This is a genomic window from Streptomyces sp. NPDC037288 (assembly GCF_055603265.1).
The window spans coordinates 109763-154953 of record NZ_JBVJVY010000019.1; the positions used below are offsets into that span (position 1 = coordinate 109763).

General features: G+C 72.4%; 40 protein-coding genes and 4 pseudogenes (1 of these 44 cut by a window edge). 18 read left to right on the forward strand and 26 right to left on the reverse strand.

Features of this window, described 5'->3' with window-relative positions:
• From ACZ7GZ_RS22090 to ACZ7GZ_RS22105, 4 genes are all read right to left on the reverse strand, one after another.
• Positions 1–468 carry the 5' portion of an NmrA family NAD(P)-binding protein gene (locus ACZ7GZ_RS22090; RefSeq protein ID WP_471026626.1) on the reverse strand. The gene continues 378 nt to the left of window position 1, outside the view, so the window shows 468 of its 846 coding nt (coding positions 1–468); its start codon is at positions 466–468; the stop codon falls past the left edge of the window.
• A 64-nt stretch (positions 469–532) separates the two neighbouring features.
• Entirely contained in the window at positions 533–1402 is an 870-nt protein-coding gene (locus tag ACZ7GZ_RS22095; protein WP_471026629.1) for a GNAT family N-acetyltransferase, read from the reverse strand.
• A 55-nt stretch (positions 1403–1457) separates the two neighbouring features.
• On the reverse strand, positions 1458–1853 hold the full coding sequence (locus ACZ7GZ_RS22100; protein WP_471026632.1) for a Zn-ribbon domain-containing OB-fold protein: 396 nt from the start codon (positions 1851–1853) through the stop codon (positions 1458–1460).
• A complete protein-coding gene (locus ACZ7GZ_RS22105; protein WP_471026634.1) occupies positions 1850–2302 on the reverse strand; it encodes a DoxX family membrane protein in 453 nt (150 codons plus the stop codon). Before ACZ7GZ_RS22105 ends, ACZ7GZ_RS22100 begins: the two co-directional genes overlap by 4 nt.
• 225 nt (positions 2303–2527) lie before the next feature.
• On the opposite strand from ACZ7GZ_RS22105, the gene ACZ7GZ_RS22110 reads away from it, so the two are divergent.
• The 3 genes from ACZ7GZ_RS22110 to ACZ7GZ_RS22120 all read left to right on the forward strand — a co-directional run bounded on the left by ACZ7GZ_RS22110 (position 2528) and on the right by ACZ7GZ_RS22120 (position 6838).
• A complete protein-coding gene (locus ACZ7GZ_RS22110) occupies positions 2528–3715 on the forward strand; it encodes a flavin-containing monooxygenase (protein WP_471026637.1) in 1188 nt (395 codons plus the stop codon).
• A 121-nt stretch (positions 3716–3836) separates the two neighbouring features.
• A complete protein-coding gene (locus tag ACZ7GZ_RS22115) occupies positions 3837–6056 on the forward strand; it encodes an acetate--CoA ligase family protein (protein ID WP_471026639.1) in 2220 nt (739 codons plus the stop codon).
• A complete protein-coding gene (locus ACZ7GZ_RS22120) occupies positions 6053–6838 on the forward strand; it encodes an enoyl-CoA hydratase/isomerase family protein (RefSeq protein WP_471026641.1) in 786 nt (261 codons plus the stop codon). The genes ACZ7GZ_RS22115 and ACZ7GZ_RS22120 overlap by 4 nt, the downstream gene beginning before the upstream one ends.
• Before the next feature lie 365 nt (positions 6839–7203).
• On the opposite strand, the gene ACZ7GZ_RS22125 is transcribed toward ACZ7GZ_RS22120, so the two are convergent.
• A complete protein-coding gene (locus tag ACZ7GZ_RS22125) occupies positions 7204–7767 on the reverse strand; it encodes a hypothetical protein (RefSeq protein ID WP_471026642.1) in 564 nt (187 codons plus the stop codon).
• Between the two features lie 81 nt (positions 7768–7848).
• Between ACZ7GZ_RS22125 and ACZ7GZ_RS22130 the strand changes: the two genes are divergently transcribed.
• Positions 7849–8442, forward strand: coding sequence for a flavin reductase family protein (locus ACZ7GZ_RS22130; RefSeq protein WP_471026710.1), 594 nt, complete (start codon positions 7849–7851; stop codon positions 8440–8442).
• Between the two features lie 19 nt (positions 8443–8461).
• A pseudogene (locus tag ACZ7GZ_RS22135) lies at positions 8462–8565 on the forward strand (alpha/beta hydrolase); the annotation flags it as partial.
• A 7-nt stretch (positions 8566–8572) separates the two neighbouring features.
• Here the strand turns inward: ACZ7GZ_RS22135 and ACZ7GZ_RS22140 are convergent.
• Together ACZ7GZ_RS22140 and ACZ7GZ_RS22145 are read right to left on the reverse strand one after the other, a co-directional pair.
• The gene (locus ACZ7GZ_RS22140; RefSeq protein ID WP_471026645.1) at positions 8573–9538 is read right to left on the reverse strand and encodes a DUF6415 family natural product biosynthesis protein; all 966 of its coding nucleotides are present in this window, start codon (positions 9536–9538) and stop codon (positions 8573–8575) included.
• A 327-nt stretch (positions 9539–9865) separates the two neighbouring features.
• Entirely contained in the window at positions 9866–10585 is a 720-nt protein-coding gene (locus tag ACZ7GZ_RS22145) for a GntR family transcriptional regulator (protein WP_471026647.1), read from the reverse strand.
• Positions 10586–10640: 55 nt separating this feature from the next.
• Between ACZ7GZ_RS22145 and ACZ7GZ_RS22150 the strand changes: the two genes are divergently transcribed.
• The gene (locus ACZ7GZ_RS22150) at positions 10641–11453 is read left to right on the forward strand and encodes a class I SAM-dependent methyltransferase (protein WP_471026648.1); all 813 of its coding nucleotides are present in this window, start codon (positions 10641–10643) and stop codon (positions 11451–11453) included.
• Positions 11454–11462: 9 nt separating this feature from the next.
• Here the strand turns inward: ACZ7GZ_RS22150 and ACZ7GZ_RS22155 are convergent.
• Positions 11463–11828: pseudogene (locus tag ACZ7GZ_RS22155) on the reverse strand (methyltransferase); the annotation flags it as partial.
• A gap of 168 nt (positions 11829–11996) precedes the next feature.
• The gene (locus tag ACZ7GZ_RS22160) at positions 11997–13298 is read right to left on the reverse strand and encodes an MFS transporter (RefSeq protein ID WP_471026650.1); all 1302 of its coding nucleotides are present in this window, start codon (positions 13296–13298) and stop codon (positions 11997–11999) included.
• A 71-nt stretch (positions 13299–13369) separates the two neighbouring features.
• Between ACZ7GZ_RS22160 and ACZ7GZ_RS22165 the strand changes: the two genes are divergently transcribed.
• Positions 13370–14365, forward strand: coding sequence for a GlxA family transcriptional regulator (locus tag ACZ7GZ_RS22165; protein ID WP_471026652.1), 996 nt, complete (start codon positions 13370–13372; stop codon positions 14363–14365).
• Here the strand turns inward: ACZ7GZ_RS22165 and ACZ7GZ_RS22170 are convergent.
• The 3 genes from ACZ7GZ_RS22170 to ACZ7GZ_RS22180 all read right to left on the reverse strand — a co-directional run bounded on the left by ACZ7GZ_RS22170 (position 14355) and on the right by ACZ7GZ_RS22180 (position 17564).
• Complete coding sequence (locus ACZ7GZ_RS22170; RefSeq protein ID WP_471026653.1) at positions 14355–15404, reverse strand: Zn-dependent alcohol dehydrogenase; 1050 nt, start codon at positions 15402–15404, stop codon at positions 14355–14357. The genes ACZ7GZ_RS22165 and ACZ7GZ_RS22170 overlap by 11 nt on opposite strands.
• Entirely contained in the window at positions 15404–16552 is a 1149-nt protein-coding gene (locus ACZ7GZ_RS22175; protein ID WP_471026656.1) for an acyl-CoA dehydrogenase family protein, read from the reverse strand. The genes ACZ7GZ_RS22170 and ACZ7GZ_RS22175 overlap by 1 nt, the downstream gene beginning before the upstream one ends.
• Before the next feature lie 100 nt (positions 16553–16652).
• Positions 16653–17564 carry an SDR family NAD(P)-dependent oxidoreductase gene (locus tag ACZ7GZ_RS22180; protein WP_471026657.1) on the reverse strand — a complete coding sequence of 304 codons (912 nt, stop codon included), beginning with the start codon at positions 17562–17564 and terminating at the stop codon, positions 16653–16655.
• An 85-nt stretch (positions 17565–17649) separates the two neighbouring features.
• Between ACZ7GZ_RS22180 and ACZ7GZ_RS22185 the strand changes: the two genes are divergently transcribed.
• A complete protein-coding gene (locus ACZ7GZ_RS22185; RefSeq protein WP_471026658.1) occupies positions 17650–18576 on the forward strand; it encodes a cyclase family protein in 927 nt (308 codons plus the stop codon).
• A 259-nt stretch (positions 18577–18835) separates the two neighbouring features.
• Here ACZ7GZ_RS22185 and ACZ7GZ_RS22190 read toward each other — a convergent pair.
• The 5 genes and pseudogenes from ACZ7GZ_RS22190 to ACZ7GZ_RS22210 form a co-directional block, all read right to left on the reverse strand.
• A pseudogene (locus tag ACZ7GZ_RS22190) lies at positions 18836–19096 on the reverse strand (ATP-binding protein); the annotation flags it as partial.
• A gap of 168 nt (positions 19097–19264) precedes the next feature.
• Positions 19265–19471, reverse strand: a pseudogene (locus tag ACZ7GZ_RS22195) (ATP-binding protein); the annotation flags it as partial.
• A 550-nt stretch (positions 19472–20021) separates the two neighbouring features.
• Positions 20022–20897: an acyl-CoA dehydrogenase family protein gene (locus tag ACZ7GZ_RS22200; protein WP_471026661.1), complete on the reverse strand. Its 876-nt coding sequence runs from the start codon at positions 20895–20897 to the stop codon at positions 20022–20024.
• Positions 20898–20980: 83 nt separating this feature from the next.
• Positions 20981–22114, reverse strand: a complete 1134-nt coding sequence (locus ACZ7GZ_RS22205) for an acyl-CoA dehydrogenase (RefSeq protein WP_471026662.1) — start codon at positions 22112–22114, stop codon at positions 20981–20983.
• Positions 22114–23307 (reverse strand): amidohydrolase family protein, encoded by a 1194-nt coding sequence (locus ACZ7GZ_RS22210; RefSeq protein ID WP_471026665.1) that lies wholly within the window; start codon positions 23305–23307, stop codon positions 22114–22116. Before ACZ7GZ_RS22210 ends, ACZ7GZ_RS22205 begins: the two co-directional genes overlap by 1 nt.
• A 114-nt stretch (positions 23308–23421) precedes the next feature.
• On the opposite strand from ACZ7GZ_RS22210, the gene ACZ7GZ_RS22215 reads away from it, so the two are divergent.
• Complete coding sequence (locus ACZ7GZ_RS22215) at positions 23422–24930, forward strand: class I adenylate-forming enzyme family protein (protein ID WP_471026667.1); 1509 nt, start codon at positions 23422–23424, stop codon at positions 24928–24930.
• A 191-nt stretch (positions 24931–25121) separates the two neighbouring features.
• Here the strand turns inward: ACZ7GZ_RS22215 and ACZ7GZ_RS22220 are convergent, their stop codons facing one another.
• Positions 25122–25634, reverse strand: coding sequence for an EF-hand domain-containing protein (locus ACZ7GZ_RS22220; RefSeq protein ID WP_471026669.1), 513 nt, complete (start codon positions 25632–25634; stop codon positions 25122–25124).
• A 153-nt stretch (positions 25635–25787) separates the two neighbouring features.
• Positions 25788–26162, reverse strand: coding sequence for an STAS domain-containing protein (locus tag ACZ7GZ_RS22225; RefSeq protein ID WP_471026670.1), 375 nt, complete (start codon positions 26160–26162; stop codon positions 25788–25790).
• A gap of 332 nt (positions 26163–26494) precedes the next feature.
• Here ACZ7GZ_RS22225 and ACZ7GZ_RS22230 point away from each other — a divergent pair, with 332 nt between their 5' ends.
• A complete protein-coding gene (locus ACZ7GZ_RS22230) occupies positions 26495–27064 on the forward strand; it encodes a sigma-70 family RNA polymerase sigma factor (RefSeq protein ID WP_471026672.1) in 570 nt (189 codons plus the stop codon).
• A complete protein-coding gene (locus ACZ7GZ_RS22235) occupies positions 27061–28440 on the forward strand; it encodes a zf-HC2 domain-containing protein (RefSeq protein ID WP_471026674.1) in 1380 nt (459 codons plus the stop codon). Before ACZ7GZ_RS22230 ends, ACZ7GZ_RS22235 begins: the two co-directional genes overlap by 4 nt.
• Positions 28441–28516: 76 nt before the next feature.
• Here the strand turns inward: ACZ7GZ_RS22235 and purU are convergent, their stop codons facing one another.
• Both purU and ACZ7GZ_RS22245 read right to left on the reverse strand, forming a co-directional pair.
• Positions 28517–29398 carry a formyltetrahydrofolate deformylase gene (gene purU / locus ACZ7GZ_RS22240; RefSeq protein ID WP_471026675.1) on the reverse strand — a complete coding sequence of 294 codons (882 nt, stop codon included), beginning with the start codon at positions 29396–29398 and terminating at the stop codon, positions 28517–28519.
• Positions 29399–29510: 112 nt separating this feature from the next.
• Positions 29511–30011 (reverse strand): SCO4402 family protein, encoded by a 501-nt coding sequence (locus tag ACZ7GZ_RS22245; protein ID WP_471026676.1) that lies wholly within the window; start codon positions 30009–30011, stop codon positions 29511–29513.
• A gap of 117 nt (positions 30012–30128) precedes the next feature.
• On the opposite strand from ACZ7GZ_RS22245, the gene ACZ7GZ_RS22250 reads away from it, so the two are divergent.
• The gene (locus ACZ7GZ_RS22250) at positions 30129–31454 is read left to right on the forward strand and encodes an ABC transporter substrate-binding protein (protein WP_471026677.1); all 1326 of its coding nucleotides are present in this window, start codon (positions 30129–30131) and stop codon (positions 31452–31454) included.
• A 52-nt stretch (positions 31455–31506) separates the two neighbouring features.
• Here ACZ7GZ_RS22250 and ACZ7GZ_RS22255 read toward each other — a convergent pair whose 3' ends face one another.
• Together ACZ7GZ_RS22255 and ACZ7GZ_RS22260 are read right to left on the reverse strand one after the other, a co-directional pair.
• On the reverse strand, positions 31507–33159 hold the full coding sequence (locus ACZ7GZ_RS22255) for a hypothetical protein (protein WP_471026679.1): 1653 nt from the start codon (positions 33157–33159) through the stop codon (positions 31507–31509).
• A gap of 211 nt (positions 33160–33370) precedes the next feature.
• Positions 33371–34756, reverse strand: coding sequence for a transcriptional regulator (locus ACZ7GZ_RS22260; RefSeq protein ID WP_471026681.1), 1386 nt, complete (start codon positions 34754–34756; stop codon positions 33371–33373).
• A 264-nt stretch (positions 34757–35020) separates the two neighbouring features.
• On the opposite strand from ACZ7GZ_RS22260, the gene ACZ7GZ_RS22265 reads away from it, so the two are divergent.
• Genes ACZ7GZ_RS22265 through ACZ7GZ_RS22275 form a run of 3 tightly spaced genes read left to right on the forward strand, consistent with a single transcriptional unit; the run spans position 35021 to position 38100 of the window.
• Entirely contained in the window at positions 35021–35686 is a 666-nt protein-coding gene (locus tag ACZ7GZ_RS22265; RefSeq protein WP_471026683.1) for a bifunctional DNA primase/polymerase, read from the forward strand.
• Between the two features lie 54 nt (positions 35687–35740).
• The gene (locus ACZ7GZ_RS22270) at positions 35741–36517 is read left to right on the forward strand and encodes an ABC transporter ATP-binding protein (RefSeq protein WP_471026686.1); all 777 of its coding nucleotides are present in this window, start codon (positions 35741–35743) and stop codon (positions 36515–36517) included.
• Positions 36514–38100, forward strand: a complete 1587-nt coding sequence (locus tag ACZ7GZ_RS22275; protein ID WP_471026689.1) for a transporter — start codon at positions 36514–36516, stop codon at positions 38098–38100. The genes ACZ7GZ_RS22270 and ACZ7GZ_RS22275 overlap by 4 nt, the downstream gene beginning before the upstream one ends.
• Before the next feature lie 94 nt (positions 38101–38194).
• Here ACZ7GZ_RS22275 and ACZ7GZ_RS22280 read toward each other — a convergent pair whose 3' ends face one another.
• Both ACZ7GZ_RS22280 and ACZ7GZ_RS22285 read right to left on the reverse strand, forming a co-directional pair.
• Positions 38195–39082, reverse strand: coding sequence for an alpha/beta fold hydrolase (locus ACZ7GZ_RS22280; protein ID WP_471026691.1), 888 nt, complete (start codon positions 39080–39082; stop codon positions 38195–38197).
• A gap of 314 nt (positions 39083–39396) precedes the next feature.
• Positions 39397–40089: a metal-dependent transcriptional regulator gene (locus ACZ7GZ_RS22285; protein ID WP_471026694.1), complete on the reverse strand. Its 693-nt coding sequence runs from the start codon at positions 40087–40089 to the stop codon at positions 39397–39399.
• A gap of 281 nt (positions 40090–40370) precedes the next feature.
• Here ACZ7GZ_RS22285 and ACZ7GZ_RS22290 point away from each other — a divergent pair, with 281 nt between their 5' ends.
• A complete protein-coding gene (locus ACZ7GZ_RS22290) occupies positions 40371–41126 on the forward strand; it encodes an SIS domain-containing protein (RefSeq protein ID WP_471026695.1) in 756 nt (251 codons plus the stop codon).
• A 450-nt stretch (positions 41127–41576) separates the two neighbouring features.
• On the forward strand, positions 41577–42965 hold the full coding sequence (locus ACZ7GZ_RS22295; RefSeq protein WP_471026696.1) for a PAS domain-containing protein: 1389 nt from the start codon (positions 41577–41579) through the stop codon (positions 42963–42965).
• 49 nt (positions 42966–43014) lie between these two features.
• Here the strand turns inward: ACZ7GZ_RS22295 and pdxH are convergent, their stop codons facing one another.
• Entirely contained in the window at positions 43015–43701 is a 687-nt protein-coding gene (gene pdxH, locus ACZ7GZ_RS22300; RefSeq protein WP_471026699.1) for a pyridoxamine 5'-phosphate oxidase, read from the reverse strand.
• Between the two features lie 193 nt (positions 43702–43894).
• On the opposite strand from pdxH, the gene ACZ7GZ_RS22305 reads away from it, so the two are divergent.
• A complete protein-coding gene (locus tag ACZ7GZ_RS22305; protein WP_471026700.1) occupies positions 43895–44995 on the forward strand; it encodes a citrate synthase 2 in 1101 nt (366 codons plus the stop codon).
• The last annotated feature ends 196 nt before the right edge of the window (positions 44996–45191 follow it).

Sequence of the window (45191 nt, forward strand, 5' to 3'; positions counted from 1 at the left end):
CAGCGGCAGGGAGAACTCCCCGGCCTCGCGGACGGACGGCCGGCCCAGGAAGTTCTGCAGATAGAAGTTGGGCCGCAGGACGGTCCAGGGCAGTCCGGACGCGATGAGTGCTTGTTCGACGGGCCGGTGGAGCCGGGCGATCGGGGTGAGCTCCTCGTCGGCCCGCCAGACCGACAGCTTGACCACCCGGGCACCCGCCGCACGGGCGGCTTCGACCATGTTGAGTTCGTGCGCGGTCTGGGCGGGGCCCGTCGCGCCGAGCAGAAACACGGTGCCGATACCGTCGAGTGCCGGTCCGAGCGTGTCCGGCCTGCCCAGGTCGAGCGTCACCGCCCGACCGCCCGACTCGGTCACCCGGGCCGTGGTCCGGGGATCGCGGTACGCCGCCCGCACGGCCGCCCCCTCGGCCTGAAGGCACGTGAGGAGGGCCCGTCCGACCCTTCCGCTCGCGCCGGTCACCAGGATCATCGTTCCGTCCCTCCGCTGGTCGTCTTCGAGCCGCCGCTGCCGGCGGGCGTCCGCCTCCCCCGCCTCATCCCTCGGCACCCCCGAACCGCCACACCGTGAAGTCCGCGACCGGCTGATACCCGATGCGCTGGTACAGCCCGTTGCTCGTCGGGTTGGCGAGGTCGGTGAAGAGGAGGACCTCCGCCGCACCCGCCTCCCGCGCGGCCCGGCTCACCTCGGCCGTGGCCGCGCCCGCGTAGCCGCGACCGCGCAGGTCCTCGGGGGTGTAGACGGGGGCGATACGGACCTGGCCGGCCGTCCGGGGGGTGGCTCCGGCCATGGCGAGCGGGGCGCCGTCGCGGGTTTCCCAGAAGGTGACGCCGCCGTAGGAGATGCGGGCGTCGGCCCAGTTGCCCGCGTTCTGGCCGACACCGCCGGTGATCTCCTCGAACTCCTCGAACCAGCGGATCAGCAGATCCCGGTCGGCCGGCCCGGCGATCCGCGCCCGCCCCTGCGGCCGGGGCTCGGGTACGGTCAACTCGCCCAGCCGGTAGAGCCGTTGCCGCTTGTCGACGGCGACCGCCGTACCGGTGCGCCGCTGCCAGGCCGCCGCGAAGGCCTCGGCCGTCTCCTGCGGCCCGGAGACCCCCGGGAGCGGGCGGCGCAGCTCCGCGTACCGGACGGCCAGGGCGTCGGCCTCCCGCGGGGTGAGCGCGGTGACGTGGACGGGGAAGGGCGGGGTGTGGAGCAGGGCGGCCCGTACCGTGCCGTCGTCCGCTTCCAGCAGGCCGAAAAGGGGGGCCTCCGCGCCGAAGAGGTGCAGCCCGCGGCGGCGCAGCGCGTCCGTCACCGTCAGCGGGACCGTGTGCAGGGCGGGACGGGAACGCAGGAAGTCGCCGGCGCGGGCGAGGAACTCGTCCAGATCGTCGGTGAGACACCAGTTGTCAGGGCGCATACGGCCCATGATCGGCGCGAACCTCCGGAAAGGACACCGGTTTTCGCTCAGGAGCTCAGCCCGTGGGGCGGAACACCGGCCTTCCCTCCACGAACGTCACGCGCAGCGGCAGCCCGGCCCGCAGGTCCTCCTCCGCGCAGTCCACCACCTGCGTCATCATCCGCGGGCCCTCCGCCAGATCGACCACCGCGGCCACGTACGGCGTCCGGTCGCGAAAGGGCGGCAGGTCGTTGCGGTGGACCGTGGACCAGGTGTAGAGCGCGGCCCGGCCGCTCGCCTCCTCCCAGGTCACCTCCTCGCTCCAGCAGTGCGGGCAGAACTCGCGGGGGTAGTGGTGGGCCCGGCCGCAGGCCCCGCAGCGGCGGATCAGCAGCCGGCCCCGCCCGGCCGCCTCCCAGTAGGGGCGCGTGAAGGCGTCGGGCTCGGGAAGGTCGTAGCGCACCGCGCTCACCGGAACCAGCCCAGCCACGCGTCCAGCGACCACGCCTGCCACGACATGCCGAGGAAGCCGACGAGCGAGATCAGCGCCATCATCGAGTTCTGGCCCTGCTCGGCCCAGTCGTGGATCATCAGCGTGAAGTAGACCGCGTTCAGCAGCAGCCCGCCGATCAGGGCCACCGGGGTCAGGAAACCGAGGATCAGGCCGAGGCCGAGGGAGAGTTCGGCGTACGCGACGAGGTACGCCATCAGCTTCGGACGCGGTTTCACCACCGTCTCGAAGCCGGTCCGCACCGCCGCCCAGCGGTGCTCCGCCGCCACGTCCGCCGCCCAGGCGATGCCGCTGCCGCGCTCGAACCAGGCCTTCTTGTCCTTGTGCCGCCAGCTCTCCAGCCACCACAGACCGAGACCGATCCGCAGCACCGCCAGCCACTGAGCGCCGTCGAGCCATATCGAGTCCATGGCATCTGACGGTACGTCAGATGCCGGGTAAAGCCCACCTTCGAGTGGCCACCTCTCCTCCTGGGGCCGGGACCACGGCGCCGGGAGGAGGCAGCGGGCAACTTCTCCCCATCCGCGTGGGCTACGCCACTTGCAGCGCACACATCTCCACACACGTGATCAATCCGCAACCAATTCCGGTCTTGACCGAGACCCATCAACCAGGTGGGTGATTACGCTCCGAGCATGGCCGACTCCCGTTCCGCTTCCGTACCGCTCTCCGCCACGCCCGCCGACCGCCCGGTCTACGTGATAGGCGCCGGTCCGGGCGGCCTGGCCGCCGCCCACGCGCTGCGGGCCCGGGGCATACGGGCCGTGGTCCTGGAGAAGGCCGACCGGGTGGGCGCCTCCTGGCGCGGCCACTACGACCGCCTGCACCTGCACACCACCCGACGGCTGTCCGCGCTGCCGGGCCTGAAGATCCCCCGGAGGTTCGGGCGCTGGGTGTCCCGCGACAACGTGGTGCGCTACCTGGAGAAGTACGCCGACCACCACGAGCTGGAGATCGTCACCGGTGTGGAGGTCTTCCGCGTCGAGCGGACCGGGGACGGCACCGGCTGGCTGCTGCACGCCTCCGGCGGGCGCGAGCTGACCGGCAGCGCGGTGGTCGTCGCCACCGGCTACAACCACACCCCGCGCATCCCCGACTGGCCGGGCCTGACGGAGTACGGCGGGGAGTTCCTGCACGCCGGTGCCTACCGCAACGCCGCGCCGTACGCCGGCCGGGACGTCCTGGTCGTCGGCGCCGGCAACACCGGCGCCGAGATCGCCGTGGACCTGGTGGAGGGCGGGGCCGCACGGGTGCGGCTCGCGGTCCGTACCGTCCCGCACATCGTGCGCCGCTCGACCCTCGGCTGGCCCGCGCAGTACTCGGGCGTGCTGGTACGGCGGCTGCCGGTACGGCTGGTGGACCAGCTCGCCAGGTCGATGGGCCGGCTCGGCGTGCCGGACCTGTCGGCCCATGGCCTGCCCCGCCCGGACACCGGGATGTACAGCAGGGTCATGCAGGGCGCCGTCCCGGTCCAGGACGTCGGCCTGATCGACGCCGTACGCAAGGGGAAGGTGGAGATCGTGGCCGCCGTAGAGTCCTTCGAGGACGGGAAGGTCGCCCTCGCCGACGGCAGCCGCATCGAGCCGGACGCCGTGATCGCGGCGACCGGGTACACCCGGGCGCTGGAGGGGCTGGTGGGGCAACTCGGGGTGCTGGACGGGCGGGGGAGGCCGGTGGTGCACGGCGGCCGTGCGCCCGCACAGGCGCCCGGCCTGTACTTCACCGGTTACACCAACCCGATCAGCGGCATGTTCCGGGAGATGGCGCTCGACGCCGGGAAGATCGCGAAGGCCGTGGCCGGGCAGCTGCGCCGCGAGCGGTGACCGCACGGTCCGCACCCGGCGGTAACTTTGCGGGTCCGACCCGTTCCTGACATTGAGTCAGTTCAGTAATCTGACAGAGCGTCAGTTTACTTGTGCTGTCTCACAGGAGCGGGGCGGACCGATGCTTGGATCAACCCACGGCACCCTCACCACCGACTCCCGCCGGGCCCGGGTCATCGCCTGCGGCGAGCAGCGGCCCGGCCCCGCCGTCCACGACCGGGCCTGTGACCTCGACGTCAGCGGACGCCCGCTGTACGCGGACGTACCCGACCTGACCCGGTTCTTCCGGCCCGAGTCCCTCGCAGTGATCGGCGCCTCGGACGCGGAGGGGCGGCCGAACACCGGGATCACCCGGCAGCTGCTGGCCTGGGCCGAGCGCGTCGGCGCGTGCGTGTTCCCGGTGCATCCGACCCGCCCGTCCGTCTTCGGCATCCCCTGCGCCGCCTCCGTCGCCGAGCTGCCCGACCACGTCGACCTGGCGGTGCTGCTGGTGGCCGACCCGCTGCCGGTGATCACCGAACTGGCCGAGGCCAAGGTGAGGTTCGCGGTCGCCTTCGCCTCCGGGTTCGCCGAGACCGGCGCGGCGGGCGCCGAGGCGCAGCAGCGGCTCGCGGACGCCGTACGCCGCTCGGGCCTGCGTCTGCTCGGCCCCAACACCAACCTCAACGCCTTCGAGCGCTTCCGGGACGACCTGACCGGCCCGGCGATCGCGCTCATCACCCAGTCCGGACACCAGGGCCGCCCCGTCTTCGCCCTGCAGGAGCTGGGTGTCCGGCTGTCCCACTGGGCGCCCACCGGCAACGAGGCCGACCTGGAGACCGCCGACTTCCTCTCCTGGTTCGCCGAGCAGCCCGAGGTCGGCGCGATCGCCTGTTACGTAGAGGGCCTGAAGGACGGCCGTGCCTTCCTGCTGGCCGCCGACCGCGCCGCCCGCCGCCGGGTGCCGGTGGTCGCGGTGAAGGTCGGCCGCACGGAAACCGGCGCGCGTACGGCCGCCTCGCACACCGGCAAGCTCACGGGCGCCGACGACGTGGTGGACGCGGCGATGCGCCAGTTCGGGGTCGTACGGGTCGACGGCCTCGACGAACTCCAGGACACCGCGACCCTGCTGGCGCGGGCCCGGGCCCCGCTGGCGGACGGGGTCGCGGTGTACTCGATCTCCGGCGGCACCGGCGCCCACGCCGCCGACCTGGCCACGGCGGCCGGCCTGCGGCTGCCCCGGCTGTCCGAGGCCAAACAGGCCGAGCTGCACCAGTGGATACCGGAGTACCTGAGTGTGGCCAACCCGGTGGACAACGGCGGGCATCCGGTCGGCGACCACCGCGGCCGGAAGATCATCGACGCGCTCCTCGCCGACCCGTCGATCGGGGCGCTGATCTGCCCGGTCACCGGCCCGTTCCCGCCGCTGAGCGACAGGCTCGTGACGGACCTGGTCGAGGCGGCGGAGGAGACGGACAAGCTGGTGTGCGTGGTGTGGGGTTCACCGGTCGGCACGGAGGCGGCGTACCGCGAGGTCCTGCTCGGCTCGTCGCGGGTGGCCACGTTCCGCACGGTGGGCAACTGCCTCACCGCGGTCCGTGCCTGGCTGGACCACCACGCCTTCGTGAGCGACTACCGCTCCCCCTTCGACGAGGCCCCGCGCACCCCCTCACCGTCGTACCGCAAGGCGGAGGCGCTGATGCGCCCGGGCCAGCAGCTGAGCGAGCACGCGGCCAAGCAACTACTCCGCGCCTACGGCATCCGGGTGCCGCGCGAGCAGCTGGTGACCAGCGCGGCGGCGGCCGTACGTGCCGCCGCGCAGGTCGGCTACCCGGTGGTGATGAAGGCGTCCGGCGCGCGGATCGCCCACAAGACCGAACTCGGCCTGGTGAAGATCGGGTTGACGTCCGCCAGCCAGGTCCGGGACGCCTACCGCGAGCTGACCGACATCGCCCGCTACGAGGGCGTCTCGCTGGACGGGATCCTGGTGTGCCAGATGGTCGAGCAGGGCGTGGAGATGGTCGTCGGGGTGACCCACGACGACCTGTTCGGCCCGACCGTGACGGCCGGACTGGGCGGCGTGCTGGTGGAGGTCCTGCACGACGCCGCCGTACGCGTCCCCCCGTTCGGCGAGGACCAGGCCCGCGCCATGCTCACCGAGCTGCGCGGCCGGGCCCTGCTGGACGGCGTCCGGGGCCGTCCGCCCGCCGACCGGGACGCGCTGGTGGAAGTGATCCTGCGGGTGCAGCGCATGGCCCTGGAACTCGACGGTCACCTGGCCGAGTTGGACATCAACCCGCTGCTGGTGCTGCCCCGGGGGCAGGGCGCGGTGGCGCTGGACGCGCTGGTGGTGTGCCGATGAGCGAGCTGGAGACCGAGCGCGTCGGCCAGGTGGCCCACGTGACGCTGAACCGCCCCGACGCCCTCAACGCCCTGACCCCGCAGCTGCGGGACCGGTTGATCGGCGTGCTCGCGGAGGCGTCGGCCGACCCGGACGTCCGGGCGGTGGTGCTGACCGGCGCGGGCCGCGGCTTCTGCGCGGGCGCCGACCTGCGGGGCGGAGCCGGCGGCGGCGACCGGCTTCCGGGCGACGTGGCCCGCGTCCTGCGCCTGGGCGCGCAACGCCTGATCGCGGCGGTCCTGGACTGCGAGAAGCCGGTGATCGCCGCCGTGAACGGCACGGCGGCGGGCCTCGGCGCGCACCTGGCGTTCGCCTGCGACCTGATCCTGGCCGCCGAGTCGGCCCGCTTCATCGAGGTGTTCGTACGACGGGGCCTGGTGCCGGACGCCGGCGGCGCATACCTGCTCCCCCGCCTGCTGGGCCCCCACCGGGCGAAGGAGCTGATGTTCTTCGGCGACGCGGTGCCGGCGGCGGACGCGGAACGCCTGGGCCTGGTCAACAGGGTGGTACCCGACGCGGACCTGCCGAAGGCGGCCCGCGAGTGGGCGGCGCGCCTGGCGTCCGGCCCCACCCGTGCCCTGGCCCTGACCAAGCACCTGGTGAACGCCTCCCTGGAGTCCGACCGCCCCACCGCCTTCACCGCGGAGGCCTGGGCCCAGGAGCTCAACATCACGACCGAGGACGCCCGGGAGGGGCTGCGGGCCTTCGTGGAACGGCGGGGGGCGGAGTTCCGGGGACGGTGACGGTCAGTCCTCGGTGCGGTCCAGGGTGCGCAGGGTGCCGTCATCGGGTCGCCCAGGAGGACGAACAGCCGGAGGACGTCCTCGGTGCCGCTGACCGACCAGTGGGTGTCCCGGCCACAGTCGGTGTCGAGGTGCAGGAGGATGCCGGGGCGGTCGACGCCGTACGGACCGGGGTCGGGCTTCCAGGTGCCGGGGCCCGCGCAGATCACGTAGTTCTGGTGCTGCGGGGCCGTCCAGTCGTTGTGCGTGGGTTCGGTGGGGAGTCTGCGGGCCTCGGCCCGGCCGCCGGGCGCGAGACGCAGTTCGGCGCCGTTCTCGCCGCGCCAGACTCCGCCGAGGTGCGCGGGGGTCGGCTCGGGCGGCTCCTACCGCTGGATCACACCGGTCGCGGAGGCTGCGAGCCCGCCGCCGAACGCCAGGGCGAAGAGGCCGGCACAGGCGAGGGCCGACCGCCACCACAGTCCCCACTGCGACCAGGAGCGCGTGCAGACGTAGGCGATGCCGAGCGCGGGCAGCAGGCCAAGGGCCATGAGGACCGAGGCCGTGGTGACGAACGGCCAGCGGAAGAGTGCCGTCGTCACCGCAGCCCAGGCGACGGCCGTGGCCGCTGCGGCGACCGTGCGGGAGGCCCACTCCGGCCCGCCGAACCAGCGGAGCACCGGACGGGCGACCACGCTCGCGGGCAGCGTCAGCACGACGGAGACGAACAGGCCCAGCAACGGCAGCAGCAGTGGCGCGAAGATCAGCAGACAGAAGATCCCGAACGCACCGTCGTAACCGGTGTCGTACTGGTCCTGGCTCGCGCTCCAGATCCACCACAGCAGTCCGGCCGCCGGCAGCTGTGCCGCGTTCACCGGGATCGCGGCGGCCAGGTCGCTCCGCACGGACCGGGTCGCCCGGAACCCCTCGCGCACTTTCTCCCACCCCATGACCGCACCCTACGAAGAGCCTGTACGGAGCCCTTCACCGGACTTCCTATCTGACGCATCGTCAGCTTCAATGGGGGCGTGATGGGACACGCAGGGGCGGCAGCCGCCGCCGTCCGCTATCTGGGGCCGAGGCCCGTTCGGCCGTTGCCGCGCCCAAAGTTGCGGTGCGTGCGCCAGGACGAGCGGGCGCCGGTGGAGCCGGCCGAGTTCCGGCGGGTGCTGGGCGGCTTCGCGAGCGGTGTAACCGTGATCACGGCACCGGCGGCGGACCCCTCGGGGCCGCCCGCCGGGTTCGCCTGCCAGTCCTTCGCCTCCCTCTCCCTCGAACCGCCCCTGGTCTGCTTCATGGTCGGCCGTACGTCGGCCACCTGGCCGCGCATCGCCCGTGCGGGCGTCTTCTGCGTCAATATCCTCAGCGCCGGCCAGGACGAGCTGTGCCGGGCCTTCGCGGTGAGCGGCGCGGACAAGTTCGCCGGGGTGGCGTACGACCCGGCGCCCGCCTCCGGCTCCCCGCGCCTGGCCGGCACCGCCGCCTGGATCGACTGCACCGTCCACGCCGTGCACCCCGGGGGCGACCACCTGATCGTCGTGGGCCGGGTGGACGCCCTCGGTGCCACGGAGGAACCGGCCGAGCCGCTGCTCTTCCACCGGGGGCGGTTCGCCCGGCTCGGCTGAGTTGTGATCCTCGAACGGCGTGATCGAACGCGACTTCACCGTGAGCGACGTCCCCGGTCCCCGGCCTCCGGTGCCGATCGCGCGCCCCTGGTCCTGATGGGCCACGGCGGCGGCAACCACAAGGGCGCGTTCAGCCGAGCGAGGCAGCAAAGGCGCCAGACTCTGCCTCTTCTTCCGTCAACTGAACGGTTCCCCGGTGGGAAACCTCCACCTTGTAGAAGCTCTTGCCCTTGGGCACCTCCTCGACAGCGACATCGAACGTGCACGTGCCGCCGTCCAGCGTGGAGTCACCCAGGCCACCAGTGGCGATGACAGTGCCGACGGCGTCATACACGGTGACTGCCGTGCCTTCGGAGATGTCGTCGTAGCCGCCTGTGCCCTTGCATCCGCCGGCGCCGTCATCAACGGCGCTGCCGGTGAGCTCGAACGTGCCAGTGAGGGTGAACGTCTGGGGCTGGTTGCCGGCGGTCAGGGTCGTGGGACTGCTCGCGCCCTTCTTGCCGGCGTGGCTGCTGCCGCCGGTGGTGGCCCATGCAGCGCCGACGGCGCCGGCCCCGATGACTGCTCCCGCGAGGGCTGCGAGCAGGGGGTGTACGCGCGTGCGCGCGGGCGGGTTGGGTGCGGGCGGCTCGGCAGGTGGCGGCGGGTAGTCGACGCTCATGGTTCCCCCCAAGGCGTGTGTGCTGGAGAGGGCATCATGCGCCGCGTGAAGGCCCCGTGTGGGGCAAGTGCCTGTCTTGTGACCCTTGATGAGTGAGGGCTCTCTGAACGCAGGCCATTCGCACTGCGTTCCGGGCGCATACCCCCGACGCAGGCGAGCGCGCAGTACCGCGGAGCGCTGTCTCGCGGCAGGTCGCCCGGCTCTCGCCTCGACCTCGGCGATCAGTAGCTGCGTCTGGCCGCGCAGCATCGCGGTGAGCGTGTCCAGCTCGCGTGGTGCTGGAGGTAGGGCGTCGGGCGCGTTGCCGGGGCCCAGCGCGATGACCGCCGTCTCGCGGATCGTCCCGATGTCCGGGGGCACGGTGGATTTGCCGCTCTCGGCCGTCGTGTTCACTGCGCGGCCGTCCGAGTCGTACGGCAGCTCGGGCAGCCGCATGCAGGAAACGCCGTGCTCAGCGGTGGGGGCCCGTCGCTAGGCGGGACGTTCACCGTGCCGCGCTCCGCGATGACAGTGCCGTGGCGGTTCACGGTGTAGACCCGGATCGTCATGCCACCCCGCGGGCCGTCCTCGGGTGGGGCTGTAACGTTCGCCATGTCGACGCTCCTCAGCAGCGTTGGCCGTGCCCGGGGCCGTGTCAGCGGTCGCCGGGCTTCGTCATTTCGGCAGCCGGGCACAACACGGCCGCGTGCGCGGCGTGCTGACGTGGCGCCGAAAAAAGACTGGACCGGTGGACCGGTCCAGTCAAGCCGCTTGAGTGAGCCACTACCCCATCAGGTACGTCTCGACCTCCTCGAAGACGTGTGACGGCGTGACGCCCTCTTCGCAGACCAACGGGAGACGGTCCTGGTCATAGGCCGTGTGAACCACGACTGCTACAGCCGTCGGCTGTTCCACCTCCAGCAACCGGGCTTCCTCGTTACTGGCCAGGCGGACCGTGGTGATGTCGACACCTTCGCAGGGCGAACGGCCGGTTTCACGGCGCACATAGTGCGTGGTGCCCTCGGCGATCGGGCCCGGCAACGCCAGCCGGGGCGCCTCGTCGGCGATGCCGGGCGGGAACCAGGCGGTGACGACCGTCCCCGGCGAACCGTCGTCGAGCAGCACCAGACGCGTCCGACGCAGCGCGGTCTCGCCGGGTTCGAGACGGAGAGCTTCAACCACGTGCGCGGGCGGCACGAGCCGGTCCGGCATGCCCAGCCGCCGGTACGGTGCACCACCCGCAACGCGACTGGAACCGGCCTGGCGGCCACCCGCCGGTCGCGCGATCGGCGTCTCCACAACCGTGAATCCGGTGCCCTGTCGGGCCACGACCAGGCCATCGGCCCTCAGCACGTCGTACGCCTTGACCACGGTGGCCCTGGACACGCCCCACTGTTCGGCGAGGTCACGACCTGAGGGCAGCAAGTCGCCCGGGCCGAACTCACCCGCCGCGATCCGGGTCCGGAGATCGTCGGCGATCTGCTCGTACTTCAGAAGGGGCATAAGGCATGTTTCCGATCACTGGACTGGTCCACTGCGCGGGAACCAGAATGCCCGCATGACACTCCCTGAGCTAGCGCCGGAGATCGTGAGGTTCTACACCGAGACCATCGACGAGGCAGACAGGCTGAGCACCACAGCCGACGGACGCCTGGAGATGGTGCGCACCCAGGAGCTGCTGCGCCGATATCTGCCGATGCCACCGGCCCGCATTCTCGACGTCGGCGGCGGCCCTGGCGCCCATGCCCGATGGCTGGTCGAGGATGGCTACGACGTTCATCTCGTCGACCCGATCCCCCGGCACGTCGAGCAGGCCAGGGCGACCGGTGCCACCGTCGAAGTCGGGGATGCCCGGGAGCTGACCGCCCGCGACGGCTCGGCCGATGTCGTCCTGCTGCTCGGCCCGCTGTACCACCTGATCGACCGCGCCGACCGCGAACGGGCGCTCGCCGAGGCCTACCGTGTACTCAAGCCGGGCGGTCTGCTGGCGGCTGCCGGTATCAACCGGTACTCCAGCCTCTTCGAGCACGCCGCGTTCGCGCACCTCCACAGGGAACCGATGCGGAAGAGCATCGGCCAGATCCTCGCCTCCCAGATCCACGACGGGAAGAAGGCCTTCACAGCGGCCTACTTCCACAGTGGCGAGCAACTGCGTGACGAGGTGGCCGCCAGGTTCGACGACGCCCATGTCTTCGGCGTCGAAGGCCCGGCCTGGTCCATGCTCGCGGCGGCCGAGCGCAACACCGGCGGCGACTTCCGGGACACGGCTCTGTTCGCGTCGGCCCTGACTGCGGCACGCATGGCCGAGCCGTACCCGGAACTGACGGCGGCGAGTTCCCATCTGCTGGCGGTCGGCCGACGTCCGGTCTGACTCCCGAGGTCAGCGCGCCACCAGCCGCCACAGCGACGTCACCTCGGCCGCGCGGGCCGCGTGCAGGGGGTCGGTCGGATCGCTCGCGCGCGCGTGGCGGGGGCGGGTGTCCGTGCGGGCCAGGACCTTCAGGCCCGCCCTCTCGCTCGCTCCGAGCAGCTCGGCGCGGGTGCGCAGGCCCAGGTGTTCGGCCAGGTCGGACAGGATCAGCCAGCCCTCGCCGCCGGGTTCCAGGTGCGCGGGCAGACCGGCCAGGAAGGCGTGCAGCATGGCGCCACCGGGGTCGTACGCGCCCTGGTCGAGCGTGGAGGCGGGGCGGCCCGGGAGCCAGGGCGGGTTGCAGACGATCAACGCGGCCCGGCCGGGCGGGTACAGCTATCCGCTCTCAGCGTGCCAGCGGGCGGACAGGGGTGCGTTCTCGGTCCGGCGGACCAGGGACACGGCATGCTCCTCGGGAGGGTGTTCCTACGTGGGCGGGCACGAGGAACGCGTCGCCGAGGACCATGCCGGGTGTCATCAACTTCCCCTTGTGGAAAACCGGGTTCAGGATATCGCCGGTGCGAGCACGGGCGGGCGGCGGATCACCAGGGACATCAGGGCCGCCGCCGCGCACAGCGTGCCGGAGGCGTACCAGACGAGGTCGTAGGAACCGAAGACGTCCCGGGCGAGGCCGCCGAGGAAGGCGACGAGGGCCGCGCCGACCTGGTGGGAGGCGAGCACCCAGCCGAAGACGATGGCGCTGTCCTCGCCGTACTGCTCCCGGCACAGGGCCAGGGTCGGCGGGACGGTGGCCACCCAGTCCAGGCCGTAGAAGACGATGAAGAAGAGCATCGGGGGGTGCACCGCGGGGCCCAGCAGCATCGGGAGGAAGACCAGGGAGACGCCGCGCAGGGCGTAGTACACCGCCAGCAGGCGGCGCGGTTCGAAGCGGTCGGTGAACCAGCCGGAGGCGATGGTGCCGGCCACGTCGAACACGCCGATGACCGCGAGCAGCGAGGCCGCCGTCGTGACGGGCATGCCGTGGTCGTGCTCGGCGGGCACGAAGTGGGTCTGGATCAGGCCGTTGGTGGAGGCGCCGCAGATCGCGAAGGTGCCGGCGAGCAGCCAGAAGGTGCCGGTGCGGACGGAGGTCGCGAGGACCTTCAGGGTGCGGCGGGCGGCGCCCGTCACCGGGGGCGGCTTCGGTACGAACTGCCGGGCGCCGTACGGGGACATGCCCACGTCCGCCGGATGGTCGCGGAGCAGGATCCACACGAAGGGGACGACGGCCAGGGCGGCCAGGGCGACCGTCACGGCGGCCGGGCGCCAGCCGTGGTGCTCGGACAGCCAGGACAGCACCGGCAGGAAGATCAGCTGGCCGGAGGCGGACGCGGCGGTGAGGATGCCGCTGACCAGGCCTCGCCGCTCGGTGAACCAGCGGTTGGTGACCGTGGCGGCGAAGGCCAGAGCCATCGAGCCGCTGCCGAGGCCGACGAGCAGGCCCCAGCACAGCCACAGCTGCCAGGCCGCCGTCATCCACACGGTCAGGCCGGAGCCGGCCGCGATCACGGTCAGCGCGACGGCGACCACCCGGCGGATGCCGAAGCGGTCCATCAGCGCGGCGGCGAAGGGCGCGGTGAGGCCGTAGAGCGCGAGGTTGAGGGAGACGGCCGCGCCGATCGTGCCGCGCGACCAGCCGAACTCCTGGTGCAGCGGGTCGATGAGCAGGCCGGGCAGGGAACGGAAGGCGGCCGCGCCGATGATCGTGACGAAGGTGACGGCGGCGACGAACCAGGCGCGGTGCACACGGCGGCGCCTTACGGGCGGGGCCTGGACGGGGGCTGCGGCGGGGCTTGTCTGAGTCACGTCATACAGCGTCCTTTCTCCATGAGCGCGCATCGAGTGGCCCGGGAGACAGCATTCGCTAGGAACGGGCCATGAGTGGTTCCGAGGAGTTCCGTCCGCACCGGGTCGCCGTTCTCGCCCTCGACGGCCTGCTGCCCTTCGAGCTCGGCATCCCGCACCGCATCTTCGGCCGCCCGAAGGACGAGCGGGGCCGGCACCTGTACGAGGTGGTGACCTGCTCGGTACGGCCGCCGGGCCCGGTCGAGACGGACGCCGACTTCGCCATCCACGTCGCCCACGGACCGGAGGCGCTCGCCGAGGCCGACACGGTCGTCGTCCCGGCCTCGTACGAGCTGGGCCCGGTCTTCGAGGAGGGCCGGCTCACCGACGAGCTGGCCACCGCCCTCGCCCGTGTCCGCCCCGGCACCCGGCTCGCCTCGATCTGCACCGGCGTCTACGTCCTCGCCGCCGCCGGACACCTCGACGGCCGCCCGGCGACCACGCACTGGGCCGACGCCGAGCGTTTCCAGCGGATGTTCCCGAAGGTCGAGGTGGACGCGGAGGTGCTGTTCATCGACGACGGTGACGTGCTGACCTCGGCCGGGGTCGCCGCCGGGATCGACCTGTGCCTGCACATGGTGCGCCGCGACTTCGGTACGGCGGTCGCCAACGACGTCGCCCGGCGCACGGTCGTACCGCCGCACCGCGACGGGGGCCAGGCCCAGTACATCGAACGCCCGGTGCCGGACCCGCAGCTGGCCACGACCACGGCCGCCCGCGCCTGGGCGCTGGGCCGGCTGCACGAACCGATCCAGCTGCGGGACATGGCCGAGCAGGAGGCCATGTCGGTCCGCACCTTCACCCGCCGGTTCCGTGAGGAGACCGGGATCAGCCCCGGCCAGTGGCTCACCCAGCAGCGCGTCGAGCGTGCCCGGCATCTGCTGGAGACCACCGACCTGTCCGTCGACCAGGTGGCCCGCGAGGCGGGCTTCGGCACGGCCCAGTCGATGCGCCAGCACCTGCAGCAGGCCCTCGGGGTGACACCGACCGCCTATCGCAGGACGTTCCGGACCGGCGTCAGAACGTGAGCACCGCGCGGGCCACCCGTCCGGCCTCCGCGTCCGCGCGGGCCTTGGCGAAGTCCTCCACCGGATAGGCGGCCGTCACCAACTCGTCCAGCAGCAGGCGCCCCTGGCGGTACAGCTCGGCATAGCGGGCGATGTCACGCTGCGGGCGCGAGGAGCCGTAGCGGCAGCCGAGGATCGCCTTGTCCAGATAGAGGGAGGAGACGAGGAAGGACGCCTCGGCCGTCACCGGCGGCACCCCCAGCAGGATCGCCTGCCCGTGCCGGTCGAGGAGGTCGATCGCCTGCCGGATCAGCTCCACCCGGCCGACGCACTCGAATGCGTGGTCGGCGCCCGTGGGCAGGAGGTCCCGTACGCCCTTCGCCGAGGTCAGGAAGTCGGTGGCGCCGAACTGCCGGGCCATCCCCTCCTTGGCCGGATCGGCGTCCACGGCGACGATCCTGAGCGCTCCCGCGAGCCGCGCGCCCTGCAGCACGTTCAGCCCGATGCCGCCGGCCCCGATGACGACGACGCTGTCCCCGTGGTCCACCCGCGCCCGGTTCAGCACCGCCCCCACGCCCGTGAGCACCCCGCACCCGATCAGCGCGGCGGACTCCAGGGGGATGTCCTTCGGGATCCGTACCGCCTGCACGGCCTTGACGACCGTGTGCTCGGCGAAGGCCGATGCGGCGGCGAACTGGTGGACCGACGAGTCCCCGCGGGTGAACGGCTTCGCCGGGCGCCCGATCGCCTGCCGGCACATCGTCGGCCGGCCCCGGTCGCACTCCGGGCACGTCCCGCAGTTGGCGAGCGTGGACAGCGACACGTGGTCGCCGGGCGCGACATGGGTGACGCCCGCGCCGACCGCTTCCACGACCCCCGCGCCCTCGTGCCCCAGCACCACCGGCACCGGAAAGGGGATGGTGCCGTCCACCACGGACAGATCGCTGTGGCACAGCCCGGCCGCCGCGACCGCCACCAGCACCTCACCGGCCCCCGGCTCCCGCACCGCGAGATCGTCGACCACCTGCACCTGCTTGCCGTCGAACAACACACCACGCATCACACGGCCCCCTTGGGCTCTCTGGGCAGACCGAGCACGCGCTCGGCGATGATCGTGCGCTGGACCTGGTCCGAGCCGCCGTAGATCGTGTCGGCCCGGGAGAAGAGGAACAGGTGCTGGTCGGCGCCGAGTTCGTACGGCGCCGAGGGCGACCAGTCGGCGGGGCCGACGGCGGCCCGCGCCCCGCGCACCTGTACGGCGAGCTCACCCAGGCGCTGGTGCCAGCCGCCCCACAGCAGTTTGGCCACGCTGGGCGCGCCGGGACCGGCCGAACCGCCGAGGGTGCGCAGGGCGTGCCGGCGCATGGTCCCCAGTTCGGCCCACTGCCGCACGAGCCGCGCCCGTACGACGGGGTCACGGACCGCTCCGCTCTCCGCCGCGGCACGCACCACGGCAGCCAACTCCTCGGCGAACCCGATCTGCTGGGCGAGCATGGAGACCCCCCGCTCGAAGCCCAGCAGGCTCATGGCCACCTCCCATCCGCGCCCCTCTCCCCCGACGACGTGCTCCACGCGCGCGTACGCCCCGTCGAAGAAGACCTCGTTGAAGTCGCTGGTGCCGGTCATCTGCCGGATGGGGCGGACCTGGATACGGCCGGGCTGGTCCATGGGGACGAGCAGGAAGCCGAGGCCGTGGTGGCGCCTGGACTCGGGGTCGGTGCGGGCCAGCACGAAGCACCAGTGGGCCTCGTGGGCGAGCGAGGTCCAGATCTTCTGCCCGCTGATCCGGTAGCGGTCCCCGTCCCGTACGGCCGCCGTCCGCACTCCCGCCAGATCCGAACCGGCCCCGGGCTCGCTGTAACCCTGGCACCACAGTTCCTCACCGGCCGCGATCGGGGGCAGGAAGCGGGACTTCTGCTCCTCGGTGCCGTGGGCGACGAGGGTGGGGGCGAGCAGGTTCTCGCCGATGTGCCCGACGCGGTGCGGTGCGGGGGAACGGGCGTACTCCTCGGCCCAGACGACCTGCTGGGTGAGGGTGGCGGTCCGGTTGCCGTATCCCGACTGCGGCCAGCCGAGGCCTATCCAGCCGGCTTGGCCGAGGGTGCGTTCCCAGGTGCGCCGGTCCGTAGCCGGGTGCGCGTGGGCAGCCAGCCAGGAGTGGGCCTCGGCCCGGAAGTCCTCGTCCTCTTCGGTGAATCCGAAATCCATGGAAACCGCCTCGGCTCGAGCGCCCCGTCCGGGGCGCGGGGAACTGCGCGACCGGCCACACGCGACCCGCGGCCGCCAGACCACGACGTGTGCCGAGCTGTCAGGCGTTCGGCCTGGACCCGCCCCGCGCCGCCTCCTCCATCGCCGCCAACCGCGCAAGCATGGGCATGGGGTCCGCACCCACCGACCCCGGCAGGAACTCCGCGATCGTTTCCGGTGTCCAACCGCCGGAGGCATACGCCGAACGCAGCTCCCTCGGCTGCGCCCACACCGCGATCTTCGGCCCCGCGACGGTGTACACCTGCCCGGTGATGCCGTGCGCGGCGGCCCCGTCGGAGAGCAGGTACACCACCAGTGCGGCCACGTCCTCCGGCTCGCCGATCTCCGTCAGCTCCATGGGAACGTTGGCGGACATGCGCGTACGCGCCACCGGCGCCACCGCGTTCGCGGTCACCCCGTACTTGTGCAGACCGAGAGCCGCGCTGCGCACCAGCGAGATGATCCCGCCCTTCGCCGCGCTGTAGTTGGCCTGGGACACCGATCCCTGATGGTTGCCGCTGGTGAAGCCGATCAGCGTGCCGGAACGCTGCTTCCGCATCACCGCGGACGCCGCCCGGAACACCGTGAACGTGCCCTTCAGATGGGTGGCGACCACGGGGTCCCACTCCTCCTCGGTCATGTTGAACAGCATCCGTTCGCGCAGGATCCCGGCCACGCACACGACCCCGTCCAGCCGGCCGTACGCCGCCGACGCGACGTCCACCACCCGCTGTCCGCCCGCCATCGTGGAGATGTCGTCGGCGACCGCGACCGCCTCGCCGCCCGCCGCCTCGATCTCCTTGACGACCGCCTCGGCGACCTCGCTCGTGGGCGAGGCTCCGTCCACGGAGACGCCGTAGTCGTTGACGACGACCTTCGCCCCCTCGGCGGCGGCTGCCAGCGCGACCGCCCGGCCGATCCCGCGTCCGGCGCCCGTGACGGCGACGACCTTCCCTGCCAAGAAGTTCCCCACGCCCGGCCCCTTCCCGCTCTTTCTGACGGACCGTTAGATTTTATGACCCGTCAGACAGTCGGAGACAAGCCCCCGGGGAGGGCCGATGTCGCTGCCCGCCGAGTTCCATGAGATCGCCGAGCGCGTGAACAACTGGGGGCGCTGGGGGGCCGATGACGAGATCGGGACCCTGAACCTGATCACGGACGAGGTGGTGCGGCAGGCCGCCGCCGGGATCCGCACCGGCCGCCGTATCCCCCTCGCGCTCCCGCTCCGGCAGGACGGGGTGCAGACCGGCGTGATCCCGGGCCGGGTCAATCCGCTGCACGCGATGGTGCAGATCAATCAGGAGCTGTTCGGGCCGGGCACGGTGGCGTGCAGTGACGACGCGGTGACCATGGGCCTGCAGGCGGGCACCCACTGGGACGCCCTCACCCATGTCTCGCACTCGGGGAAGCTCTACAACGGCCGCCCGGCGCACACGGTCACCGCGCACGGCGGCGCCGAGTTCAGCGGGATCGACAAGGTGCGGCACATCGTCTCGCGCGGGGTGCTGCTGGACGTGGCACGCGCGCGGGGCGTGGAGCGGCTGGAGGGGGGTCACGCGGTCACGCCGGAGGACCTGGAGGCGGCGGAGGAGTTCGGCGGGGTGCGCGTCCGGGCGGGGGACGTCGTGCTCGTCCGTACCGGGCAGGTGCAGCTGTATCTGGCCGGGGACAGGCACGGGTACGGCTATCCGTCACCGGGGTTGTCCCTGCGTACGCCGGAGTGGTTCCACGCGCGCGATGTGGCGGCGGTCGCGAACGACACGCTCACTTTTGAGATATTTCCGCCCGAGACGGAGAATCTCTGGCTGCCCGTGCACGCCCTGAATCTGGTGGAGATGGGGATGCTCCAGGGTCAGAACTGGAATCTCGAAGAGTTGTCCACAGCCTGTGGAGAAACGCGGCGGTACACGTTCCTGCTGTCGGCGATGCCCGAGCCGTTCGTCGGCGCGACGGGGACGCCGGTGGCCCCCGTGGCCGTCCTCTGAGAATTCCGTGGCCCTGCTGGACCGGCCGGCGGCGCGCCTCCCCCCACGGTCACGCGCACGCGCCGCCCACCGGGTGCGACCCACACTCGACGAGGACCGCCGTCGCCCGGGCCCTCGCCGTCCCCTCGCGGCGAATCGTCGCCCACAAGCGTGATCAGCCGGTCACGGGTCGTCAACGCCGGTAAGGGGATTTGTTACGTAAGCCCCGTTCGTGACACCCGCGCACGGATGCATCCCCGGCGCACCACCGCGCCGGGTGCTACACCGCCTCGAAGGCGAGACCCTCGTACGCGGCCACTCCGCCCCCGTACGCCATCGCTGCGCTCTCCCTGGGCTGCGAACAGCGGTCCAGTTCGCACCAGATGCTCTTGCCGGCGCCTTCCGGGCTCCAGCCCCAGCGGTCGGCCAGGCAGTCCACGAGGGCCAGGCCACGGCCGCCGGTGGCGTCACTGCCGGCGCAGCGCGGCACGGGGGCGCGGGACGAACTGTCGGCCACCTCGACCCGCACCGTGGCCACCTCGGGCGGCTCGGCGGCGTCCGCGGACCCGGCGGAACGCACCGCCCCGGCGGGGTCCGGGGCAACGACCGGTTCGGGCGTCCCGGCGGGACCGGGGGCAACGGCGGGCTCGGTGGCAACGGCGGGCTCGCCGGTCGCGGCCGGATCCGCGATCCCGGCCGGATCGGTCGTCCCGGCCGTGGTGCCGGGCAGGGAGAGCCGGAGCACGGCCGTGTGGCCGGTGTGCACCACGGCGTTGGTCACCAGCTCGGAGACCAGCAGGATCAGGGTCTCGGCCAGCGGCTCGTCGGCTGCTATTCCCAGCCCCGCGAGCCGCGAGCGGGCCCATCTCCGCGCCCTCCCCACCTCCGTGGGGTCGGGCCGGATCTCCAGCTGCACTTGAAGCACCTGCACCGCTCACACCATCCGAACCGGCGGACACATGACCCCACGCCGACCGGCCGCCACGGCCGGGGCCGCGGCGACGATCACGAGGGCCACGATCGTAGCCATTTTCTGCATGGCCAGAACAACGGCCAGAGCAAGGGTCACAGAACGTGAGTCCCTTACGCGACAGCATGGTTGACGTACAGTCACCCCAACAAGCGCTTCGGGCATATTCCAGCGCGAAGGAGTACGCGTAAGGCATACTGTGCGACGCTCGCTCAGGGGAGTCGAACAGGCGGCGGCCGAAGCCGCAACCGCCCCGCGAGCAGCGGCGCGCACCGCGCGACCCGGCATCGCCCCAGAGCGATCACCGGCCCGGCTCGTGCTCACAGCCACTCGCATCCCACACAAGGTACCGGAGCGGACGCCCGACTCCGGGTCGTGACGAGTCCCGAGAAGGACACAACCCGGTATCGACGCTCCGTGATACCGGCGTGCCACGATCCGCGACAACTTGGGCCAAGGCTTTGCCGCTGATGCAGCCCAGAGCGCTGACGGCTCTTCAGGCCGCCAGACCGGCGGCGAGGAACTCCTCACTCTCCGTGCTCCCGCCACCACGGCGGGCCCGTACCCAGGCCCTCTTCAGATGCAGATGGACGTCCGCCTCCCACGTGAACCCCATGCCGCCGTGCACCTGGAGGCAGTCGCGGGCGCCGCGTACGGCCGCCTCGTCGGCGAGCAGGCGGGCGGCGGCGATGTCTGCCGGGTCGGCGGTGACGGCGGCGGCGTAGACGGCGACGCGGGCGGTCTCGGTGCGCACCAGGAGGTCTGCGCACAGGTGCTTGACGGCTTGGAAGGCGCCGACTGGACGGCCGAACTGTTCGCGGCTGCGGGCGTGTTGGACGGCGAGCTCGGTCACGCGCACGGCGGTTCCCAGTTGCTCGGCGGCGGTGAGGAGGCCGGCCGCCGCAACGGCACGACGGCCCGGGGCTGCGCCGGGAACGCGGTGCAACGGCGTGAGCGGGTCCACCGAGCGCAGTGGTGCGGCGTCCTCGGTGTCCCCGAGGACGACGTCCGCCCTCTCCAGCCACTCCACCAGTTCCCCGTCCACGGCTGTCACGACCGTTTCGCCGGTGGCGGCGCCCGGGACGGTGCCGGCCGCCAGGTGGGTGGCGACGAGGGGGCCGGGCAGGAGTGCCCGGCCCGCCTCCTCGAAGGCCAGTGCCGCCTCCGGCAGGCCCAGTCCGACCCCGCCGTCCGCCTCGGGCAGCCGCAGGGCGAAGAACCCCGCGTCCCCGAGCGCCCGCCACAGCTGCCGGTCGAGCCGCCCCGGCGCGTCGACGGCCGCACGCAACGCGTCCCGCCCGAACCGCCGGTCCAGCAGCTGACGCACGCCGGCCCGCAACGCGCACTGATCGTCGCTCAGTTGGAAACGCACACTCGTCTTCCCTTCGGTCGGCACCCTGCGCGACCGGCCCCGCGCCCCCGCCTGCCCCCACTCCGTGAAGGCCCGCGCACGATTCATCTCCCCTTCGGCAGACCGAGGATCCGTTCCGCCACGATGTTGCGCTGGATCTGCGAGGTGCCGGCGGCGATCGTGTACGACAGGGACGACAGGCGGTCGAGGGTCCAGGGGCGGTCCAGGTCGAGGCTGTCCGGGCCCAGCACGTCGGCTGCGGTGTCGTACAGCTCCTGGCGGGCGTGGGAGTAGCGGAGCTTGAAGACCGAGCCGCCGGTGCCCGGCACTCCGCCGCTCGCCTCCGCCTCGCTCACGTTCCACTGGGTCAGCCGCCACAACGCCCGGAACTCCGCCTCCAGCCGCCCGAGCCGGCGGCGCAGTACGGGGTCGTCCCAGCGGCCGTTCTCGCGTGCGGTCCGGGCGAGTTCGCGCAGCACCCGGCGGCAGGCGACGACCTCGCCGACGAAGGCCGTGCCGCGCTCGAAGGACAGGGTCACCATGGTCACGCGCCAGCCGTCGTTCTCCGCGCCCACCCTGTTGGCCACCGGCACCCGGACCCCGTCCAGGAAAACCTCGGCGAACTCCGCCGACCCGGCGAGCGTGCGCAGCGGCCGTACGGTGATGCCCGGCGCGTCCATGGGCATCGCGAGCCAGCTGATGCCCCGGTGCCTGGGCGCGTCCGGATCGGTGCGCACCAGCAGTTCGCACCAGTCGGCGACCTCGGCGTGGGAGGTCCAGATCTTGGACCCGGTGACCACGTAGTCGTCGCCGTCGCGCCACGCGCGGGTGCGCAGCGCGGCGAGGTCGGAGCCGGCGCCCGGTTCGCTGAACCCCTGGCACCACACCTCCTCGCCGCGCAGGATCGGCGGCAGCCAGCGCGCCCGCTGCCCGGGAGTGCCCTCGGCCGCGATCGTCGGGCCGGCGTGCAGCAGTCCGACGAAACCGGCACCCACATAGGGCGCGCCCGCCTTCTCGGTCTCCTCCAGGAAGATCAGCCGGGTGGTCGGCGAGGCGTCCCAGTGGACGTCGGCGTACCCGGCGTCGTACAGCATCCGCTGCCAGCCGAGGTCGTACGCCCTGCGCGCGGGCCAGTCGTCCGGGGACGGCTTGGCGGGGAGGGCGGGGAGCACCTTGGCGAGCCACTCCCGCAGCCGGCCCCGGAACTCCTCCTCCTCGGGCGTGTAGGAGAGGTCCACTAGCGGTCCAGGTCGAGATCCAGCATGCGGATGGCGTTGCCCCGCATCAGCTTGTGGATCGTCTCGTCGTCGAGGCCCTTCACATGGTCGAGGGCGACCTCCTTGGTGTGCGGGAAGGTCGAGTCGACGTGCGGGTAGTCGGTCTCGAAGGTGGCGTTGTCCCTCCCCACGGCGTCCAGCGACGCGACTCCGTGTTTGTCGCGGAAGAAGCAGCAGAAGATCTGCCGGTAGTAGTACGTCGACGGCGGCTCCGGGACCAGGTCCCTGACCCCGCCCCAGGCGCGGTGTTCCTCCCAGACGTCGTCGGCGCGTTCCAGGGCGTACGGGATCCAGCCCATCTGCCCTTCGGAGTAGGCGAGTTTGAGGGACGGGAACTTCACCAGCACCCCGCTGAAGAGGTAGTCCATCATCGAGGCCATCGCGTTGTTGAAGCTGAGCGAGGCCTGGACGGCGGGCGGGGCGTCCGGGGAGGCGGCCGGCATCTGCGAGCTGCTGCCGATGTGCATGTTGACGACCGTGCCCGTCTCCTGGCAGACCGCGAAGAAGGGGTCCCAGTAGCCGGAGTGGATGGAGGGCAGCCCCAGGTGGGTGGGGATCTCGGAGAAGGTCACCGCCCGCACCCCGCGCTCGGCGTTGCGCCGGATCTCGGCCATGGCCAGTTCCACGTCCCACAGCGGGATCAGGCACAGCGGGATCAGCCGGCCGCCGCTGTCCCCGCACCACTCCTCCACCATCCAGTCGTTGTAGGCGCGCACGCAGGCGAGGGCGACCTCCTTGTCGTGCGCCTCGGCGAAGGTCTGGCCGCAGAAGCGGGGGAAGGTCGGGAAGCAGAGGCTGGCCTCGACGTGGTTGAGGTCCATGTCGGCGAGCCGGGCCTTCGGGTCCCAGCAGCCGCGCCGCATCTGCTCCCTCGTGATCCCCTCCAGCGTCATCTCGTCCCGGTCGAAGCCGACGGCGGCGATGTTGCGCTTGTACGGGAACTTCAGGTCCTCGTAGATCCACCAGTCCGTCGGCTGGCCGTCCGGATCCATGGTGATCCGGTACTTGCCGCCGATGTAGGCGAGCTCCCCGATTCCGGCGGTCAGCGGTTTGGGCCCCCGGTCCCGGTACCTGGACGGCAGCCAGGTCTCGAAGAGGTGGGCGGGCTCGATCACATGGTCGTCGACGCTGATGATGCGGGGCAGTTCGGTCATGGTTCCCCTCGCGTTCCCCTCCGTCGGACAGTACCCGGACGGCTACTTATCTGATGCACCGTCAGATAGCATGGCAGCTGACGGTTCGTCAGCCAAGACAGTCAGGGGCCAGACGTGAACGAGACCCCGCACTCCCTGGGTTCCGCCCGCACGCTGTGGGACCTGGTCGTCCGCCGCGCGGCCCTCACCCCCGACCGCCCGGTGCTGCTCCAGGAGGACCGGGCCCTCACCTTCGGCGAGCTGCGCGCGCGTGCCGAGCGGGTCGCGGCCGGCCTGTACGGCATGGGCGTACGCCCCGGCACGGTGGTGGCCTGGCAGCTGCCCACCCGCATCGAGACCGCCGTGCTGTCCTTCGCGCTGGCCCGCCTGGGCGCCGTGCAGTCCCCCGTGATCCCCTTCTACCGGGACCGGGAGGTCGGCTTCGCCCTGAGGGAGTCGAAGGCGGAGTTCTTCGCGGTCCCGGGCGTGTGGCGGGGCCACGACCACACGGAGATGGCCCGCCGTCTGGGCGCGAAGGGGATCTTCGAGGCGTACGACGCCCTCCCCGACGGCGACCCGTCCGCCCTTCCCGCCCCGCCCGCCGAGGGCACCTCGGTCCGCTGGATCTACTGGACCTCGGGCACCACCTCCGACCCCAAGGGCGTGCTGCACACCGACCGCTCCCTGATCGCCGGCGGTTCCTGCCTGGCGCATGCACTGAGGCTCACGGCGGCCGACGTGGGCTCGATCGCCTTCCCGTACGCCCACATAGGCGGCCCCGACTACCTGGTGATGCTCCTGCTCTACGGCCTCCCGGCGGTGATGTTCGAGCACTTCGCGCTGCCGGACGCGCTGACGGAGTACCGGCGCCACGGGGTGACCGTGGCCGGCGGCTCCACGGCCTTCTACTCCATGTTCCTGGCCGAACAGCGCAAGCAGCCGGGTGCGGAGCTGGTTCCGTCCCTGCGCCTGCTCGCGGGCGGCGGCGCGCCCAAGCCCCCCGGGGTCTACCACCGCGTGGTCCGCGAGATGGGCGTCCAGCTCACCCACGGCTACGGCATGACCGAGGTACCCATGATCACCATGGGCGATCCCGAGGACAGTGCCGAGAACCTGGCGACGACCGAGGGCCGCCCCCCGACGGGCATGGAGATCCGGATCGTGGACGGCGAGATAAGACTCCGCGGCGAGGCCGTCTGCCAGGGCTATCTGGATCCCGCGCAGACGGCCGCCGCCTTCGACGCCGACGGCTTCCTGCGCACCGGCGACCTGGGCCACGTCACGGACTCGGGCCACCTGGTCCTCACCGGCCGCCTCAAGGACGTGATCATCCGCAAGGGCGAGAACATCTCGGCCAAGGAGATCGAGGACCTGCTGGCCGCGCATCCGGCGGTGGCCGACGTGGCGGTGGTCGGGCTGCCGGACGCGGACCGCGGGGAGCTGGTCTGCGCGGTGGTGGAACAGCCGCCCGGTGCGCCCGGGTTGACTCTGCCGGAGGCCGTCTCGTACCTGCGCTCGGCGGGCCTGTCCGTGCACAAGCTGCCGGAGCGGCTGGAGGTGGTGGAGGCGCTGCCCCGGAACGACACCCTGCGCAAGGTGCTCAAGTACAGGCTGCGGGAGCGGTTCTCACGACCGTTTCCTTAGGCCACTCTGCGACCCACCTCGCTCCCACCCACCTGGGAAAGAGCGGATACAGCGGGTGGCCGCTCGATGAATGCGTCGGCCTGATCACGGCGGAGGCGCTGCAAGCGGCCGACGAAGCCGAGTAGCGTCCGGCGACCGGTCAGCCCCGCTCACCGAACGAAGGTTGAGCGCAACTGGCAAGGGAACGGCGGCTATGCCGGGACGGTGAAGTAGTGCGCGAACGCCGGGATGATCTCCGGCTCGCCCACCAGGCCGTCGCCGTCGGTGTCCAGTGCGGCGGCGACCGTCCGGGCGGCCTCCTCCGGCACGTGGAACACCCGCAGCACGCGTGCGGTGTCCGCGACCGTGGCCCGGCCGTCCCCGTCGGTGTCCGCGACGGCCAGGGCCGCGTGCAGGAAGGGGCGGGCGATCCCGGCGAAGCGCTCGGGGTTGTCGCGCAGGCGCTTGACCGCGCCGGTGACGAACTCCTCGCGGGTGATGCGCTGGTCGCCGTCCCGGTCCGCGATCCCGGCCATGCCCTGCCAGAACGCCTCCGCGCCGGCGTACAGCGCCTGTCCCTTGTCGGAGCGGGCGGTGACGGAGAACTCGGCGAGCAGCGCCTTGGCCGCCGAACTGAAGTCCTCGCGGTCGATCCAGCCGTTGCCGTCCTGGTCGAAGGTGGCGAACCGGGCGGCGATCCTGCGCTCGTACTCGGTGCTGACCATGTCTGTTCGGGCCGCCTTACGTCTGCGTGGGGTCGATCTGCCAGGGAGCGTACGACGGAGCCGGCCGCCGGACGGCGGGAATCCGGCGGTTGTGCCAAGACCGGGGGAATTCTGCGACAACAGTGTGGCCTTGTCGCGAAGACTCCGGGGCTCTCACGCGGAGAGCGGGCCCGCCTCGTCGGTCGTCGCGGACTCCAGATCGGGCCGGACGTCGAAGAGGCGGCGGACCCCGAGCGCGCCGAGGACCCGGTTGACGTGCGAGCCGTCGACGGCGCCCCGGTCGGGCAGGATGAGCCGGAGGCTGCCCTGGCAGGAGCGGATGAGCCTGCGGGCGGCGATGAGGACACCGACCCCGCTGGAGTCGCAGAAGAACACCTCGGAGAGGTCCACGACGAGGCTGTGATGGCCCTCGGCGACGACGTCGTGCACGCGTTGGCGCAAAACCGGCGAGGTCATCAGGTCCAGTTCCCCGGTCACCCGGAGCACGGCCCACTCGCCCTGTTCGACGCCGGTCACGTTGAATGCCACGTCCCTGCCCCTCCGCTCGCCGGAACTCCCGGAACCGCCCGGAAACGGAAGCAGTTCCTACGCTTGCTTCCGCGCGGCTGCCCAGCGGCCGTTCCCTGAAACGTCGAGCAGCAAACCGGCCTAGATCAACAAGGGGCTTATTTCGGTCACTACCGATCTCACTCGATCAGGCATGCACACGGTCCGTGTGGAGGTTATGTGAAAAGGGCACTATCACCAGCGGCGCTTCGAGGGGCGCACATTGGCACAAAGGGGCGTGCGGTGTCAGAGGTGCCGACTACATTCGGGAAGACGGTGCAGACAGGCTGGCACGGGTGAGGGGAGGGGACCGCATGGCCACGAAGAACGTACCGCCCCGCGGGGACCGGAAGATGCAGCAGCGGCTCGCCCGTGGCGAGGCAGCCGCCCTGGGCGAGATGTACGACCGGTTCGCCTCGCTCGTGCACGGCCTCGCCCACCGCGTCCTCGGCGACGAGAAGGCCGCCGACACCCTCACCCGCGAGGTCTTCGCGCACCTCTGGGAACACCCGGAGACGTACGACCCCAGGAAGGGCCCGCTGCGCACCTGGGTCGCCGGGGTGACCCACCGGCTCGCCGTGCAGCGGCTGCGCGACAGCGAGACCGCGGCGCTGCCGCAGGGCGGCGGCTCCCTGGCGGAGCTGGAGCGCAAGGTGTGCCGCGCCTCGGTCGCCGCCCGCGCCGACTACATCGTCCACTCGATGCCCGCTCCCCTGCGCCGCGCCCTCGACCTGGCCTACTTCCAGCGCCGCGACTACCGCCAGACCGCCGCCGACCTCGGTGTCACCGAGGACGAGGCCCGCCGCCGGCTCCGCCTCGGCCTGCAACTGCTCTCCACCGCCCACGACGCCGGGACACCGCCGGGACACGGAGGTGCGGTGTGAGCGGAGCGGGAGGGTTCGAGGCACCCGACGAGCACGGCGGGCAGGAGGAGGACAAGCCGCGCGAGGGGCACGACGGCGCCGGCGGCCGGGGTGACGAAGGGCACACCGGTGACGGCGCCGGCGGCTCGGGGCAGGACCCGGACGGCACCGGCGCACCCGAACCCGCCCGGCCCGCGCGCATACCGACGCCCCGCACCTCGGTCGAGGACAGCGGGCTGCCGCTGCCCGACCTCCCCGGCCTCGCCCCCGTGCCGCTCGACCTGCCGCACGACGTCCTGAAATCGCTCCTCGGCGCCTGGGCGCTGGCCGCCTGCTCGGCAGCGGAGACCGCGGCCGTCGAGGACCACCTGGGCTCGTGCGGCAGCTGCGCCGACGAGGCCCGCCGGCTGCGCGAGGCGGTCGGGCTGCTGCACCGGCCGGAGAGCCTCGACCTGGACCCCGGGCTGCGCACCCGGGTCCTGGAGAGCTGCCTGGAGCGCCGCCCGCCACGGATACCCGTGCCGGAGTGGTCGGCGCCGTACGACGCCGAGACCGCCCGCCTGGACGCCCTGCTGCAGGACTTCGGGCACGCGGAGTGGCATGCGCCGGTACGGCTGCGGTGGTTCGCGGCCGACACGGCGCGGAACCGGCGTACGACCGTGGCCGGGGTGATCGCGCACCTGCTGTCCGTGGACGGGCTGATCGCCGTCGCGCTCGGCCTGGAGGACCCGCTGGCCGGGGTGGCCGGGGCGGCGCAGCACGCGGCGGGCCCGGCCGCGCGCACCGAGGCGTACTGGCGGACCTCCCACTTCCCGCCCACCGGCTCGGTGCGGGGGCCCTGGCGGGAGCAGAGCCACGGCCTGGTCCGGACGGTGTCCTTCACGGGCGGCCACGCGGGCGGACTCGCGGTGTCGTACGGCGACTTCGAGCTGCCGCTGCACGACGCGATGCTGGACCGGGCCTTCGAGTGCTGGATCCACGCCGAGGACATCGCGGAGGCGGTGGACTACCCGTACGAGCCGCCCGCGCCGCGTCACCTGAACAAGATGATCGACCTCGCGGCCCGTATGCTGCCCGCCGCGCTGGCGGAACGCCGTCAGCAGGGGCTGGCCTCGCCCGCCCGGGGACGGCACCTGGGCCTCGCCGGCGAGCCCGGCCGCAGCCTGCGCCTGGAGATCGAGGGCTCGGGCGGCGGTGAGTGGCTGATTCCCCTGGACTCACCGGCGGCAGTGGGCTCCGCGGACTGGGAGGTGGCCCATGTGGCGCTGGACGGCACGGAGTTCTGCAAGCTCGCCGCAGGCCATGTGCCGCCGGAGGAGGCCGCGGCCGGGCAGGTCGGCGACCGGGAGGCGATCAGGGATGTGCTGTTCGCCGTGGCGGGGTTGAGCCGGATGTAGGTGCGGGTTGCGGTTCCGCGGGCGGCTGCGGGCGGGCAACCCCCACGCACTCGCCGGCGGCCGAACACCCGGGCTCTCAGGCGAACACCACCGTACGGCGCCCGTTGAGCAGGATCCTCCGCTCCGCATGCCACTTCACGGCCCGCGCCAGCGCCTGGCACTCCACGTCCCGCCCGATCGCGACCAGCTGATCCGGTGTGACGTCATGCCCCACCCGCTCGACCTCCTGCTCGATGATCGGCCCCTCGTCCAGGTCGGCGGTCACATAGTGCGCGGTCGCCCCGATGAGCTTGACGCCCCTGGCGTGCGCCTGGTGGTACGGCTTCGCACCCTTGAAGCTCGGCAGGAAGGAGTGGTGGATGTTGATGATCCGGCCGCTGAGCTGCTTGCACAGGTCGTCCGAGAGGACCTGCATGTAGCGGGCCAGGACGACCAGTTCGACACCCTGCTCGCGCACGATGTCCAGCAGCTTCGCCTCGGCCTCCGCCTTGGTGTCCTTCGTCACCGCGATGTGGTGGAAGGGAATGTTGTACGACCCCACCAGCTCTTCGAAATCGGTGTGGTTGGAGACCACGCCCACGATCTCCACCGGCAGCGCACCGATCCGGGCCCGGAACAGCAGGTCGTTCAGGCAGTGCCCGAACTTGCTGACCATCAGCAGGATGCGCATCTTCGCGTCGGCCCGGTTGATCTGCCAGTCCATGTGGAAGGAGTCACCGATCGCCGCGAAACTCGCCCGCAGCTTCTCCACCGTCACCGGCGCCTCCGCCGAGAAGTGGACGCGCATGAAGAACAGACCCGTGTCGCGGTCGCCGAACTGCTGGCTGTCCTCGATGTTGCAGCCGGTCATGAACAGATAGCTCGACACGGCGTGCACGATGCCCTGCTTGTCCGGGCAGGAGAGGGTGAGGACGTACTGGTCGGCCGGTGCGGCGACGGACGCGGACTGCTCATTCATGCCCTACAGGTTCTCACGTCGGCCGCCCGCCGTGGGCAGTCGTCCCGCAGGGCGGGACGCGCGGGCACGGCCCCCGGCGCCGGGCGCCGGCCCGGGGAAGCCCGGCCCCTGCCTACGCGGACCTCGTCATGATCCGCAGCACCTCGAGGCTCCGGGGAGGCGTGTCGGGTTCGTCCCCGTCACTCGCCGCGAGGAGCAGGTGCGCGTCCCGCGCCGCCCGCACCGCCTCCGGCCACCCCTGGTGGTCGAGATAGGCGGCGACCGGGGCGTCCGGCCCGACCTGGTGCATGATCCGCAGCACCCGCAGCACGGCGGTGTCGACGAGCGCCGCCTCCTGCGAGTCCCGGAATATCGTGCCGACGTACTTCTCCGCGGACCAGTTGTCCAGCCAGGTGTCCTCCACCAGCCGGTAGACGGCGTCGGTGACGTCGCCGTACCCGTCCACGCCGGCCAGCCAGACGTCGCGCTGGAACACCGGGTCGGAGAGCATGTGCAGCGCCGAGCGCACATTGCTGCGCCAGCGCCACCACGGCATGTCGCTTAGGGGCATGCCGCCCATGGTGGAGGAGCGACGGCCGCGACGGGAAGAGTTCTCCGAACCTTGCACGGTCATCGATCGTACGTTCCCCGTCACACCGGCCCCACCACCCCCTGTAATTCACCTCGATGTCACCCTTCGTTGACTTCGGGTCACTCTGTGGTTAGCGGTGTGAGGGAATCGTGCGTGTACATGACCGGCAGGCGACGCACCGTTAGTTCGTTCCTCCCCTCGGCCTTCCGCCCCGGCAGAGCCACCGCGCTGTCCGCCGGCGCGATGGCTCTCTGTGCGTCGCTCACCGCCGGGTGCGGGGTCGTCCCCGGCGTCACGGGGGGCGTCGGGGACGACCCGGTCAAGGTCATGACCTGGGCCCCGCAGGACACCGACGCCACCAACAAGCCGGGCATGCCCGCGATGGCCCTCGCCTACGCCCGGTGGATCAACGCGCGCGGCGGCATCAACGGCCACAAGCTCCAGGTCCTGACCTGCAACGACCACAACGACAGCGTGGGCGCCGCCAAGTGCGCCCGGCGCGCGGCCCACGAGAACGTGGTCGCGGTCGTCGGCTCCTACAGCCAGTTCGGCGACTCCTACCTCGCCCCGCTGGAAGGCGCCGGCATCCCCTACATCGGCGGCTACGGCGTCACCAACGACGAGTTCACCGGCCAGATGTCGTACCCGGTCAACGGCGGCCAGCCCGCCCTGCTCGCCGGACTCGGCAGGGCCCTCGCTGATATCTGTGGCAACGTCGCCCTGGTCCGCCCGGACAGCATCGCCGGCGACGAGCTGCCGGTGCTGCTCGACTCCGGCCTGAAGGAGGGCCGGCACGCGAACGCGGGCGACCACCTCGCCGCCGAGGACGCCACCGAGTACGGCGACCAGGCCGACCAGGCGCTGCGCTACGCCACCAAGGACGTACTGAAGAAGGGCTGTGTGGTGCCCGCGCTCGGCGACCGCACCGACACCTTCATGGACTCCTTCCGGCGGGCCCGCGAGAACTACTCCCGGGTACGGCTCGGGACCGTGCTCGGCAGCGTGGACCAGACCGTGATCAACGCCACGGGCGGTGCGTCGGGGCCGTACGAGGGGGCGTACATCACCGGCTGGTATCCGCCGGCGTCCGACGCCCGGTGGGACCCGATGAAGAAGGTGATCAACGAGGAGGCCTTCGGCGACAACCGCATCGACCCCGCGGACGCCGGAGTGCAGACCACCTGGATCGCCTACACCGTGCTGAAGGCCGTCCTGGAGAAGATCGGCGCCGGCGAGATGAGTTCCGACAGCGTGCGGCGCACCCTCAACGACGGCCTGCAGGTCTCCACCGGCGGCCTCACCCCGCCCCTGCGCTGGCCCTACGAGGGCAAGCTCGCCGCGGTCGGCTTCCCGCGGCTGGTCAACGCCGACGTCACCCTCGAGGTGGTGCAGGACGGCAGCCTGGTCGCGGCCCGCAAGGGCATCGGCGGCCGGGGCGGGATCACCGACATGACGAAGACACTGGAGAACGCCGACGTGCAGTGACGCCCGCCGGCGCGTCCCTCAGGGCCGGGTCACAGCCCGGCTCACAGCCCGGTCACAGCTGGGTGGGCTGGCGCTGGGTCAGGCCGTACTTGCGCGCGATCGCGTTCCACAGCGCCGCCGCCTTCACCTTCTGCGCGCTGGCGGTGCCGCTCGCCCGGTTGCCGGCCCGGGTCTCGTCCGTGACGCGGGCGTGGCCCTTGCGGCAGACCTTGTGTCCCTTGGCCTGACCGGCCCAGGCCGCGTAGTGGTTGTCGGCCGCGGCGGACGCCTGCCAGGCCTTGGTCAGCGCGGCCGTCAGGTCGCCGTTGGCCGGCAGCTTGTCGACGCTCAGCTTGCCGAGCCGGGTGACCAGCCCGCTGCGCTGCCCGGCCGCGGCGCGCAGGTCGGAGGCGGCCTGGTCGAGGTTGTCGCAGTTCTTGACGTCGGCCACCGCCTTGATCACCGAGGCGCGGCTGCCGCCGCTGTCGGCGAGCAGCTTGTCCAGCTCGACCGCCTGCTGGCGGGCCGGGTCGGCGGCGGGCGCGGAGGAGCCCTGGCCGGGGGCCGGGGAGGCGGCGGCGACCGTCTTGCCGTCGTTGCCCTGGTCCTTGTCGCCACCGCCGCTGAGCAGCACGCCGGCGCCCACGCCGATGACGACGATGCCGACACCGACGGCGGCGATCAGCGGCACCCGCGACCGGCCGCGGGGCCGGTCGTCGTCGTAGCCGGAGTCGTACGACGGCTGGGAGGCGCCGTACGGGGGCTGCTGCGAGCCGTACGACGGCTGCGCCGGGCCGGGGCGGGCGTCCGGCCGCTGGACACGCGGCAACTGCTGGGTGGACCCGGCCGGGCCGTCACCGCCCGCCGGGCCGCCGCGGAAGAGGTTGTCGAACTCGGCGGGCGGCTGCCGGTCCATGCCCTGCGCCTGCGCGGCGTACGGCGGGATGTACTGGGTGGCCTCCGAGTCGGACGGCGCGGGCGCCGGCGCCTGCTGCCGGGGGACCTGGCCCAGGTAGCGCGTCTCCTCGCCGGCCGACTCGGGCGGCAGCGCGCCTGGGGCCACCGGCGGGATGTACTGGGTGGCGCCCTCGTCCGCCGCGGCCGGCACCGGCGGCAGGTACTGGGTGGCGCCCTCGGCGGGGGCCGCCGGTACGGGAGGTATGTACTGCGTCGCGCCCTCGTCGCCGGGGCCGGCCTGGACCGGCGGGATGTACTGGGTGGCGCCGTCGGCCGTCGGGGGCAGCGGGGCACCGGCGGCCGGATAGGCGTCCGGCACGGCCGGCGGAAGCGGCGCGGCGGCGGCCGGCGGCTGCTGGTTCTGGTGCTGCTGGTTCTGGTGCTGCTGGTTCTGGTGCTGCTGGTACGGCGCCGGGGTGCCGTACCCGGGCTGCTGGCCGGCGCCGGGGTGGTCGTACGACGGCGCCGGGCCGCCGTACGACGGGGCCGGGGCACCCTCCGGGGGCAGCGGGCCGGGGTTCCCGGCGGGGAGCTGCTGGTCCGGGGCGTGCCACTGCTGGGCCGCCGCCGGGGGCCAGCCCTGCCCCTGCTGGGGCGTCTGCTGTCCGGGCCCCCAGGAGCCGCCCCAGGCCTGACCGCCGGCCGGGGCGGCGGGGGCGGGCGCGCCGGTCATGCCGGGCAGCAAGGGCTCGCCTCCGTCGGAGGGCAGCACGATGCCTTCGCGCGCGGGCTGCGCCGAGGGCTCCTCGCCCCGTCCACTCTGCGTCACCGGGACTCCTACCAATGGGGGACCTTGTGAATCGGGCTCACGCTACCGGGTCCCCCGAGCCGGGTGCCACGCAGCTCAGGGCGCGATCTTCTTCCCTGTGACAGCGGTAACAAAACCGCCCCGCGGTGCGCTGTACAAGGCACGTCATACGGCACTGCGCACGCCGCCGGGTGCCGTTCGCCGTGCGTTCACGCGACCGCGGGGCCGGTGTTCACGCTGCCTGCTGGAGATCGAGGCGCGCCCCGAACTCCCGTACCACCGCCTCCTCCCGGAAGGGTTCCAGGCGCTGCTGCAGATCCTCCAGATACTCCGCGCCCCGGTTGGAGCGCAGCGACTCCAGCAGCTCCACCGCCTTCAGGCCCGTGCTGCAGGCCTGTTCGATCTCACGCTGCTGCACCTGGGCCGTGGCCAGCAGCACATGACCGATGGCACGCCGGCGGACCCGGGTCTCGGGATGCCCGGCCAGCGACTGCTCGGCGTACCGGGCCGCCTGCTCGGCCTGCCCGAGGTCGCGGTGGCAGTGCGCCAGCTCGTCGGCCAGATACGCCTCGTCGAAGTGCCGGATCCACACCGGGTCGTCGGCACAGGAGTCGTCGGCCTGCTCCATGGCCGTCAGCGCCCGCCCGGTGGACGCCTGCGCCGCGCGGGCGTCACCGAGCAGGGCGTGCCCGCGCGCCTCGGCCGCGTGGAACATCGCCTCCACGCGCGGGGTCACGTGCCCCCGCGCCCCCTCCTGCGCGGCCCGCGCCAGCTGGGAGATCTCGCGCGGGTTCCCGAGCTGCGCGGCGAGGTGGCTCATCGACGCGGCCAGGACGTAACCGCCGTACCCGCGGTCCCCGGCGGCCTGCGCGAGCCGCAGCGACTGGATGTAGTACCGCTGGGCCAGCCCCGGCTGCCCGGTGTCCACCGCCATATAGCCCGCCAGCTCGGTCAGCCGGGACACGGCCGCGAACAGGTCCCGCCCGACCGTCTCGCGGTACGAGCCCGCGAGCAGTCCGGAGACGACGCTGTTGAGGTAGTGCACGACGACCGGGCGGACATGCCCGCTGCCGTACTGGTGGTCGAGATCGGTCAGCGCCTGTGTCATGGACCGTACGGCCGCCACGTCGGCCTGCCCCACCCGCGGGCCGGCCTGCCGGGCCACCTGGGCGTCCGGCGCCGAGATCAGCCAGTCGCGGCTGGGCTCGACCAGCGCGGAGGCGGCGACGGAGGAACCGGACAGGAAGTCCCGGCGCCCCACGTCGCTGCGCCACAGCTCGCAGACCTGCTCGATGGCCCCCAGTACCGTCGGCGAGAACTGGAGACCGACTCCCGAGGCGAGGTTCTTGCCGTTGGCCATGCCGATCTCGTCGATCGTGACCGTACGGCCGAGCTTGCGCCCGAGCGCCTCGGCGATGATCGCCGGGGCCCGGCCCCGCGGCTGCTGGCCGCGCAGCCAGCGGGCCACGGACGTCTTGTCGTAGCGCAGGTCGAGGCCGTGCTCGGCACCGCACATGTTCACCCGCCGGGCCAGCCCGGCGTTCGAGCACCCCGCTTCCTGGATGAGCGCCTGCAGCCGTTCGTTCGGCTGCCTCGCCACGAGAGGCCTTGCGGCCATGTACTACCCCCTGCGTTGCGATCCCCTGGGCGTGACCTGTTCCGCAAAGATCACTGCCCAGCTGACATACCGTCAATGCGCGACATGTGCGGTTTGCCGGGGTAACGACGGCTGCCAACCCCCTCCCTGGCTACCCAGCTCACGCCGTGCTTCCTCCCGCGCGCCCCCACCCGTGCACCCATGCGCCCCGACTGCGGAGCCGATGCTCCGCCCCCGCGCGCACCGCAGCCGTAACTCCAGGTGGGCGCGGGAGTTGAGAGGGGCGTGGAAGAGACGATCGCGGGCGCCCAGAACACTCAGATTGCCGGTCAGATTCCGCAGCAACGCGGGGAGTCGCTGCTGGAAGCCGCCGTACGCTACGCCGAGGAACGGCACTGGGACGTGTTCCCGGGCACCTGGCTGGAAGCGGTCGCCGGCCAGCAGCGCTGCTCGTGCAGCGACGCCTCCTGCCCTGCGCCGGGTGCGCACCCCGCGCGCCCCGACTGGGCGACCCAGGCGACCGGCAGCGCGACCGTCGCCCGCCGGATGTGGCAGAGGCAGCCGACGGCGTCGATCCTGCTGCCGACGGGGCGGACGTTCGACGCGCTGTCCGTCCCGGAGAGCGCGGGGTTCCTGGCTCTCGCCCGTATGGAGCGGATGGAGTTGACCCTGGGACCGGTCACCCTGAGCCCGGACCGGCGGATGAACTTCTTCGTGCTGCCGGGAGCGTCGGCGAAGGTGCCGGATCTGGTGCGGAAGTTGGGGTGGTCGCTTCCGTCCCTGGATCTGGTCGCCCTCGGCGAGGGGGCCTATGTGGCTGCGCCCCCCACCCGGTTCGGGTCCCGGGGGGCTGTGCAGTGGGCTTGCCGGCCCACGCCGGCGAACCGGTGGTTGCCGGATGCGGAGGAGTTGATCTCCCCGCTTGCCTATGCGTGCGGCCGGGACCGGTAACGTCCGCGGTTCCCAGCGTCCCTGAGACCGGCGTCACCGCCGTAGCCTTCTTGCATGACCGGAGTTGCGGTGCGCGTGCGGGGGCTGTGGAAGCGGTTCGGGCAGCAAGTCGCTGTCGGCGGGATCGATCTGGAGCTGCCCGCTGGGAAGTTCATCGGTCTGGTCGGGCCGAACGGGGCCGGTAAGACCACCACTCTCTCCATGGTCACCGGGTTGCTGCGGCCCGATGCCGGGTCCGTGGAGGTCGTCGGGCACGACGTGTGGCGGGATCCGGTGGCCGTCAAAGCGAGGATCGGCGTCCTCCCCGAAGGACTACGGCTGTTCGAGCGGTTGTCGGGTCGGGAGTTGCTCGGTTACACGGGGCGGCTGCGCGGGATGCCGGGGGTTGAGGTCGACAAGCGGGCCACCCAGCTGCTGGACGTCCTCGACCTGGCCGGCGCCCAGCACAAGCTCGTCGTCGACTACTCGACCGGCATGCGCAAGAAGACCGGACTCGCCGCCGCCCTCCTGCACAATCCCGACGTGCTCTTCCTCGACGAGCCGTTCGAGGGCGTCGACCCGGTGTCCGCGCAGACCATCCGGGGCGTCCTCGAGCGGTACACGGCCTCCGGAGCCACCGTCGTCTTCTCCTCGCACGTCATGGAGCTGGTCGAGTCGCTGTGCGACTGGGTGGCGGTGATGGCGGCCGGACGGATCCGCGCGACCGGCCCGCTGGCCGAGGTGCGCGGCACGCATCCGACGCTCCAGGGGGCGTTCCTGGAGCTGGTCGGGGCGAGCGGCCGGGACACCGGATCCGATCTGGACTGGCTGGGCGGCGGGGCGGCCCGATGACGAGCCTCACCTCCACCCTCGTACGGCCGAAGCTGTCGCTGCTGCGGGGCGGGCTGCGGCAGTCCGGGGTCCGGCGGGCCGCGTTCGTCGCCTCGGCGGTCGTCGCGGTCCTGTTCGCGCTGCTGCAACTGCTGGGACTGCTCGCCCTGCGCGGCCACCCGCACGCCGACGCCGTCGCCGTACCGGGTACGGCCGTCCTGGCGCTGGGCTGGGCGGTGCTGCCGCTGTTCTTCCCGACCGGCGACGAGACGCTGGACCCGACCCGGCTGGTGATGCTTCCGCTGCGCCCTGGGCCGCTGGTCCGGGCGCTGCTCGCGGCCTCCCTGGTCGGCACCGGCCCGCTGTTCACCCTGCTGGTACTCGCGGGCTGCGCGCTGTCCCTGGCGCACGGCGTGGCGGGCCTTCTGTGCGCCGTCGTCGCCGTCGGCCTCGCCCTGCTGGTCTGCGTGGCACTGGCCAGGGCCGTCGCCACCGCCAACGTACGGCTGCTGACCAGCAGGAAGGGCCGCGATCTGGCCGTACTGAGCGGGCTGGTGATCGCGATCGGGGCACAGCTGGTCAACTTCGGCGCCCAGCACCTGCGTTCGGCCGGGCTACGCCCCCTGCAACCGGTCGTGGACGTGCTGTCCTGGGTGCCGCCCGCGTCGGCGGTGGCGGCGGTGCGCGCGGCGAGCGAGGGCTCGTACGGTGTCGCGCTCGCCCGACTCGCCGTTGCGGCAGCCGGGTTGGCGGTACTGATCGCCGGGTGGGCGCGGAGCCTCACCCGGCTGATGATCGCCTCCGACGCGTCCACGCTGCAGCCGGCCGATGCCGGGGGCAGCCGCCGCTCGGCCGCCGGACTCGGCCGGCTGCTGCCGCAGGGCCGCACGGGTACGGTCATGGAACGCAGCCTGCGCTATCTCTGGCGGGATCCGAAGACCAAGGCCGCCTGGGTCACCGCGCTGGCGATCGGGCTGATCGTGCCGGTGTTCAACGCCGTGCAGGGCACCGGATCGGTCTACTTCGCGTGCTTCGCGGCCGGGATGCCGGGCATCCAGATGTACAACCAGTTCGGGCAGGACACCTCCGCGTTCTGGATGGTCGCCACGACCATCTCCTCGCCCCGGGACGCCTACGCCGAGCTGCGCGGCCGTGCCCTCGCCCTGCTGCTGGTCACCCTGCCGTACGCGGCGCTCGTGACGGTGCTGACGACAGGGCTGCTGGGCGCCTGGACGCTACTGCCGGAGGTCCTGGGCCTGTCCTTCGCGCTGCTCGGGGCGATGCTCGCGACCGGCGCCTGGACCTCGGCCCGCTTCCCGTACTCCATCCCCCAGGAGGGCCACAGGAACGTCGCCCCGGGCCAGGCGGGCCTCGCCTGGATCTCCGTCTTCGGCGGCATGGCCGCGGCGGCCCTGGTGTGCTCCCCCGTCATCGCCCTCACGATCTGGCTGCACGCGAGCGCGGGCGGGGAGGGGTGGAGGTGGCTGCTGCTGCCCGCGGGAGCGGCGTACGGCGCGGGGACGGCCCTCATGGGCCTGCGCCTGGCGGCTCCGAGAACGGCAGCACGACTGCCGGAGATCCTCACGGCTGTGAGCAAGGGGTAGGCAGTCCGGCCCAACGGGCACGGGGAGCCGCGCGAGAACCCACCGCGCACCCGCGCTCGCCGACGCGCCGGACCCGGCGGACGAAACCGCGCGCTCAGTCCCCGAGCACCCGGTCAAGAAACGGCTGGACAGCATCCCGCCAAGCCCGCGGCATGTCGTAATGCGCAAGGTGCCCGGCGTCGGAAACCTCCGCGTACTGCCCGGCTGGCAGCACCCGCACCATCTCCTGCGCCTCCGCCCGCCCCAGCTCCCCGTCCACCCCCCGCACCACCAGCGTCGGGCACCGCACCTGCGCCAGTTCCTCCCAGTGCGCGTCGTACACCCAGCTCTCCCGGGTCCGCAGCATCTGCCCCGGATCGAACACGGGGCGCCAGCCGTCGGCGGACTCGTGCATGACCTCGGCGTAGAAGGCGCCGCGGGCGGGGCTCGGCCGCTCCACCCACGGATCGTCCTCACCGAACCACTTGCGCACGTCGGCGAGCGTGGCGAAGGGCACGGGCCAGGCCCGGAACCAGTCCGCCCACTCCCGCTGCGAGGCGGCCCCCAACGCGGAGGCCCGCATGTCGCAGATGATCAGACCCCCGACCAGATCCGGGCGCTTCGCGGCGAGCTGCCAGGCGGTCAGCGCGCCCATGGCGTGGCCGATGAGGAGAGCGGGGGCGAGGCCGAGCTGTTCGATCGCGGCCTCGGCGTCCTCGACATAGGCCTCGCGGGTGTAGGCCGCCTGCGGGGGCTTCTCGCTCTGGCCGTGACCGCGCTGGTCGAGGGCGACGGCGCGGTGGCGGGCGGCGAGCCAGCGGGCGGTCGAGGCCCAGTGGGAGGCCCGGCCCATCAGGCCGTGAAGTAACAGCACGCCCGGACCGCCGGGCTCGGGATCCGGCCGGCCGTCCGCCCGGTCGAGTCCCGTCTTGGGAGGGTCGGCGAACTCCCAGGCGGCCAGGCGCACACCGCCCGCTCCCGTCACGTCCATGCGCCGCGCCATGGGCCTGGCACCCCCCAGCTCCGCCTGCCTCGTACCGGTGTACTGCCGTACTCGTACTCGCTGCTGTCGCTGTCGTACTGCCGCCGCAGACTATCGAATGCGCATTCGAAAGATCTGCCTCTGCGGACAACACCCCTCATTCGAGTGACACCCCTCGAGGAATGATCGCCGCCGCCCAGGGGATCTTTTCTGGCGGGAGGCGGACCGCTCGGGGACAAACGGTCCGAGGGGGATGACCCTGAGAGCTCGGGGCTCCGGGTCAGCACTGGGGAGGACAGGCCCCGGCGCCACAAGGCGCCGGGGCCTACCCCTGCTCAGCGCTTGGCGACGAACACATGCGAGGCGACGTCCGCCTCCAGTTCGGCCGCCTCGCCGCCGCTGCCCACCAGCACACCGCCGGCCGACTCCGTCACGCTCACCACGGAACCGGGCTGCACGCCCGCACGCCGCAGCGTGTACATCAGCTGCGCGTCCGTCTGGATCGGCTCGCCGATACGGCGGACGATGACCGTCTTGCCGTCCGTGCCCGGATCCAGGTCGGCCAGCGAGACCATGCTCTCGTCCAGGAACGGGTCGGCGCCGTCCTTCTCGCCCAGCTCCTCCAGGCCCGGGATCGGGTTGCCGTACGGCGACTCGGTCGGGTGCCGCAGCAGCTCCAGCACCCGCCGCTCGACGGCCTCGCTCATCACGTGCTCCCAGCGGCAGGCCTCGGCGTGCACCTGCTCCCACTCCAGGCCGATCACATCGACGAGGAGACACTCGGCCAGCCGGTGCTTGCGCATCACGCGCGTGGCGAGTCTCCTGCCCTCGTCGGTCAGCTCCAGATGACGGTCGCTGGCCACGGACACCAGGCCGTCGCGCTCCATCCGCGCGACCGTCTGGCTCACCGTCGGCCCGCTCTGGTCGAGCCGCTCCGCGATGCGGGCGCGCATGGGGACGACGCCTTCCTCTTCGAGTTCGAGGATGGTGCGGAGATACATCTCCGTGGTGTCGATCAGTCCGGACATACGTGCCCCTCGATTACCTCTGCCGGCAGCCCGGCGCGTGCGCTGGCCCTGGCACCAATTCTGCCGGATCCCACTGACATCCGGGGGCCGCGCCGAAAACGGGGGCCGCCGTCGGGGTACGGATCCGTTGCCGGGTGCGGGTCCGCGCCGGTTGCGCACGCGGTTCCCCGCGCTCCTCGGGGAGCTGGGGTGCCGCCGGCCCTGGCCACCGGCCGTATTGACACCGCACTGGTCCAGACCGCACGGTGATCCGCGACACAGACGCTGCGAAGGGGCACCGCATGAGCGACGGCACGCCTGCCGACCTGTTCTTCGACGCCGCCATCACCCTGCTGCAACGGGTCCGCGAGGAGGAGGCCGAGTCGATCACCGCGGCCGCCGCCCTCCTCGCCGACACCGTCGCCGCCGGCGGCCGCCTGTTCGCCTTCGGCGCCGGCCACTCCTCGCTGGCCGCCCAGGACGTCGTCTACCGTGCCGGCGGCCTCGCCCTGATGAACCTGCTCGCCGTCCCCGGCGTCGTCGGCGTCGACGTCACCCCGGCCACCCTCGGCTCCGCCCTCGAACGCGTCGACGGCCTCGCGAGCGCCGTCCTCGACACCGCACCGATCCGCTCGGGCGACGCCCTCGTGGTCGTCTCCCTCTCCGGGCGGAACGCGCTGCCCGTGGAGATGGCCGCGGGCGCCCGCGCCCTCGGCGTGAAGGTCATCGGCGTCACCTCGGTCGCCTACGCCACGCAGACCACGTCCCGGCACGCCTCCGGCACCTTCCTCAAGGACCACTGCGACATCGTCCTGGACTCCAAGATCGCGGTCGGGGACGCGGAACTCACCCTCGACACCATTCCGGCGCCCTTCGCCCCCGCCTCCACGGTCGTCACCGCCGCCCTGATGCAGGCGCTCATGGCGACCACCGCCGCCACCCTCGCCGGCCGCGGCATCGAACCCCCGCTCCTGCGCTCCGGCAACGTCGACGGCGGCCACGAGTGGAACGGCCGCGTGATGCGGGAGTACGGCGACCGGATCTTCTACCGGCGCTGAGACCGGCCCCGTACGCCGGTGTGCGGGACCCGCACCACGCACCCGCACCACGCAGACGACCCGCGAGCTCGGGTCCTCCGCCTGTCGGCGGAGAAGCCGGCCGGACGTACCGGCGAGCTCGCGGGTCGGGTGGACTGCCTGGGATTGGGCCGGCTGCACGCCTGTCACGTGCTGGTCCGGCACCGCACTGGATGTGGTGGCGGACCGCTAGCCCGCAGCCACCTCACGCGTCCGGTTCTCATACATCTGCCGAACCACCTCCCTTCTCGTGTACCCCACACCTTAGGAAGCCGACGGGAGGCGCTCAACCTCTTTTTTGGTGCGCATTGATTCCCCCCAACTTGCGGGAACAGGATGTGGGCTGAGTCACGTTCCAGTTGAATGAAGCATGTAGGCCAGTGAGCGAATCGCGTGCCGTGGGCGCGCCGACGCAGCCTCCAGGGGGTCCAGGTGAGTGCTTCCCGGCGGAGTGGGACCACCGACGAGCTGGGGCCGGACGAGCCCGGTGAGTCCGGGGGCTCCGATCTGCTCGCCGCGCTGCTCGACGGCATGGACGCGGCACTGTGTGCCTTCGACGCGGACGGGGTCGTCACGCACTGGAACCGCGAGGCCGAGCGGATCCTCGGCTGGACGGCCGCCGAGGCGGTCGGGCGGCACGGGTTCGCCGGGTGGGCGGTGCGCCGTGCCGACGCCGAGGAGGTGCAGGCCCGGCTGATGTCGGCGATGCACGCGCCCGGGCGGCAGGTGCATGAGTTCGCGCTGGTCACGAAGGACGGCGGACGGGTGCTCGTACGCACGCAGTCCGCCGCCGTGCGCGGGCCCGAGGGGAAGCCGGCCGGGGTGTACTGCGCGTTCAGCGAGGTGCACGCGCAGATCGATCTGGAGCGGTCGATCGCGCTGAGCGAGGCGCTGTTCGAGGACGCGGCGTGGGGGGTCGTGCTGATCGACGCCGATCTGCGGCCGGCCGTCGTCAACGCGCACGCGGCCCGTGCCCTCGGGATCGGGCGTACGTCCGCGCTGGGCAGGCCGCTCGGCGAGCTGCTCGCGCAGGGCGTGGAGGAACTGGAGGCGGCGCTCACCCATGTGCTGGCCGAGGGTGCGCCGCCCGCGCCCGCCGAGATGTGGGTGTCCGTGCGCACCCAGGAGAGCGGGAAGCGGCGCTGCTGGCGGAACGGGTTCGTGCGGCTGGCCTCGCCGCTCGCGGAGGAGCCGGTGCCGTTGGGTGTCGGCTGGCTGTTCCTGGACGTCACGGAGGCCAAGCAGGGTGAGCAGGAGGCGGCCCTGCTGCGGTTCCGTACGAACCAGTTGCACCGGGCCGCCCGTGCCGCCGCCGAGTGCGAGGATCCGGCCGAGGCGGCCGTCGTCCATCTGGACTTCGCCCTCGCGGGCTTCGCCGATCACGCGTTGATCGACCGTACGGCGCCTGCCCCGCGCCCGGAGGGCGAGGAGGCGGCCGTACGGCTGGTGCGGCTCGCCGCGACGCCCGCCGGGGCGCCGGGGCCGAGCCTGCTCACGGGCGCGGCCGGACTGCCCGTGCGGTACGAGGCGGGTCATCCGGCGCTGCAGTGCGTGGAGCGGGCCGGGGCCGTGCGTGCGGACGCCGGGTCGGTACCGGCGGAGCGGGCGCGGGAGTGGGCACTGGCCCGGCAGTGGCCGGGTGACGCGGTGCACGCCCTGTGCGTGGTGCTGCGCAGCCGGGGGCGGACGCTGGGCGTGGTGACCTTCCTGCGCGGCTCGGGCCGCAGCCGCTTCGAGCGGTCCGACACGGCCTACGCGGAGGACGTGGCGGTCCGTATCGCGGCGGCGCTGGACCTGGCGGAGGCGGTGCGGGAGGAGTAGGAGGCACTCGGGCGCTGAGGGGCTGAGGCCGCTCAGGGGCTGAGGCCGCTCAGGGGCTGAGGCGTTCCACCGTCCAGTGGCCGTCGGCCTGGAGGACGTACCGCAGCCGGTCGTGGAGGCGGTTTTCGCGGCCCTGCCAGAACTCGATGGTCTTCGGGGTGACGCGGTAGCCGCCCCAGTGCGGGGGGAGGGGGACCTGTTCGCCTTCGGGGTAGCGGGCCTCCAGGCCGGCGTAGGCGGTGTCCAGTTCGGTGCGGGAGGCGATCACCGAGGACTGGGCGCTGGCCCAGGCGCCCAGCTGGGAGCCGTGCGGACGGCTGCGGAAGTAGGCGGCGGTCTCGTCGCGGCCGGTGCGCTGGGCGGTGCCGGTGACGATGACCTGGCGGGCGAGCGGGTGCCAGGGGAAGAGCAGGCAGAGGTGCGGGTTCTCGGCGAGGTCGCGGGCCTTGCGGGAGTCGTAGTTGGTGTAGAAGACGAAGCCCTCGGTGTCGAACTGCTTCATCAGGACCGTGCGCGAGCTGGGCCGGCCCGCCGCGTCCGCCGTGGAGACGACCATCGCGTTGGGTTCGTAGACCGTGCCGTGCAGGGCCGCCCGGGCGGCGTCCTCGAACCAGCGGGCGAACTGGTCCATGGGGTGCGTGGCGAGGTCCTGTTCGGCGAGGCCCTCCGCCCGGTACTGCTTGCGCATGGCGGCGGGATCGATGACGGGGTCCAGGAGGGGTTCGCGGTCGGTCACGCGGTCATCTTGCCGTACGGGCGGTGCGTACCGTCCAGGCGCATCGAACGGGTGTGGCACTGAGTGTCGCGCGGGCTCCCCAAGTGTGACACTGGGGGTTATCGTGCTGGTTCCCTTGCGGTTTGGGTGACCACCGGCCGATCGGGGCATCACCGGGGTGACCGCCGCCGACCACTTCACGAGGAGCCGCCTGATGTCCGATTTCGTACCCGGACTCGAGGGAGTCGTCGCGTTCGAGACGGAGATCGCCGAACCGGACAAGGAGGGCGGCGCCCTGCGCTACCGGGGCGTCGACATCGAGGACCTGGTGGGGCACGTCTCGTTCGGGAACGTGTGGGGGCTGCTGGTCGACGGCGCCTTCAACCCGGGTCTGCCGCCCGCCGAGCCGTTCCCGATCCCGGTGCACTCCGGTGACATCCGGGTGGACGTGCAGTCGGCGCTCGCCATGCTGGCGCCGGTGTGGGGGCTGAAGCCGCTGCTCGACATCGACGAGCGGCAGGCGCGGGAGGATCTGGCGCGGGCCGCCGTCATGGCGCTGTCGTACGTCGCCCAGTCCGCGCGTGGGCAGACGCAGCCGATGGTGCCGCAGCGGGAGATCGACAAGGCGAAGTCGGTCGTGGAGCGGTTCATGATCCGCTGGCGGGGCGAGCCGGATCCCAAGCACGTCGCGGCCGTGGACGCGTACTGGACGTCCGCCGCGGAGCACGGCATGAACGCGTCGACGTTCACGGCGCGGGTCATCGCCTCCACCGGTGCCGACGTCGCCGCCGCGCTGTCGGGGGCGGTCGGGGCGATGTCCGGGCCGCTGCACGGCGGTGCGCCCTCGCGGGTGCTCGGGATGATCGAGGAGATCGAGCGGACGGGGGACGCGGAGGCGTACGTCAAAAAGGCCCTGGACCGGGGTGAGCGGCTGATGGGGTTCGGGCACCGGGTGTACCGGGCGGAGGATCCGCGGGCGCGGGTGCTGCGGCGTACGGCGCGGGAACTGGGTGCGCCGCGGTTCGAGGTCGCTGAGGCGTTGGAGAAGGCGGCGCTGGAGGAACTCCACAACCGGCGGCCTGACCGGGTGCTGGCCACCAACGTGGAGTTCTGGGCCGCGATCATGCTGGACTTCGCCGAGGTGCCGGCCCACATGTTCACGTCGATGTTCACGTGTGCGAGGACCGCCGGGTGGTCGGCGCACATCCTTGAGCAGAAGCGGACGGGGCGGCTGGTGCGGCCTTCCGCCCGGTATGTGGGGCCGGGGGCGCGTCGGCCGGAGGACATCGCCGGGTACGCGGACATCTCCCGCTGAAGGGGCGCATGAGGAGCGCGGGCGACTGCGGGTGCCTTGTGGCGTGCCGGGCCCACGCGGCGGGGGCGCACGGTGGGGTGGGCCCCCGTCCCCTCAAAAAAGACCCCCCCGGGCCCCCCCTTTCCCCCCCCGTTACCCAACCCCCCCCCAAGCACTCCCCCACCAAGCGGGGGGGTTTCCGCTTTGCCTTTGGGTT

Excerpts from the sequence above, each read along its gene's own strand:
- ACZ7GZ_RS22095 (WP_471026629.1), bottom strand. The coding sequence starts at position 1,402 with ATGCGCCCTGACAACTGGTGTCTCACCGACGATCTGGACGAGTTCCTC.
- ACZ7GZ_RS22105 (WP_471026634.1), bottom strand. The coding sequence starts at position 2,302 with ATGGACTCGATATGGCTCGACGGCGCTCAGTGGCTGGCGGTGCTGCGG.
- ACZ7GZ_RS22110 (WP_471026637.1), top strand. The coding sequence starts at position 2,528 with ATGGCCGACTCCCGTTCCGCTTCCGTACCGCTCTCCGCCACGCCCGCC.
- ACZ7GZ_RS22115 (WP_471026639.1), top strand. The coding sequence starts at position 3,837 with ATGCTTGGATCAACCCACGGCACCCTCACCACCGACTCCCGCCGGGCC.
- ACZ7GZ_RS22120 (WP_471026641.1), top strand. The coding sequence starts at position 6,053 with ATGAGCGAGCTGGAGACCGAGCGCGTCGGCCAGGTGGCCCACGTGACG.
- ACZ7GZ_RS22125 (WP_471026642.1), bottom strand. The coding sequence starts at position 7,767 with ATGGGGTGGGAGAAAGTGCGCGAGGGGTTCCGGGCGACCCGGTCCGTG.
- ACZ7GZ_RS22130 (WP_471026710.1), top strand. The coding sequence starts at position 7,849 with ATGGGACACGCAGGGGCGGCAGCCGCCGCCGTCCGCTATCTGGGGCCG.
- ACZ7GZ_RS22140 (WP_471026645.1), bottom strand. The coding sequence starts at position 9,538 with ATGCGGCTGCCCGAGCTGCCGTACGACTCGGACGGCCGCGCAGTGAAC.
- ACZ7GZ_RS22145 (WP_471026647.1), bottom strand. The coding sequence starts at position 10,585 with ATGCCCCTTCTGAAGTACGAGCAGATCGCCGACGATCTCCGGACCCGG.
- ACZ7GZ_RS22150 (WP_471026648.1), top strand. The coding sequence starts at position 10,641 with ATGACACTCCCTGAGCTAGCGCCGGAGATCGTGAGGTTCTACACCGAG.
- ACZ7GZ_RS22165 (WP_471026652.1), top strand. The coding sequence starts at position 13,370 with ATGAGTGGTTCCGAGGAGTTCCGTCCGCACCGGGTCGCCGTTCTCGCC.
- ACZ7GZ_RS22170 (WP_471026653.1), bottom strand. The coding sequence starts at position 15,404 with ATGCGTGGTGTGTTGTTCGACGGCAAGCAGGTGCAGGTGGTCGACGAT.
- ACZ7GZ_RS22175 (WP_471026656.1), bottom strand. The coding sequence starts at position 16,552 with ATGGATTTCGGATTCACCGAAGAGGACGAGGACTTCCGGGCCGAGGCC.
- ACZ7GZ_RS22185 (WP_471026658.1), top strand. The coding sequence starts at position 17,650 with ATGTCGCTGCCCGCCGAGTTCCATGAGATCGCCGAGCGCGTGAACAAC.
- ACZ7GZ_RS22210 (WP_471026665.1), bottom strand. The coding sequence starts at position 23,307 with ATGACCGAACTGCCCCGCATCATCAGCGTCGACGACCATGTGATCGAG.
- ACZ7GZ_RS22220 (WP_471026669.1), bottom strand. The coding sequence starts at position 25,634 with ATGGTCAGCACCGAGTACGAGCGCAGGATCGCCGCCCGGTTCGCCACC.
- ACZ7GZ_RS22230 (WP_471026672.1), top strand. The coding sequence starts at position 26,495 with ATGGCCACGAAGAACGTACCGCCCCGCGGGGACCGGAAGATGCAGCAG.
- purU (WP_471026675.1), bottom strand. The coding sequence starts at position 29,398 with ATGAATGAGCAGTCCGCGTCCGTCGCCGCACCGGCCGACCAGTACGTC.
- ACZ7GZ_RS22245 (WP_471026676.1), bottom strand. The coding sequence starts at position 30,011 with ATGACCGTGCAAGGTTCGGAGAACTCTTCCCGTCGCGGCCGTCGCTCC.
- ACZ7GZ_RS22250 (WP_471026677.1), top strand. The coding sequence starts at position 30,129 with ATGACCGGCAGGCGACGCACCGTTAGTTCGTTCCTCCCCTCGGCCTTC.
- ACZ7GZ_RS22260 (WP_471026681.1), bottom strand. The coding sequence starts at position 34,756 with ATGGCCGCAAGGCCTCTCGTGGCGAGGCAGCCGAACGAACGGCTGCAG.
- ACZ7GZ_RS22270 (WP_471026686.1), top strand. The coding sequence starts at position 35,741 with ATGACCGGAGTTGCGGTGCGCGTGCGGGGGCTGTGGAAGCGGTTCGGG.
- ACZ7GZ_RS22275 (WP_471026689.1), top strand. The coding sequence starts at position 36,514 with ATGACGAGCCTCACCTCCACCCTCGTACGGCCGAAGCTGTCGCTGCTG.
- ACZ7GZ_RS22280 (WP_471026691.1), bottom strand. The coding sequence starts at position 39,082 with ATGGCGCGGCGCATGGACGTGACGGGAGCGGGCGGTGTGCGCCTGGCC.
- ACZ7GZ_RS22285 (WP_471026694.1), bottom strand. The coding sequence starts at position 40,089 with ATGTCCGGACTGATCGACACCACGGAGATGTATCTCCGCACCATCCTC.
- ACZ7GZ_RS22290 (WP_471026695.1), top strand. The coding sequence starts at position 40,371 with ATGAGCGACGGCACGCCTGCCGACCTGTTCTTCGACGCCGCCATCACC.
- ACZ7GZ_RS22305 (WP_471026700.1), top strand. The coding sequence starts at position 43,895 with ATGTCCGATTTCGTACCCGGACTCGAGGGAGTCGTCGCGTTCGAGACG.